52 protein-coding genes and 1 pseudogene (1 of these 53 only partly in view) are annotated in these 57,361 nt (G+C 58.4%); 25 read left to right on the plus strand and 28 right to left on the minus strand.

Translation table 11 applies throughout. The features are described from left to right. Window positions 1-33 precede the first annotated feature (33 nt). The 4 genes from IMCC20628_RS15485 to IMCC20628_RS15500 form a co-directional block, all read right to left on the minus strand. Entirely contained in the window at window positions 34-972 is a 939-nt protein-coding gene (locus IMCC20628_RS15485; protein ID WP_047030969.1) for an ABC transporter permease, read from the minus strand. Continuing rightward, window positions 969-2,075, minus strand: coding sequence for an ABC transporter ATP-binding protein (locus IMCC20628_RS15490; RefSeq protein WP_047030970.1), 1,107 nt, complete (start codon window positions 2,073-2,075; stop codon window positions 969-971). Before IMCC20628_RS15490 ends, IMCC20628_RS15485 begins: the two co-directional genes overlap by 4 nt. A gap of 96 nt (window positions 2,076-2,171) precedes the next feature. Continuing rightward, a complete protein-coding gene (locus IMCC20628_RS15495) occupies window positions 2,172-2,870 on the minus strand; it encodes a helix-turn-helix transcriptional regulator (RefSeq protein WP_156174534.1) in 699 nt (232 codons plus the stop codon). A 461-nt stretch (window positions 2,871-3,331) separates the two neighbouring features. Then, the gene (locus tag IMCC20628_RS15500) at window positions 3,332-4,273 is read right to left on the minus strand and encodes a LysR family transcriptional regulator (protein ID WP_052766453.1); all 942 of its coding nucleotides are present in this window, start codon (window positions 4,271-4,273) and stop codon (window positions 3,332-3,334) included. 213 nt (window positions 4,274-4,486) lie between these two features. On the opposite strand from IMCC20628_RS15500, the gene IMCC20628_RS15505 reads away from it, so the two are divergent. From IMCC20628_RS15505 to IMCC20628_RS15530, 6 genes are all read left to right on the plus strand, one after another. Continuing rightward, window positions 4,487-4,780 carry a cupin domain-containing protein gene (locus IMCC20628_RS15505; protein WP_197078311.1) on the plus strand — a complete coding sequence of 98 codons (294 nt, stop codon included), beginning with the start codon at window positions 4,487-4,489 and terminating at the stop codon, window positions 4,778-4,780. 67 nt (window positions 4,781-4,847) lie between these two features. Beyond that, window positions 4,848-6,578: a choline dehydrogenase gene (locus IMCC20628_RS15510; RefSeq protein ID WP_343123242.1), complete on the plus strand. Its 1,731-nt coding sequence runs from the start codon at window positions 4,848-4,850 to the stop codon at window positions 6,576-6,578. Beyond that, the gene (locus IMCC20628_RS15515; RefSeq protein ID WP_047030974.1) at window positions 6,575-7,513 is read left to right on the plus strand and encodes an ABC transporter substrate-binding protein; all 939 of its coding nucleotides are present in this window, start codon (window positions 6,575-6,577) and stop codon (window positions 7,511-7,513) included. Before IMCC20628_RS15510 ends, IMCC20628_RS15515 begins: the two co-directional genes overlap by 4 nt. A 62-nt stretch (window positions 7,514-7,575) precedes the next feature. Continuing rightward, window positions 7,576-8,658, plus strand: a complete 1,083-nt coding sequence (locus IMCC20628_RS15520; RefSeq protein WP_047030975.1) for an ATP-binding cassette domain-containing protein — start codon at window positions 7,576-7,578, stop codon at window positions 8,656-8,658. Next, window positions 8,645-10,750 carry an ABC transporter permease subunit gene (locus IMCC20628_RS15525; protein ID WP_082128163.1) on the plus strand — a complete coding sequence of 702 codons (2,106 nt, stop codon included), beginning with the start codon at window positions 8,645-8,647 and terminating at the stop codon, window positions 10,748-10,750. The genes IMCC20628_RS15520 and IMCC20628_RS15525 overlap by 14 nt, the downstream gene beginning before the upstream one ends. 3 nt (window positions 10,751-10,753) lie before the next feature. After that, a complete protein-coding gene (locus tag IMCC20628_RS15530) occupies window positions 10,754-11,788 on the plus strand; it encodes a histone deacetylase family protein (RefSeq protein WP_047030976.1) in 1,035 nt (344 codons plus the stop codon). A 91-nt stretch (window positions 11,789-11,879) separates the two neighbouring features. On the opposite strand, the gene IMCC20628_RS25805 is transcribed toward IMCC20628_RS15530, so the two are convergent. The 8 genes and pseudogenes from IMCC20628_RS25805 to IMCC20628_RS15565 form a co-directional block, all read right to left on the minus strand. Continuing rightward, window positions 11,880-12,158, minus strand: a complete 279-nt coding sequence (locus IMCC20628_RS25805) for a DDE-type integrase/transposase/recombinase (RefSeq protein ID WP_280949419.1) — start codon at window positions 12,156-12,158, stop codon at window positions 11,880-11,882. A gap of 4 nt (window positions 12,159-12,162) precedes the next feature. Continuing rightward, window positions 12,163-12,872, minus strand: a pseudogene (locus IMCC20628_RS25685) (ThuA domain-containing protein). After that, on the minus strand, window positions 12,869-13,741 hold the full coding sequence (locus IMCC20628_RS15540; RefSeq protein WP_047030977.1) for an NAD(P)-dependent oxidoreductase: 873 nt from the start codon (window positions 13,739-13,741) through the stop codon (window positions 12,869-12,871). Before IMCC20628_RS15540 ends, IMCC20628_RS25685 begins: the two are co-directional and overlap by 4 nt. Before the next feature lies 1 nt (window position 13,742). After that, window positions 13,743-15,260, minus strand: coding sequence for a sugar ABC transporter ATP-binding protein (locus tag IMCC20628_RS15545; protein WP_047030978.1), 1,518 nt, complete (start codon window positions 15,258-15,260; stop codon window positions 13,743-13,745). Next, window positions 15,257-16,261 (minus strand): ABC transporter permease, encoded by a 1,005-nt coding sequence (locus IMCC20628_RS15550; protein ID WP_047030979.1) that lies wholly within the window; start codon window positions 16,259-16,261, stop codon window positions 15,257-15,259. Before IMCC20628_RS15550 ends, IMCC20628_RS15545 begins: the two co-directional genes overlap by 4 nt. 10 nt (window positions 16,262-16,271) lie before the next feature. Next, the gene (locus tag IMCC20628_RS15555; RefSeq protein WP_047030980.1) at window positions 16,272-17,246 is read right to left on the minus strand and encodes an ABC transporter permease; all 975 of its coding nucleotides are present in this window, start codon (window positions 17,244-17,246) and stop codon (window positions 16,272-16,274) included. 30 nt (window positions 17,247-17,276) lie between these two features. Continuing rightward, entirely contained in the window at window positions 17,277-18,089 is an 813-nt protein-coding gene (locus IMCC20628_RS15560) for an SDR family oxidoreductase (RefSeq protein ID WP_047030981.1), read from the minus strand. 67 nt (window positions 18,090-18,156) lie between these two features. Continuing rightward, entirely contained in the window at window positions 18,157-19,116 is a 960-nt protein-coding gene (locus IMCC20628_RS15565) for a sugar ABC transporter substrate-binding protein (RefSeq protein WP_047030982.1), read from the minus strand. A 302-nt stretch (window positions 19,117-19,418) separates the two neighbouring features. Here IMCC20628_RS15565 and IMCC20628_RS15570 point away from each other — a divergent pair, with 302 nt between their 5' ends. The 9 genes from IMCC20628_RS15570 (at window position 19,419) to IMCC20628_RS15610 (ending at window position 29,885) form a co-directional block, all read left to right on the plus strand. Continuing rightward, entirely contained in the window at window positions 19,419-21,158 is a 1,740-nt protein-coding gene (locus tag IMCC20628_RS15570; RefSeq protein WP_245307794.1) for an extracellular solute-binding protein, read from the plus strand. 18 nt (window positions 21,159-21,176) lie between these two features. Beyond that, the gene (locus tag IMCC20628_RS15575) at window positions 21,177-21,986 is read left to right on the plus strand and encodes an SDR family oxidoreductase (RefSeq protein ID WP_047030983.1); all 810 of its coding nucleotides are present in this window, start codon (window positions 21,177-21,179) and stop codon (window positions 21,984-21,986) included. Window positions 21,987-22,056: 70 nt separating this feature from the next. After that, window positions 22,057-23,361, plus strand: a complete 1,305-nt coding sequence (locus IMCC20628_RS15580; protein WP_047030984.1) for a Xaa-Pro peptidase family protein — start codon at window positions 22,057-22,059, stop codon at window positions 23,359-23,361. Between the two features lie 61 nt (window positions 23,362-23,422). Next, on the plus strand, window positions 23,423-24,418 hold the full coding sequence (locus tag IMCC20628_RS15585; protein WP_047030985.1) for a thiamine pyrophosphate-dependent dehydrogenase E1 component subunit alpha: 996 nt from the start codon (window positions 23,423-23,425) through the stop codon (window positions 24,416-24,418). Between the two features lie 12 nt (window positions 24,419-24,430). Then, window positions 24,431-25,426 carry an alpha-ketoacid dehydrogenase subunit beta gene (locus tag IMCC20628_RS15590; protein WP_047030986.1) on the plus strand — a complete coding sequence of 332 codons (996 nt, stop codon included), beginning with the start codon at window positions 24,431-24,433 and terminating at the stop codon, window positions 25,424-25,426. Beyond that, window positions 25,416-26,774 (plus strand): biotin/lipoyl-containing protein, encoded by a 1,359-nt coding sequence (locus IMCC20628_RS15595; RefSeq protein WP_047030987.1) that lies wholly within the window; start codon window positions 25,416-25,418, stop codon window positions 26,772-26,774. The genes IMCC20628_RS15590 and IMCC20628_RS15595 overlap by 11 nt, the downstream gene beginning before the upstream one ends. A gap of 13 nt (window positions 26,775-26,787) precedes the next feature. Further along, the gene (locus IMCC20628_RS15600) at window positions 26,788-28,218 is read left to right on the plus strand and encodes an NAD-dependent succinate-semialdehyde dehydrogenase (protein WP_047030988.1); all 1,431 of its coding nucleotides are present in this window, start codon (window positions 26,788-26,790) and stop codon (window positions 28,216-28,218) included. A gap of 1 nt (window position 28,219) precedes the next feature. Continuing rightward, complete coding sequence (locus tag IMCC20628_RS15605) at window positions 28,220-29,119, plus strand: 2-oxo acid dehydrogenase subunit E2 (protein WP_052766454.1); 900 nt, start codon at window positions 28,220-28,222, stop codon at window positions 29,117-29,119. A gap of 4 nt (window positions 29,120-29,123) precedes the next feature. Next, window positions 29,124-29,885 carry an SDR family oxidoreductase gene (locus IMCC20628_RS15610; protein WP_047030989.1) on the plus strand — a complete coding sequence of 254 codons (762 nt, stop codon included), beginning with the start codon at window positions 29,124-29,126 and terminating at the stop codon, window positions 29,883-29,885. A 152-nt stretch (window positions 29,886-30,037) separates the two neighbouring features. Here the strand turns inward: IMCC20628_RS15610 and IMCC20628_RS15615 are convergent, their stop codons facing one another. Further along, the gene (locus IMCC20628_RS15615) at window positions 30,038-30,460 is read right to left on the minus strand and encodes a MarR family transcriptional regulator (protein ID WP_197078315.1); all 423 of its coding nucleotides are present in this window, start codon (window positions 30,458-30,460) and stop codon (window positions 30,038-30,040) included. Between the two features lie 226 nt (window positions 30,461-30,686). Between IMCC20628_RS15615 and IMCC20628_RS15620 the strand changes: the two genes are divergently transcribed. The 6 genes from IMCC20628_RS15620 to IMCC20628_RS15645 all read left to right on the plus strand — a co-directional run bounded on the left by IMCC20628_RS15620 (window position 30,687) and on the right by IMCC20628_RS15645 (window position 36,518). Next, complete coding sequence (locus tag IMCC20628_RS15620; protein ID WP_047030990.1) at window positions 30,687-31,652, plus strand: nucleoside hydrolase; 966 nt, start codon at window positions 30,687-30,689, stop codon at window positions 31,650-31,652. Then, the gene (locus IMCC20628_RS15625; protein ID WP_047030991.1) at window positions 31,649-32,155 is read left to right on the plus strand and encodes a hypothetical protein; all 507 of its coding nucleotides are present in this window, start codon (window positions 31,649-31,651) and stop codon (window positions 32,153-32,155) included. Before IMCC20628_RS15620 ends, IMCC20628_RS15625 begins: the two co-directional genes overlap by 4 nt. 79 nt (window positions 32,156-32,234) lie before the next feature. Continuing rightward, window positions 32,235-33,182 (plus strand): ABC transporter permease, encoded by a 948-nt coding sequence (locus IMCC20628_RS15630; protein WP_047030992.1) that lies wholly within the window; start codon window positions 32,235-32,237, stop codon window positions 33,180-33,182. Window positions 33,183-33,202: 20 nt separating this feature from the next. Continuing rightward, entirely contained in the window at window positions 33,203-34,150 is a 948-nt protein-coding gene (locus tag IMCC20628_RS15635) for a sugar ABC transporter substrate-binding protein (RefSeq protein WP_047030993.1), read from the plus strand. Between the two features lie 39 nt (window positions 34,151-34,189). Continuing rightward, the gene (locus tag IMCC20628_RS15640) at window positions 34,190-34,942 is read left to right on the plus strand and encodes an ATP-binding cassette domain-containing protein (RefSeq protein WP_047032638.1); all 753 of its coding nucleotides are present in this window, start codon (window positions 34,190-34,192) and stop codon (window positions 34,940-34,942) included. 124 nt (window positions 34,943-35,066) lie between these two features. Next, a complete protein-coding gene (locus IMCC20628_RS15645) occupies window positions 35,067-36,518 on the plus strand; it encodes an FGGY-family carbohydrate kinase (RefSeq protein ID WP_052766456.1) in 1,452 nt (483 codons plus the stop codon). 132 nt (window positions 36,519-36,650) lie between these two features. On the opposite strand, the gene IMCC20628_RS15650 is transcribed toward IMCC20628_RS15645, so the two are convergent. The 11 genes from IMCC20628_RS15650 to IMCC20628_RS15700 form a co-directional block, all read right to left on the minus strand. After that, window positions 36,651-37,595, minus strand: coding sequence for a dihydrodipicolinate synthase family protein (locus IMCC20628_RS15650; RefSeq protein WP_047030994.1), 945 nt, complete (start codon window positions 37,593-37,595; stop codon window positions 36,651-36,653). Between the two features lie 121 nt (window positions 37,596-37,716). After that, window positions 37,717-38,634 (minus strand): LysR substrate-binding domain-containing protein, encoded by a 918-nt coding sequence (locus tag IMCC20628_RS15655; RefSeq protein WP_047030995.1) that lies wholly within the window; start codon window positions 38,632-38,634, stop codon window positions 37,717-37,719. Window positions 38,635-38,670: 36 nt separating this feature from the next. Then, complete coding sequence (locus IMCC20628_RS15660; protein ID WP_047030996.1) at window positions 38,671-39,450, minus strand: SDR family oxidoreductase; 780 nt, start codon at window positions 39,448-39,450, stop codon at window positions 38,671-38,673. Between the two features lie 2 nt (window positions 39,451-39,452). Continuing rightward, the gene (locus tag IMCC20628_RS15665) at window positions 39,453-41,033 is read right to left on the minus strand and encodes an ABC transporter ATP-binding protein (RefSeq protein WP_047030997.1); all 1,581 of its coding nucleotides are present in this window, start codon (window positions 41,031-41,033) and stop codon (window positions 39,453-39,455) included. Further along, window positions 41,030-41,896 (minus strand): ABC transporter permease, encoded by an 867-nt coding sequence (locus IMCC20628_RS15670; RefSeq protein ID WP_047030998.1) that lies wholly within the window; start codon window positions 41,894-41,896, stop codon window positions 41,030-41,032. Before IMCC20628_RS15670 ends, IMCC20628_RS15665 begins: the two co-directional genes overlap by 4 nt. After that, on the minus strand, window positions 41,896-42,816 hold the full coding sequence (locus IMCC20628_RS15675) for an ABC transporter permease (RefSeq protein ID WP_047030999.1): 921 nt from the start codon (window positions 42,814-42,816) through the stop codon (window positions 41,896-41,898). The genes IMCC20628_RS15670 and IMCC20628_RS15675 overlap by 1 nt, the downstream gene beginning before the upstream one ends. A 96-nt stretch (window positions 42,817-42,912) precedes the next feature. Continuing rightward, complete coding sequence (locus IMCC20628_RS15680) at window positions 42,913-44,442, minus strand: ABC transporter substrate-binding protein (RefSeq protein ID WP_047032640.1); 1,530 nt, start codon at window positions 44,440-44,442, stop codon at window positions 42,913-42,915. Between the two features lie 35 nt (window positions 44,443-44,477). Next, window positions 44,478-45,932: a M81 family metallopeptidase gene (locus IMCC20628_RS15685; RefSeq protein ID WP_047031000.1), complete on the minus strand. Its 1,455-nt coding sequence runs from the start codon at window positions 45,930-45,932 to the stop codon at window positions 44,478-44,480. After that, complete coding sequence (locus tag IMCC20628_RS15690; RefSeq protein ID WP_047031001.1) at window positions 45,929-47,368, minus strand: amidase family protein; 1,440 nt, start codon at window positions 47,366-47,368, stop codon at window positions 45,929-45,931. Before IMCC20628_RS15690 ends, IMCC20628_RS15685 begins: the two co-directional genes overlap by 4 nt. Continuing rightward, entirely contained in the window at window positions 47,365-48,216 is an 852-nt protein-coding gene (locus IMCC20628_RS24310; RefSeq protein WP_082128165.1) for an alpha/beta hydrolase, read from the minus strand. The genes IMCC20628_RS15690 and IMCC20628_RS24310 overlap by 4 nt, the downstream gene beginning before the upstream one ends. A gap of 261 nt (window positions 48,217-48,477) precedes the next feature. Next, the gene (locus IMCC20628_RS15700; protein WP_082128166.1) at window positions 48,478-48,939 is read right to left on the minus strand and encodes an Lrp/AsnC family transcriptional regulator; all 462 of its coding nucleotides are present in this window, start codon (window positions 48,937-48,939) and stop codon (window positions 48,478-48,480) included. Window positions 48,940-49,034: 95 nt separating this feature from the next. Here IMCC20628_RS15700 and IMCC20628_RS15705 point away from each other — a divergent pair, with 95 nt between their 5' ends. Beyond that, window positions 49,035-50,483 (plus strand): aminotransferase class V-fold PLP-dependent enzyme, encoded by a 1,449-nt coding sequence (locus IMCC20628_RS15705; protein ID WP_047031002.1) that lies wholly within the window; start codon window positions 49,035-49,037, stop codon window positions 50,481-50,483. 11 nt (window positions 50,484-50,494) lie between these two features. On the opposite strand, the gene IMCC20628_RS15710 is transcribed toward IMCC20628_RS15705, so the two are convergent. Genes IMCC20628_RS15710 through IMCC20628_RS15725 form a run of 4 tightly spaced genes read right to left on the minus strand, consistent with a single transcriptional unit; the run spans window position 50,495 to window position 54,170 of the window. Further along, window positions 50,495-51,691 carry a Xaa-Pro peptidase family protein gene (locus IMCC20628_RS15710; protein WP_047032643.1) on the minus strand — a complete coding sequence of 399 codons (1,197 nt, stop codon included), beginning with the start codon at window positions 51,689-51,691 and terminating at the stop codon, window positions 50,495-50,497. Between the two features lie 18 nt (window positions 51,692-51,709). Next, entirely contained in the window at window positions 51,710-52,123 is a 414-nt protein-coding gene (locus IMCC20628_RS15715; RefSeq protein ID WP_047031003.1) for a cupin domain-containing protein, read from the minus strand. Then, window positions 52,120-52,968, minus strand: a complete 849-nt coding sequence (locus IMCC20628_RS15720; RefSeq protein ID WP_047031004.1) for a phosphoenolpyruvate hydrolase family protein — start codon at window positions 52,966-52,968, stop codon at window positions 52,120-52,122. Before IMCC20628_RS15720 ends, IMCC20628_RS15715 begins: the two co-directional genes overlap by 4 nt. A gap of 11 nt (window positions 52,969-52,979) precedes the next feature. Then, the gene (locus IMCC20628_RS15725; protein ID WP_047031005.1) at window positions 52,980-54,170 is read right to left on the minus strand and encodes a Tm-1-like ATP-binding domain-containing protein; all 1,191 of its coding nucleotides are present in this window, start codon (window positions 54,168-54,170) and stop codon (window positions 52,980-52,982) included. A 102-nt stretch (window positions 54,171-54,272) separates the two neighbouring features. Here IMCC20628_RS15725 and IMCC20628_RS15730 point away from each other — a divergent pair, with 102 nt between their 5' ends. The 3 genes from IMCC20628_RS15730 to IMCC20628_RS15740 form a co-directional block, all read left to right on the plus strand. Beyond that, window positions 54,273-54,932 carry a TetR/AcrR family transcriptional regulator gene (locus IMCC20628_RS15730; RefSeq protein ID WP_047031006.1) on the plus strand — a complete coding sequence of 220 codons (660 nt, stop codon included), beginning with the start codon at window positions 54,273-54,275 and terminating at the stop codon, window positions 54,930-54,932. A gap of 327 nt (window positions 54,933-55,259) precedes the next feature. Further along, a complete protein-coding gene (locus IMCC20628_RS15735) occupies window positions 55,260-56,570 on the plus strand; it encodes an extracellular solute-binding protein (RefSeq protein ID WP_047031007.1) in 1,311 nt (436 codons plus the stop codon). An 84-nt stretch (window positions 56,571-56,654) separates the two neighbouring features. Next, window positions 56,655-57,361 carry the 5' portion of a sugar ABC transporter permease gene (locus IMCC20628_RS15740; protein WP_047031008.1) on the plus strand. 199 nt of this gene lie beyond the right edge of the window, so 707 of the gene's 906 nt are visible here — the first part of the coding sequence; it begins with the start codon at window positions 56,655-56,657; its stop codon lies off the right edge, out of view.

The raw sequence follows: 57,361 nt of genomic DNA on the forward strand, positions 1-57,361 counted from the left end.
GCGGGTTTCAATGCTGAAGCTGCGGTCATTGGATCAGCCATTGCTCCGCGCCTCCCTGCCCGTAGCAAGCGCATTGACCAGAAGCACGACAACCACCAGCGCCATCAAAATCAGCGCGGCGGCGGACCCGAACGGCCAGTTACGCGATGCTCCGAACTGCATGGCAATCATGTTGCCGATCATCAGCTTCTTGCCGCCCCCCAGAAGCTCCGGGGTGATGTAGGCGCCCAGACCGGGGATGAAAACCAGAATGCATCCCGCAACAATCCCGGGTTTGGCAAGCGGAACGATGACGTGAAACAACACTTTCAGGCGGCTTGCGTATAGGTCGTAGCCGGCTTCAACCAGGCTGAAATCAAGCTTCTCGAGGCTCGCGTAAATCGGCAGCACCATGAAGGGCAGGAAGGAGTAGATCAGCCCGATGAACACGGCGGTATCGGTGTACAGGATGGACAGCGGTGATCCGATGATGCCGACCTTCATCAGGACAATGTTGATGATGCCCTCATCGCGAATGATCAGCAGCATGGCATAGGTGCGGATCAGCAGATTGGTCCAGAATGGCAGGGTGATCAGAAACAGCCAGATATTGCGCTGTTCACGCGGCTTGGTGGCGATAAAATAGGCCGTCGGGAAACCAAGGATCAGCGCACCAATTGTGGCGCCCAGTGCAAGCCCGATCGACCTGAGAAAAATCGAGAGATAGGCGGAATTGAAAACCAGCGTGTCATCAAAGATGTCGCGCTGGAAAAGAAACTGCACATAGCTGTCGGTGCTGAATTCCCATGTGACACCGCCATAGGTGCCGGGGGTCAGGAATGAATAGAGGACAGTGATCCCGAGCGGCAGGATGCTGATCGCCAGAATGATGACCAGAGCCGGCGCGAGCAGCCAGGTTCGGGTCAGACGTTCAGTGCGTCGATTGTGGTCGACCGCAGCAGCAAGTGTCGATGTATCTTCCCGCTCGCTCATTCCAGCACCCGTATCAGGTCGGGTTGCATGACGGCGCCGATAGAAGCTCCGGGCTGGTATTTGCCCTCGTCAACCGCGCCGGGATTGCGGATGACGATTTCCTCGCCGGTCGCAAGCCGGAGGTGAAGGTTTGTCGCCGCACCGAAATAGACAACGTTTTCCAGAATGCCCGTAAGCGTCGGCGTCTCGCCGGCTTTCGCCAATCGAACATTCTCGGGTCTGATTGCAATGCTGACTGCTCCCGACTTTGCTGCGGCCGATCCGAGATGCGCCAGCACCGCTGTGCCGTCCTTCAGCCGAACCGTCGCGACTTCGTTGTCCAGGCGCTCGACTGTTCCCTCGAGAATGTTGATGTCACCTATAAAATCAGCAACGAAGCGATGCGTCGGCCGGTCATAGATGTCTCTCGGAGATCCGATCTGCAGTATTTTGCCTGATTTCATCACGGCAATTCGGTCAGACATGGTCAGGGCTTCTTCCTGATCATGGGTCACGAACACGAATGTGATGCCGGTCTCGGCCTGCAGACTCTTGAGTTCAAGCTGCATGCTCTTTCTGAGCTTGAGATCAAGAGCTGCCAGTGGTTCGTCAAGCAGCAAAACCTTCGGCGCTGGCGCCAGTGCCCGGGCAAGGGCCACACGCTGCTGCTGGCCGCCTGAAAGCTGATCGGTGCGGCGTCCGGCCAATGGCTCAAGTTGAACCAATGTCAGCATGCGCTCGGTGGTCTGCTTGATCTCGGTGGCCGGCTTGCCGAGCATTCTGAGCCCGAATCCGATGTTTTCCGCCACTGTCATGTGCGGAAACAGGGCGTAGTTCTGGAACACCGTGTTGATCGGGCGCCGGTGCGGAGGCAGCGCGGTGATGTCCGCGCCCTCCAGGGCGATGACCCCGTTTGTCGGCAGCTCAAATCCTGCGATCAAACGCAGAAGCGTGGTTTTCCCACATCCGGAGGGGCCGAGAAGGGTGAAGAATTCATTTTCGAGGATGTCGAGTTCGACAGCGTCCAGCGCGGTGACCGCATACCCTCCGTCTCCGAAGGTCTTTGACAGCGCCCGCACCGACACTGCAGCTTTCCGGTCTCTGACGATTTCTGGTCCGGTCATTCGATGATCTGGCTCCCGACGATCTCGCTTAATGTCCAGCTTCGAAGGCTATGAGCCGTGACCGTGCGGGTAAATACCCCGAAAGGGGTATGCCGTTCAGCTCAGGACCGATCGCAGAAAGTTCGACAGAAGCTCCGATTGCGAGGAAATCGATAGCTTCCGGTAGATGTTCTTCCGATGAATTTTGACTGTGCCGACCGCGATACCCGCCATTGTTGAAACAGACGCGGAGGAGTGGCCCTTGAGAATGAGCGTCGCAACCTCGCGTTCACGGGCGGTCAGAATGTTTTCGCCAAAAGCATCCAGTGCTGCAGTCAGTGTCCTGTCCGGAGAAGGAGAATCTGCTCCGGACTGGATTGGTCCGACATGCCCCCGCTCGAAATGCTTGCGGGTGAGTGCGGCGATGATACCGACTTCGTCCTGAAATGCTCGCACCGACCGAGCACTGAACCGTGGTTCATCCCTGAGGCGGCCAAGTGAGTAGAAAATCGCACCATTTCCCTGAGGGACCAGAATGGCCATTTCGTCTCTCAGGGCGATGTTTTGATAATAGCGACGGTAATAGGTCGAGCGCATGAACTGATCAGGGGCAACATCGCGCAATCGCATGGCGCAATTGCTGCGGCCCGACAGGAAAGCATCGTAGACGGGATCAAGAAGGTAAGCGGTGTCCAGATATTGATCCACGACGTCGCGGTGACGCTCGGCCCGGACATTGTCATAGACGTGGTCGGGCGGGCGGTTCTGATGCAGATGGGTGATGAAGGCCCCATTGAAAGGCACGACTGACCGCATGTAATCCAGAATTGCCGGGAAAAAGTCAGCCGTGTTTATCGCGGAAATGGCACGCGCCAAGCTGTCACTTGCCCCCCTGGAACTGACGGGCCGTGAGCGTTCTTTTGGGGTTTGAATCTGGACGATCAAATGTGACTTCCCCAAATCAGAGCTTTGGACAGCTTCGAGTACAAATGGCGGCCTCTCGCCAGAAAATCGATCTAGCACACACTCTGCAGAAATAATGGCCTAAGCGCCAGCCGGTCAGTGAACCGGTGAGCCCTGATTTCAGGTTTTTTCCAAGCCCAAAGCTAAGGGAGCTGGATGCAATCATATTGAGTTAAACGAACATCTCGGTTTTCACGTGCTTCGGCTTCATCCGTCTTTCGGTCGCGTTCCTGAAGGTATTTTCATCGAGGGGCACAAAACCAAAGCCCGAGCAAGGCTCGCCGCCTGAGTCGTCCCGTTACGCCAAGGGCTTCTCAGTCTGCATCCAGAACTTTGATATTCAGATCGGTGAACACCTGATTGACGCGACGCTGATAGGCTAAAACTTCCTGTGCCAGCCACGCCTGGAACAAGCGCTCGGCATCTGTAAGCTCCCTCTTCTTCAGCCGACAAATCCAGTATCGCTCCAGACTTCGCAGACCCAGCTTGAACGGGGCGACAAGCCGACCCTCGGCTATCGCGCCAAGGCACATGAAGCTATCCCCAATCGTTACGCCTGAGCCCGCCAGAGCTGCTGAAAGGCAGAGTGATGTCTCGTTGTAACTGGTTCGTTTTGTTCCCTGGCCAGGATCGGGCGTTTTTGCTCTTCGAAACCACGTTTCCCAAGGGTTGTAGTTGCTATCAATAAGAAAATGCGTTGTGGGCGCCAGAGTGCCGTCGGACACATGCTCTGCCGAGTACTCCTGGGTGCACAAGGGAAGGTCGATCCATTCGCAGAGTTCCTCTTCTTCGAGAACCTCTGACGCGAATGCTCCTCCGGGACCGTAAAAAATACGGAAACTGAAATCCTCATCCATGCGCAGCAAGCCGTTACGTTCGGCGCTGACTTCAACCAGGATACCAGGGTTCTGGATCAGGAAGCCGCCGACCCGTTCAGCGAGCCATGACGTTGCAAAATCGCGATCTACCAGAACGTGAACTGCATTTGACCGTGCGCGCCTCTCGGTGACGCGTCGAGCTGTCGTGTTGATAAGGTCGAAGCCCTGTTTCAGGCCAGCAGCCAATTGCCGGCCTTCATCCGTCAACACAACCTTTGGACGTGAACGCACAACAAGCTGGCAACACAGGTGTTGTTCCAGGTTCTTGATCTGCTTGCTGACGGCCGGTCGCGACACGTTTAACTCTCGGGCGGCTTCGGTGAACGTCCCAAACCGGGCAACGAGATCAAACGCACGTAGGGAGGTCAATGAGAACATCTGGTCACAATCTATGGTAACTTCAGGTTACCTCATCGTACTATTTGTCGCTTTGCGAAGCAACCAGCTTCTCTTAGGCTCAAGGACAACTTCCAGAAAGCGGGTATCACGCTTCTAAGCGTGTTCAATCTACGAGAGGATCGACGGATGTCATTGCCAATAAGATTTGCTGCGAACGGACCAGAGGGTTGGACATCTGCTGAAGACGTTGCGTTGGAAACCGCCAAACTGATTGACGGCAAGCCGATGGGCCGGGATCACGTTTACTTCGAGAGGGAAACCCCAAGTTTCCGTTCGGGAATCTGGCGCTCGTCACCTTACACCGAGTTTTACGAGAACTATCCGTGTGACGAGTTCATGTATGTGCTCGAAGGCTCGGTGACAATGGAGAGTGACGGCTTCTCGGAGACCTATGCGAAGGGTGACGCATTTCTCGTTCCGAAAGGCTTCCGGGGCTACTGGAAGCAGACCGAGCCAATGTTGAAATTCTACGTGATCATCGACTGATAAGGCGGCGTTTTACAACATGTCAGATATCCCCAAAAACACCCAGGATCTTGGCACCTACGACTATGTGGTTGTCGGTGCCGGTTCCGCAGGTTGCATCATTGCCAACCGCCTCGGAGAAGATCGGAATCTTCGCATTCTGGTTCTGGAAGCCGGAGGCAATGACAATTCCATTTTCGTCAAGATGCCATCGGCTTTCTCCATCCCAATGAACACAAAACGGTTCAACTGGGGGATGAAGACCGAGCCGGAGCCCGGCCTGAACGGCCGGGTCATGAACCTGCCGCGCGGAAAGGGACTTGGTGGGTCATCGTCCATCAATGGAATGTGCTACGTGCGCGGCAACCCCATGGACTACGAACTGTGGTCCGCTCTCGGTGCCGACGGCTGGAACTGGGCCAATGTGTTGCCCTACTTCCAGAGGCTTGAAAACGTGCGGGATGGCGGCGCAACTCGTGGCACGGACGGGCCAATTTCCGTGACCCGCGGGACGGAAGAAAATCCGCTTTATCACGCGTTTGTGGAAGCGGGACAGCAAGCAGGTTACGCCCGAAGCCCAAACATGAATGACGGCCAGCATGAGGGCTTCGGCCCGATGGAGATGAACGTCGGCCATGGAGAGCGGTCAAGCACTGCGGTTGGCTATCTGCGCCCTGCCGTCAAGCGGGGCAATGTGCGCGTGATTTCCCACGCACTCGTTGATCGGATCGTCTTTGAAGGCAAGCAAGCAACTGGTGTGCTTTTTTCGTGCAACGGAAAAGCGATGTTCGCCCGGTCCGGTCGTGATGTCGTTCTCTGCGCCGGCTCGATCATGTCGCCAACCATCCTCAAACGGTCCGGCATCGGGCCAGCCGACGAGTTGAAAGCGCTTGGCATCGATGTCGTGGCGGACCGCCCTGAAGTCGGTGCCAACCTGATGGACCACCTCGAGATCTACCTGCAACAGGAATGCACGCAGAACGTCTCGCTTTATTCGCAGATGAATGCCTTCGGGAAGGCGATGATCGGTGCTCGCTGGTTGCTGACAAAGTCCGGGCTGGGGGCGACGAACCATTTTGAAACGGGTGGTCATATCCGCAGCCGGGCAGGCATCGTTTACCCGGATATTCAGTATCATTTTCTGCCGCTTGCGGTTTCCTATGACGGCACGACTATGGCAGATGGGCACGGCTTTCAGGTTCATGTGGGGACAAAACGCTCGAAAAGCCGCGGGACGGTCAAGTTGCGCTCTGCCTTATCGCAAGATTTGCCGAAGGTGCAGTTCAACTACATGACGCACCCGGACGACTGGTTGGAGATGCGTGCCTGCATCCGGTTGACGCGTGAAATCTTCGCCCAGTCCGCGATGGATCCGTTCCGGGGACGGGAGCTGGCGCCGGGCGAAGATTGCCTAAGCGACGAGAGCCTCGATCAATTCATCATCGAAAAAGTCGAGAGCGCCTACCATCCTTGCGGAACCTGTCGCATGGGAAGTGACGAAAGCGCAGTCGTCGATTCCGAGACAATGAAGGTTCGCGGTGTCAGCGGTCTGCGCCTGGTCGACAGCTCGGTCATGCCGCAGGCGACGGCGGGCGACCTTAACGCGCCGACCATGATGCTGGCGGAACGCTCGGCTGACCTGATCCGCGGACTCAATTTGGCCCCAGCTCCGGAAGCACCGCTTCTTGCTGATCCGCAGTGGGAAACACGGCAAAGATCGCCAGACATCAGCTGTGACTATTCTTCAAACCGCGAAGCTTTGCACGCGGCCCTCATAATGAATGCAAAGACAGAAACACCAACCAGGAGTGCCTCATGAAGCGCTACATAAAAAATGGAGTCTTCGCTCTTACCCTTTTGTCGGTGGGAGGTTTTGCCTCGATTGCAGTGGCAGAAGTCGAGTCGGAAACGCCTATCAAGATTGCCATCAATGAATGGACTGGTCAGCATCTTTCCGCGAATATTGCTGCTGAGCTTTTGAAGAAGATGGGCTACCAGGTCGAACTTGTCACGGCCGGTGGTCTGCCACAATTCACCGCGATGGCTCAGAACGCACTGGATCTCAATCCGGAAGTTTGGGACAATTCGGTGACGGATATCTACACAGATGGTCTTGCATCGGGAAAGCTTGTCAACCTGGGTGATTTGGGCCTCGAACCACAGGATGGGTGGATATACCCTCCTTACATGGCCGAGAAATGCCCTGGCCTGCCTGACTATAAGGCGCTCTACGACTGTGCCGAGGCTTTTGCCACCGCAGAAACCTTCCCGAACGGACGCCTGGTCGCTTACCCAGCCGACTGGGGCACTCGATCAGCCTCGGTCATCGAGGCAATCGACTTGCCGTTCACCGCCGTGCCCGGCGGCTCCGAAGGTGCAATGATGGCGGAACTCAAGAGCGCCATTGCTTCAGAGGAACCGATCCTGATGATGATGTGGCAACCCCACTGGGTATTCGCTGAATACGAGCTGGAGTCGGTGGTGTGGAACCCCATAGAAGGTGAATGCGTCGAAGAATCCCAGGAGCGTGAGACCGCTTGCGGGTTCGCACAGGCTTCAGTCAACAAGATCGTGTCGAGCCAGATGCCCGTCACATGGCCGGGCGCAGCAGCCTTTGTCGAGAAATTTACCCTGACGAACGAAGAGCAAAATGCGATGATCTTCGAGGTCGACCAGGGTGGACGCGCCTTGGACGAGGTCGTTCAGGAATGGATCGACAACAACGAGGCCAAATGGTCTGCCTGGATCAAGTAAAAACCCAACTGAGACCCGGCAAACCTGCCGGGTCTTGAATCTTGTAAACTCGGAGAGACATTGTGCTTGCGAATGAAGCGGATCGCACTGCGGCCGAAGTAAAGGTGTCCTGCCGGAACCTGTGGAAGGTTTTCGGCCCGAACCCCGATTCTTACTTCGACAAGCCAGGGGACGAGATCGCTGTCGATGCCCTCGCGGCACGGATGCGTGACGAAGACCATTTGCCTGCCGTAATTGATGTCAGCTTCGACGTCCATGTCGGCGAGATATTCGTCATCATGGGCCTCTCCGGATCTGGCAAGTCCACCGTCGTCCGCTGCCTGTCGCGGCTGATCGAAGCCTCTCACGGGCAGGTTCTGCTTGACGATGAGGATCTTCTTAGCATGGGCCCGAAAGAATTAATCGAGGTCCGGCGCCACAAGATGGGAATGGTATTCCAGAATTTTGGACTTCTGCCGCATCTCACTGTCCTGGAAAACGTAGCCTTCCCCCTGCGGCTTCAGAAGCTGTCGCTGGTGGAGCAACAGGAAAAGGCGCAGCGCGTCATCGAGCTTGTTGGGCTTACGGGGCGTGAGCAAAGCTTTCCGGGTCAGCTTTCCGGAGGCCAACAACAACGGGTCGGCATTGCGCGGTCGCTCGCTGTCGAACCTGACCTATGGCTGCTGGATGAGCCGTTTTCGGCACTCGACCCTCTGATCCGGCGTCAGATGCAGGATGAATTCCTGCGCATCCAGCGGGTTCTGCAAAAATCGATCGTCTTCATTACGCATGATTTCCTTGAAGCGTTACGGATCGCTGATCGCATGGCGATCATGCGGGCGGGTAAGATCGTGCAGATTGGCACCCCGGAAGAATTGATCCTGAACCCGGTGGATGACTATGTCGCCCAGTTCGCCAGCGAAGTGCCGCGGATCCGCGTGCTGCGTGCCGGGGAATGCACGGTGGAAATGACTGGCGACACCTCTGGAATGCAGCGGGTATCAAGCCGGACCACGGCAGAAAACCTGGTGAGCATCTTGTCTGGCGAACCGGACGGGATCATCGTCGAAGCCCCATCGGGAGTTCAACTGGGTATAGTCACCCCCGCCTCCCTTATCCGGGCGCTCGCTTCGGCTGAACGTAAGCGATACAATGACGCTGAATAGACTGAAAAGAACCAAGCTATCCGAGGCACGCCCGCTTGGCGCGCAACGCAACCTCGGCTGGCTACTTGTCATCTTGTTCGCCTTTGGCTGCATCCTCGTGCAGGATCGCATCGATTGGGTTGCTCACTATCCCGACCGTCTTATGTTGCCGATAGATGGCGCCCTGAACGCCGTGATGGACTGGGTGGTTGCCAATTTCGAGCCGCTGTTCAAGGCCATTACTGCGCTTCTGTCTGCCCCGATGGAATGGATTCGCGCGCTGCTTCACGTCCTGCCGTGGAGTGTGTTTACCTTTGTCATGGCAGCCATCGCCTTTGGCGCGCGCGGTGCGGGATTGGCGGCATTTACTGCCCTGAGCCTTGTCTATGTGCAGACTGTGGACCTCTGGTTCGAAGCCATGAACTCCTTTGCGCTGGTGTTCATATCGGTACCGCTGGCAGTTCTGATCGGATTCGGCCTGGGCGTCTGGGGCTTTGTGTCTCCGCGTGCTCAACGCGCCATTTATCCCATGCTCGATATTGCACAGACAATTCCGGCCTTTGCCTATCTCTTGCCAATTCTGCTCTTATTCGGGTTTGGCCCGGTTGTCGGGCTCGTGGCCTCTATCCTTTTTGCGTTCCCCCCAATGGTGCGCAATACCATCCTGGGGCTGGAACGGGTTCCCTCCGATATCATCGATGCAGGACTGATGTCGGGCGCAACATCGTTTCAGTCGTTTCGACAAGTTCGATTTCCGTCTGCGCTTCGGCAAATACTGATCGGTGTCAACCAGACCACGATGGCCTCACTCAGCATGGTGATTGTCGCCTCGATTATCGGCGGCACCGCGGACATCGGTTGGGAGGTCCTGTCGACCATGCGCAAGGCGCAGTTCGGAGACAGTCTCGTAGCAGGCGTTGTCATCGCATTGATGGCAATGATTCTTGACCGGATTACATTCGGCTTTGCCGAACGCGAAGGGGCGACCACCATTGTAAAGAGCAGGGTGCAGCGCTACGGATTTTCCCTGACTGTCGTCGCAATTGCGCTTGTCCTGCTGGCGCTGCAAACTGTGTTTCCGATTTTGGCTCACTGGCCGGACGGCTGGCACCTGGATCTGGCAGTCCCGCTTGATGCGGCGATCAATTGGTTCGTTGTCAGTTTCAAACCGGCGCTCGACAGCGTCAAGAACACCAGTCTTTTCGTGGTGATGCTGCCGCTCAAGCTGGGTTTTGACACCGCCATCAGCCCCTTTACCTGGGGGTTCGAACTGAAGTACTGGCACGTGGCCGGCTATTGTGCCCTCATCGGTGCCGCGGCCTTCGCCGCATACCGTGGAGGACGGTTTGCTTTGGCCGTCTGGATCGTTGTCCTGGCGCTGGTTTTCTATGTCGGCCTTACTGACATGCCCTGGCCCGCGATGTTGGCGATCCTGACCTATTTCGGTTTTTGCCTCGGTGGTTTTCCCTTGGCTACCGGTACCGCTCTGGCGACGGGCTTTCTTCTGGTTTCCGGGTCCTGGGATAAGGCGATGCTCACGCTCTATCTCTGCTCGCTGTCTGTTCTTGCCGCGTTTGCTTTGGGTGCTGTGCTCGGGATTGTCGCAGCACAGAACGATTGGTTTTCCAGGATGATGCGCCCGGTCAACGACACGCTCCAGACGATGCCGCCTTTTGTTCTGCTGATTCCGATCGTGATGCTGTTCAGAATTGGCGAGTTTACAGCCCTGTTTGCCATTGTCTTCTACGCGCTCGTTCCCGCATTCCGGTACACCGAGCACGGCATAAGGCAGGTTTCGACCGATGCGGTGGAGGCGGCGACGAGCCTGGGGGCAACACCGAGCCAATTGCTCTTTTTGGTCAAGCTGCCGCTGGCGCTTCCAAACATCATGCTCGGGCTCAATCAATCGATCATGGCTGGCATCGCGATGCTGGTAATTGCAGCACTTGTTGGCACGACCGGGCTTGGCCAGGAGGTCTATATCGGTCTCAGCTCCGGCAATTTCGGGCAAGGGTTCGTCGCCGGAATCGGCATGGCCATCATCGCCATTACCGCAGATCGTTTCTGCCAGGCCTGGCAACGCAACTATCAGAACAATCTGACAAAAGGGTAGAGCATGAAACTGGTTTATTCAGACGACCATCGCGAACATGCGGGCGCAAAGGAGATGCGGTACGATCAGATGATCCCTATGTCCGAAAGCCCCGAGCGCATGGACATCATCATGGAAGCGCTCGCCAAGGCCGGGTTCAAGGATGTGGTGTCGCCCCAAGCTCATGGATTGGAGGTCGCGCACCAAATTCACGACCCGGCCTTCGTCAGTTTTCTGCAACGCTGCTACCCTCTTTGGGAAAAGGAATTCGGGCTCGGCGGGTTTGCCACGGCCTATACCTTCGGGATGCGCTCAATGGGCCAGTCGCCCAACGCCTCTGTCCATTCGATGCTGAGTTGCTATACTTTTGACGTCTGTGTTCCGTTCGTGAAAGGCACCTGGACCGCAATAAATTCGGCCAAGGATGTCGCGCTGACAGGAGCCGAGTTGATTCAGAACGGCGAGCAGGCCGTGTTCGCGCTTTGCCGCCCGCCAGGGCACCATGCTTCGCAGGATCTGGCGGGAGGGTATTGCTACATGAACAATGCCGCGATTGCGGCGCAGTCTCATCTCAACGCCGGCAGCAAGCGCGTGGCCATCCTTGATATCGATTATCACCACGGCAACGGCACCCAGACAATTTTCTATCAGCGCTCGGATGTGTTCTTTGCGTCGCTTCATTGCCGGCCCGAAGATGAATATCCGTTTCTTCTGGGCTACGCGACCGAAGTCGGAGAAGGGGATGGCAAGGGCTATAATCTCAACCTGCCAATGCCGCGCGGCACCGACTATTCTGTATGGGAGCAAGCCCTTCAGACCGCCCTTCAACGCATTGAAGCCTATAATCCCGATGTCCTCGTTGTGTCGCTCGGGGTTGATACCTTTGCCGACGACCCAGTGGGTGGGTTCATGCTGCAAAGCCCGGATTTCACCGATATCGGCAGTAAAATCCGGACGCTGAACTGCCCTACGCAGTTCGTTATGGAGGGGGGATATTCGATGAGCGAACTTGGAACGAATGTCGCCAATATTATTCGCGGATACTCCACAAAAGGGTAGGAATTATTGTCGGAACACGGCTGGCCGGCGCTCCGAATTGAAATGGTTGGAAACTGCTGTGTGAACAGCGGCTATTTCTCAGCACAATTGTTCAGCCAGCGGCCGGTTTCCTGCCGGTCGCTGACGCCGAATTCCTTGAGTGCAGCGCCATGGGAGGGAAGCGAACCGTCACCAGTTCCTCGGCGCGGCCGGGCCGCTTCAGAGATTTCTTGAGGACTTTCAACGCAGCCTTGTTGTCGCAGGTCTTCGTCACGAAGCTCTCGAGAGCCTCTCCCTCGTGGTCGACGGCCCGCCAAAGACAGTCGCAGCTTCCTGATTTCTGAAGCGAAAATCGGACCGAACCTGTTTCTCCATAACCGCGCAGTGGCAAAGGATCAGATGGCCCGTCTTGCTGCCCAGACCATACCGCGGCGGATGATTTCCGTCACCTGTGGCACTTTCAGATCATCAAGCGTGTGCCCGATCGAGCAGTAGAACACCCGGCCCTTGTCCCAACGGCGCTTCCAGACGACAGGTATGACTGTCCCCTCGATCCACCACAGGTGATCACCGGAAAAGGTTGTGGTAGCCAGAACCTCGTTGGATGGATCGACCAGCATGTAATATTGCTCTGAATGCAATCTGAAACTCTTGATGTCCTTGACGATCGGATCATCAGGCCTGGTAATGGTGACGTCATAGTCGACGAAATCATCCGACGGCACCGGGTTGTCCGGCCAGCCCGGAGGATGGGCGACGAATTGTCCGCCGATCAGGAAATGATAGCTCGGGTGATCGCGGAAGGCATCGCCCATATGCCCGTGCCAACCGGCAATGCCGCAACCACCGGCAATCAGTTTTTTAGCAGGCCAAGTTCCTCATCCGGGGTGATATTGCCGAACTCGTCCTGATGCGACGACCGGGCGCTTGACCAGATCGGGACGATAAGATCGACATCGGCCATGCCCTCGGGATCGGCAAGCGGCGCCAGCGTAGTGTGGGTTACGACCTCGAAACCTTGCTGTTTCAGAAGGGTTTCGCACCAGTCGCCAAAACTGGTTGGTGCGTGGCCCTCCCAGCCGCCGACAAATAGAGCCGCTTTCATCGTGCCTGTCCTCTCATGAATGCAAGTATGGAGGCCATGTCCCGCTGGCCATAGCCATCGGTCTGCGCCGCCTTCAGCACCTCCAGCGTGGTTTTAGTCTGCGGCATGACAACGCCGAGCTCATCGCCGAGCGCCAGAGCAAGCGTCACATCTTTCTGAGCGAGGTCGACAGTGAACGAGACGTCCTGTTCAGCCTCTTTGAGATAGTGGGCGCGCCTGTAACCAAGCATCGGGGCTGCAGCGGCCGAATTTTCAATGACTTCGAAGGCGTCCCTTTCGGTGACGCCGGCCTTGCCAGCCAATGTCAGAGCCTCGGAAACCGTCTGGTTCAATCCGTGAATAAGCATGTTCACCGCCAGCTTCATCACCGCGCCTGCGCCAGTTGATCCAAGCCAGATTGTCTTGCGGCCGATAGCGTCAAACACATCGGCAAGTGCCGGATAGGCGTTTTCATGACATCCAGCCATGATCAGCAACTGCGCGTCTTCGGCTGCCTGGGTGGCGCCGGAAACCGGAGCGTCAACAAAGACCTTGCCTGCATTGGTGGCGGCGCTTGCAAGCTCGCGGACGAGACCCGGACTCATTGTCCCCATTTCGACCAACAGCCGGGCGCCGGGGCTTTGTATCAACCCCGTTGGTCCGAGATAGACCGCGCTGGCGGCCTCGTCATTGGCGAGCATGGTGACAACGGCTTCGGATCTGGAAGCGAGGTCTGCGAGGCCCGAGGCGGCTTTTGCATCATGCGCCTTCACAAAAGCCTGGACCGGACCTGCGCTGCGATTCCACACGGTGACATCATGTCCGGTGCGAACACAGTTTGCCGCCATGCGGCGCCCCATCCGACCCAAACCTGCGAAGCCCAGTTTCATCTCAGGCTGCCTTTTCACCGTTTGGAACGATACCCGAAATCGCCTGTATGAGATTGTCTTCGGTGACTTCTTCGGAGGTGAACTCACGCATGATTCTGCCGTGATGCATGGCGATGATCCGGTCGGATACATGCAGCACTTCCGGCATTTCCGAAGAGATGACAATCACCGCATAGCCTTGTTTGGCCAGTTCCCGGATCAGGTTGTGAATTTCGGACTTGGACCCAACATCAATGCCGCGTGTCGGCTCATCGACGATCAGCACCTTCGGGTGCATCGACAGCCACTTGCCGATGACGATTTTCTGCTGATTGCCGCCGGACAAGTTGCCCACCATTTGACGCCAGCTTGGTGTCTTGATTTCCAGCTTGTCCCGGTAGAGATCGAAAATGGCGATCTCCGCACCGTCTGATACGAAGGGACCGGCGGTCAAATCGCTGACCTGTGGCAAGGTCATGTTATCCCGGCAATTCATCCCCAGCACCAGACCCTGCTCCTTGCGATTTTCCGGAACCAGCGAAATGCCGTTTTCGATGGCCGCCACCGGCGAGGAGATCCTCACTTCCTTGCCTTCGAGAAAAATTGCGCCGCCGGTTGGCGAGCGCAGCCCGAACAGGGTTTCGGCGATTTCCGTCCGTCCGGCGCCGACCAGACCATAGAACCCGACAACTTCACCCGAATGAACCTTGAAGCTGACGTTCTGAAACAGTGAATCGCAGGAGAGGCCTTTGACCTCGAGCGCGATATCTCCGAAATCCGTATGTTGATGATTTTTCGTAAGATCGAGGCTACGGCCGATCATCAACTGGGTGACCTCGTCCTCGTTCGTGTCGGCCGTGACAAGCGTGCCACGATAGGTGCCGTCGCGCAGGACGCTGATCCGGTCCGAGATTGTAAAGATCTCTTCCATGCGGTGGGAAATATAGACAATCCCGACACCGCGGGCTTTCAGGTCGCGGATGATGTCGAACAGGACGATCTTTTCCGCGTCGGTCAGCGACGCTGTCGGCTCATCAAAAACAACGGCCTTGGCGTCCACCGTCAAGGCGCGGGCAATCTCCACCATCTGCTTGTTGGCAATCGACAGGTCACCAACTGTAACCTCGGGGCCAAACCCGCAGTTCAAACGTTCAAGAATGGCACCGGCCTTGGCAAAAAGCGTCTTCTTGTCGACCAGGCCGAAGCGTTTGCGCGGCAGTTCACCAAGGTAGATATTCTCGGCCACCGACATTTCTTCAGCCAGGCTGAGTTCCTGATGGATGAGCACAATCCCCTTGGCTTTTGCCTCAAGCGGGGTTCGCATGGTGGCCTGCTGGCCTTCGATGAAGATCCGCCCTTCATCGGGCTGATGCATGCCGGCAAGAACCTTCATCAGGGTCGATTTACCTGCGCCATTCTCGCCCAGGAGAGCATGAACTTCCCCCGGCAGCACTTCGAAACTGACACCATCCAGCGCGCGTACGCCCGGAAATGTCTTGACGATGCCCTCAAGACGGAGGGATGGCGTTTGCGTGTTCATGTCCTGAGCTCCCCTTTGCCCTTGATATTCAGCTGACGGTCGAGAAACAGCACCGCAATTAGGATCAGGCCGATGACCAGGTTTACGGTCTCGGTGTCAGCGCCGATGTGGCCAAGGCCCTTGCGCAGCAACTGGATGGCGATCACGCCACCGAAAGTGTTGATAACGGAACCGCTGCCGCCGGTGAGTTTGGTGCCGCCAAGCACCACTGCGGTGATGGCCCAGAGCTCGTAGAGTTCTCCATCATTGGGGTTGACCGAACCGCTGGCCGAATAAAAGACGACACTGGAAAGCGCGGTCAGAAAGCCGATCAGAATGAAATTCCACAGCATGTGCGGCCCGACCCTTATGCCGGCATTGACGGCAGCATCCCGATTGTCACCGACTGCGTAGGCATTGCGGCCATGGACGGTCTTGGCCATCAGGAACCAGACCAGGAAGGTCAGGGCGATAAAGACAATTGCCGGAAACTCCAGGCCGAAAAAGCTGGATTCGGTCATGTCGACGAGAGTCCAGTTGAGCAGGAACGTCGGCTGTTCGCCATTGTACATGAACACCAGCCCCCGATAGCCAAGCATGGCCCCAAGGGTCACGATGAAGGCATCGACACCGGTTTTCCAGACGATCAGGCCGTTGATCGCTCCAAGCGCCATCCCGGTGAGCAACGCCATGCCCCATGCGACGGGAATGACGCCCAATTCACCCAGGCCAGCAAATACTGGCCAGGTCTGCGAATCCAGCATGACGATGGCGCTGAGAGCGAAGATCGCACCGACCGACAGATCGATATTTCCGTTGATCATGATCACCGTCATGCCCAGGGCGATAATGCCGATGGGTGCGGATTGCTTGAGCAGCAGCAGCATGTTGTCGAGATCCATGAACTGGGTCTCGGACAGCGACAGGAATTGGCCTGCCACCGAGAAGAAGATGAGTTCAAGAACGATAAAGCCCCAGATGGCGCCACGCTTGATCAGCTTGGTACGGTTTGAATTGTTCATATCCGCCCCCTCAAGCGATCGGTGACAACAGCCGGCCACGCTTTGCAGCGATGTCCAGCCATACGGCAAGAATTATGATGAGCCAGGTGATGACGTACTGGACATAGAACTCGAGCCCGACGAGCAGCAGACCATTTTGAATGAATCCCAGGATCATCACTCCGATCAGGGTCTTGAACACGGTTCCCGAGCCGCCCAGAAGAGACGCGCCGCCCAGGATGATCGCGGCAAGAACTTCCAGCTCCAGCCCCTGCCCGACGGTATTCTGGCTGCCCATCGACCGGCTGGCCTGAAGCAGCCCGGCTGTCGCCACGCAAAACGACGAAATCAAATAGGTCATCAACACGACACGCGGCCGGCGGATGCCGGAAAAAGTCGCCGCCACCCCATTGCCGCCAACCGCATAGACCTTGCGGCCGAACGGTGTCTTGGCAAGCAATACGGAGAGCAGACACGCCAAAACCACCAGTATGATGATCGGAACCGGTACGCCCAGAAACGACCCCTGACCGATGACGGAAAACCAGGTGCCCTCCTTGTCGGCGATATCCATGTTCTTGCCGCCGCTATAGGTCAGCGTCAGACCATGGATTGCCGACAACATGCCAAGCGTCACAATCAGTGAATTGAGTTTGAAATACCCGACGAGCAGACCTATGACGCCACCAAGCGCCATGGTCATGGCGAACATCGCGGGGATGGCCAGTTCCGGGCCGATCTTGTCATGCAGATCGAGCACAACGATCGTCGAAAACGACATCATTGAACCGACCGACAGATCAAGGTTTCCGCTGATCACGACAAAGGTCACGCCAAGTGCCATAACGCCCAGAATTGCCGAAGATCTGACTACGCCGAGCACGTTGTCGACCGTGAGAAAGCGGTCATTGAGCAATGCAAAGCCGATCATGAAAATCACGAATGCGACCAGAATACCCTGGCGCGCCAATAGCTTGCCGATTGTGTTCAGCCGTTCGTCCGCCATATTGTCTCCTCCCAACGTCTGATCCGTTTCTCAGACCAACGTCATGCCTCCGTCAATCATGACGATCTGGCCCGTCATGTAATCGCTTTCCTTCGACGCCAGAAATGTTGTGGTGCCGGTAATGTCTTCCGGCGTCGCAACACGGCCGCGCAGGATGTCGGCCGAAAACTCCTCAATCGCCTGACCTTCCCGCTCCGAAGCGCCGATTTCCATCAGATCCTTGTCCAGTTGCCGCCACATCTCCGTTGCAACCACGCCGGGGCCAAACCCGGTCACAGTAATATTGTGCTTTGCAAGGTCGCGAGCCCCCGATTGCGTCAGCGACACAACCGCCCACTTGGATGCACAGTAAGGTGCAACATTGTCGAACCCTTGGCGACTGGCGATCGAAGCGGTGTTGATGATCTTGCCGCCGCCGCCCTGGGCAATCATCTGTCTGGCGGCTTCCTGCATGCCGATGAGAACACCCAAGCCATTAACATCCATGATCGTGCGCCAATTGTCGTCGGTCACATCAAGGAAATTCATCGGCTTGTTGATGCCGGCATTGTTGAACTTGACATCGAGCTTGCCGAATTCATCCACTGTCTTGGTTATCATTGCGCGCACCTGATCGCGCCTGGTCACATCCACTTCAGCCCAGGTGACTTTTCCGCCGCACCGGGCGGCGCGTTCGTGATTGGCCTTACTGACGTCTTCGGCCATCTCGCCATTGATGTCGGCGAAACAGACATCACCGCCTTCATCCAGCAACGCTTCGCCGATTGCGCGGCCTATCCCCTGCGCGGCACCTGTCACAAGACATGACCGACCGCTCAGGCGTCCATTGGAAACACCAGGCATGCTTGCCCCCCGAATATGCATGTAGGTTGGCACAGGGCCGCCAAGCCCTGTGCCTTTCGGAAGGTTCTCAGAAAACCGGCTTGGTGTAGTCCGTCATGTTGTCCTGAGTGATCTTCGGCGTATCGAAGTAGTTGAGAAACGGAACTTCCGTGCCGTTCAACACATCGATCGCTGTTTTCAGCGCCGCCTTGGCGTCATCGACTGGTGACTGGTAGATCGAGCCCCAGTATTCGCCGCGTTCCATGGCTTCATAGCCCACAGCAAAATTGGTGGCACCGACAAAGATGATGCTTTCGCGTCCAGCTGCTTTCGCTGCGTTCAATGCGCCGACGCCCATATTGTCATCGCCGGAATAGACGCCGTCGATGTCATCATATTTGACCAGAAAGGCTTCCATGACCTTCTGGGACTTTTCACGGTTCCAATCGCCAGGCTGGGTCTCAACGAGGGTCACATCCGGGCACACTTCAGGAAGCCGGTCTTCAAAGCCCTTGGCGCGCTCGATTGCGGTGGTGTAGCCCGGCTGTCCGGAAATCTGGAGAACCTTTGCCTCCTTGTCGATGCCCATTTCCTTAAACTTGTCACACATGATTTCGGCAGAGCGGGAGCCCTGAGTGATGTTGTCCGGACCCGAAAAGGACTTGACGAACTGGTGGCCTTCTTCGGCAATGTTGGAATTGGTCACGATTACCGGAATACCTGCCTGCTGTGCCTTGCGCACAGCCGGGATAACTGCCTTGCCGTTGGTTGGCCAGATGATGATCGCATCAACCTTCTGCTGAATCAGATCTTCCATTTGTGCGATCTGGCGGGCGACGTCGCCACCAGCGTCAAGCACTACGGCTTCAACTTCAGCATTGGCGTCTGCCGCCTCGATGAACGCCTTCTCATAGGTGGTCTGATAGCTGTCCACGCCGACATTGTTCTGCGTGATGCCGATTGTCATTTTGTCAGCGGCTGCAGCCGAGCCGGCTATCGATAAAGCAGCGACGGTTGTGGTGGCAGCCAAAAAGGTGCGTAGTTTCATGGTTTTCCTCCCGGGCGCTAAAGCCCTCGTGTGTTCTCCTCATAGCCCCGGCCACTCCAAACCAAGGCTGTCACCCGTCAACTCAGGTGATCTCGACAACAATGACGAAGCGCAGCCTATGAGAGAGTCCATAATATATCCATTTTGAGAATTTTTATGTTCATATTGGATTTCTTGAGACTGTCGAAAGTCTCTCAGTTTGAACATTTTGTATGGAGGTCAACATGACAAGCCCGAAAAGACCGCGTTCGAAAGACCGTGAAGACCATCTTCACGGAGGCAGAGAGGCAGGGGTTTATCACATGGGAGGTTCAAGCGCGCAAACCTTGGCGTCATCGCCACGGGTAAAAGCCGAAATTCTTCAGGCAATTACATTCCTGAATGATTTTGACGACGAACTGGAAGTTGTCGTCGATGTTTATGCGCCGAATCCATATTTTCGCATGTCCCTTCACCTGATCCGCAGCCACCTTGAAGCAAAAACGGTCACGCCGACATCCTTGATCGGGGCTGCCGGCGTTCCCTATGCCACTGCGGCGCGCCGCGTCAAAGAGATGATTGAGGCGGGACTTATCGAGCAGCGCCCACGGACGCGGACCGGCAAGACCTTTTCCATTCATCCCAGTGACAAGCTTCTCGAATCCTGGATGCAAATGACCGGCCGGCTGAAGCGCCTCGCCCAGAAGAGTTTCGACTTCAGCGAAAAGCGAACTGATACAAGCGACTACTATTTCGGCAGCTCCTACATGGCGGCCCGGTCGATCCCGCCACTTCAGGTGCTCCCGGAGCCGCTCAAGCTGCCCGGCGGCGTGCGGGTTCTGGTTCATGGCGATCCCACATTCATGGTCATGGATGCGCTCAAGCGGCAGTTTGAGCAAACCCTTGGCGCACAAATCCATCAGCGGGCATTTTCGATCGACCGACTGCACGAGGAAGTCCTGCGCAACGCCGACCGCAAATCCAGCCGCTATGACATCATCGCCGTGGATCTGCCCTGGATCGGCGAACTCGTGGAAAAGGGCATACTCATGCCTTTGGATGATGCGCTGGATCTGCAGCGCCTTGATCCCGCCGACTTCCATACCGCTGGCTGGAAGGCGACGCATTGGAGCGGACGGCCCTACGGCGTGCCTGCCCAGACGACCCCGGAACTTCTGTTCTACCGCAAAGACCTGTTTGCCAAAGCTGGCCTTGAGCCACCGACCACGACCAGCGAGCTTCTCAATGCCGCCAAACAACTTCACGACCCCGGCCAGGGCCGCTACGGCATTGCATGGAACGCCGCCCGCGGCACAGCACTGGGCCACACCTTCCTGATGACGCTTGCCGATTTCGGGCAACCGATTTTCGATTTGCCCACCGTTGCCGGAGGCTTTGACACCGATCATCTGGACACCGAGCCCTATCGCCCCATAATTGATACGGATGCAGGCCTGGCCGCAGCCGAATACCTGATGGCACTGCTCGACTACTCACCTCCTTATATCCTGTCGATGTCCTGGTACGAACGGGTCCGTCCCTATGCCGCAGGTCAGATTGCCATGGCCTATGGCTACACCCTGCTCGCACCCTATTTCGAACTTGATCCGTCATCCCCGGCCTGCGGGCAAACCGGCTATGTTCCGCATCCATTTGGACCGGGAGCATCCCCGATTGCCCCCGTTGGCGGTTACGCCATGGCAATACCCGCAAATATTGCGCCTGAACGGCTCTCCGGCGCTGCCGAAGCCCTGATCATGTTCACCTCGCCCGAGGCCCAGAAACTCTACATCCAGAACGGCAGCCGGACCAATCCGCGCTACTCGGTCAGCGCTGATCCCGAGGTCCGGCGCTCGTCACCGATTTTCGAAGCGGTCGACGGCATGTCATGGCGTGACGAGCTGCAGTTCTGGCCACGCCCGCCAGTCCCAGAAATCAGCGAGATCATCCGCATTTGCGGGGAAGAACTGCACGACATGCTGCGCGGGCTCGTCAGTCCCAAACAGGCATTACGCAAGGCGCAAGCACGCGCCGACGCAATCATCAAAGAAAACAGCGACTAGTTCAACGAGGAGGAAACCATGGACCCCAATCGACTCAAGGGAAAAAACATCATGATCACCGGCGCGGCTCAAGGAATGGGCGCGGCCAATGCGGAGTATTTTGCGGCACAAGGCGCAAATGTCTGTCTCGGTGACATCAATGTCGACGGGGTCAATGAAGTGGCCAGGCGCATCAACGAGGCCGGAAACGGCAAGGCTGTCGCGCTGAAACTGGATGTAACCAGCCGGGAGGACAATGCGGCAGCCGTAGCCAAGACCGTTGACGCCTTCGGGACCATCAACGTCGCGCTGATGAACGCAGGCATCAACAAGCCACGCATGTTCATGGATATCGACGAAGACAACTGGGATGCGATCATGAACATCAACGCCAAGGGCATGCTTTTCGGCATGCAGGAGGCGGCCCGGCAGATGACGGCGCAGGGACCGATGGAAGATCATCCCTACAAGATCATCAATGTCGGCTCGATCGTGTCCCGCACCGCGTTCCTCGATGTGATCCCCTATTCCTGTTCCAAATACTGCGCCCTTGCAATGATCATCGGCGGTGCCAAGGCATTGTGGGAGCACAAGATCACAGTCAACGGCTACGCTCCCGGTGTCGTGCGCACGGAACTCTGGGAGCAACTCGACAAGGATCTGGTGAAAATCGGCATGTTCGAGGAAGAGGGCCAATCAATGGACCATCTCGCCAAGACGATGATCACCATGAAGAAATACTCCTACCCGGACGATGTCAAAGGCACCGCTGCCTTCCTCGTCTCTGACGAGAGCGATTACATGACCGGCCAGCTGATCATGATCGATGGCGGCATGATCATGCAGTGACTAGCTTTACTCATCTGCTCCCCAACCGTTCACCCGATATGTGCGCCGAACCGGCGCCAAGGAGGCTATCATGGCTAACACAACAGCCCTCAATCCCCGTATCCTGCAGCCGGGCGATATCGACCCGAACTGGCGCTGGGACAAGCATCTTCCCGCCCTCGGCCACACCGCAGTGGATTTCGAGCGCCGTGTTGACCATGACCGTCTGCGCCGCTACCGGCTCAGCCGCGCCAAGGACGCGCTGAAGAAGTCGGAATGCGGCGCGCTGCTGATGTTCGACGTCAACAACATCCGCTACGTCTCGGGTACCAAGATCGGTGAATGGGAGCGGGACAAGATGTGCCGTTTCTGCCTGCTTGCAGGCGACGAGGAACCCTATGTCTGGGACTTCGGTTCTGCCGCCGTACACCACAAGGATTACTGCGATTGGCTCGACCCAGATCGCATGCTCGCCGGCGTCGTCGGCATGCGCGGCACCATCCCGCCGTCCTTCGGGCTGATGAAGCGCTATGCCGAGGAGATTTACGGCCTGCTCAAGCGTGCTGGCGTCGCCGACATGCCGGTCGGCGTCGATTATGCCGAGACTGCGATGTTCTTTGCCCTGCAAGCAGCCGGGATCAACGTGGTCGACGGCCAGCAGGTCATGCTTTCGGCGCGCGAGATCAAGAATGTCGACGAAATCCACCTGCTCAACCAGGCAGCCGCCATGGTCGACGGCGTCTATCACATGATCTGGGAAGAGTTGAAGCCGGGCATCCGCGAAAACGACATCGTGGCGATGTCCAACAAGATGCTCTACGAAATGGGTTCCGACGATGTCGAGGCGATCAACGCCATTTCCGGCGAGCGTTGCAATCCACATCCGCACAATTTCACCGACCGTCTGTTCCGGCCGGGCGATCAGGCCTTTTTCGACATCCTGCAAAGCTATCAGGGCTACCGCACCTGCTATTATCGCACCTTCAACATCGGCCGCGCGACACCGTCGCAGAACGACGCCTATATCAGGGCGCGGGAATGGCTCGATGCGGCGATAGCGCTGATCCGACCCGGAGTCACCACCGACAAGATTGCCGCCGTCTGGCCCACCGCGGAGAGCCTCGGCTTTCCGAATGAACTCGCCGCCTTCGGCCTGCAGTTCGGCCACGGTCTCGGCCTTGCGCTGCATGAACGGCCGATCATCAGCCGCGCCGTCAGCTTCGAAAATCCGATGGAAATCCAGACCGGCATGGTGTTCGCGCTGGAGACCTACTGCCCCGCTTCGGACGGCTATTCCGCCGCGCGTATCGAGGAAGAAGTGGTGGTCACCGACACCGGCTGCCGCGTCATCAGCCTGTTCCCGGCGGAAGAACTGCCGATCGCCAACCGCTACTGATTAAGATCGCCCGGCCCTCTCGACCGGCCGGGCGGTCTCCTGCATCAACGGAGCCAGATTTATGAGCGCTGCCAAAAAAGCCGACTCCAACCGTGATGACTATCTCAGAATGTACCAACAGATGGTGCGTATCCGGGCATTCGAAGACAATGCCAATCAGCTCTATCTGTCGGCCAAGATGCCCGGTTTGACCCATATGTATTCAGGTCAGGAAGCGGTCGCTGTCGGCATATGCGAAGCTCTGACCGTCAGTGACAAAATCACCTCCACCCATCGCGGCCACGGTCATTGCGTCGCCAAGGGAGCCAATTTCAAGGAAATGTTCTGCGAATTACTGGGCAAGGAAGAGGGCTATTGCCGCGGCAAGGGCGGTTCGATGCATATCGCTGATCAGGCCAATGGCAACCTTGGAGCCAACGCCATTGTTGGAGGTTCGATGGGTATTGCCACCGGCGCGGCGCTTTCAGCCAAGCGTCTTGGCAAGACCGACGTCGCGGTGTGCTTCTTTGGCGACGGAGCGACCGCACAGGGTCTGTTGTATGAAGTCATGAACATGGCGGCACTGTGGAAACTACCGATCATTTATGCCTGCGAAAACAACGGCTACAGCGAATACACCCGTACCGATGAGATCGCCGCCGGTTCTATCACCGCGCGCGCCGAAGCCTTCGGAATCGAAAGCCACACGGTGGACGGACAGGATGTGCTCGCGGTCAACAAACTGGCGACAGAGCTGGTGGCGCGTGCCCGCAAGGGCGAAGGCCCGTTCTTTGTCGAGCTAATGACCTACCGCTACCACGGCCACCATGTCGGCGACATCAATCGCGAATATTACCGCGCGAAGGATGAAGAGGCTGAGTGGAAGACCAACCGCGATCCGATCACCAATTTCGGCAAATGGCTAAAAGACCAGAAAATTGTCACGGCGGACGAACTGGTCGGCATCGATAACGAGATCAAGGCCCAGGCGGAAGCAGCCGTCGCTTACGCGGAAAAAGCGCCCTACCCCTCCGTCAACGAAGTGGACATGCATGTGTTCGCTTCCAACGCCGCCTAGCAGGAGCCAATCATGCGCGAGATCACACTCTCAAAGGCCGTCAACGAGGCCATTGCCGAAGAAATGCGGCGTGATCCATCGATCTTCGTCATTGGCGAGGATGTCGCCGAAGCTGGCACGCCGTTCAAGGTTTTGTCCGGGCTTGTCGAGGAATTCGGTACCGAGCGGATCATTGATACGCCGATCGCCGAACCGGGCTTCATGGGGATCGCCGTGGGTGCTGCGATGACCGGCAGCCGCCCGATTGTCGATCTAATGTTCGGTGATTTCCTCTATCTGGTGATGGACCAACTCTGCAACCAGGCGGCCAAGACCCACTATATGTCCGGCGGCAAACTGAGTGTGCCGCTGGTGCTGCGCACCAATCTCGGCGCGACGCGCCGCTCCGCTGCCCAGCACTCGCAATCACTGCACGCGCTGGTGGCCCACATTCCCGGCCTCAAGGTGGCCATGCCCTCATCAGCCTATGAGGCAAAGGGCCTGATGAAGACGGCAATCCGGGACAACAATCCGGTGGTCATCTTCGAGGACAAGCTGATGTATCAGGACAAGGCGCCGGTGCCGGAAGAGGAATACCTTATCCCCTTCGGCGTCGCCAATGTGCTGCGCGAAGGCTCCGACATCACCTTGGTAGCGACGTCCTCGATGGTGCAGGTGGCGTTGAAGGCCGCCGAGATTCTCGCCGCCGAGGGAATGTCGGCCGAAGTGATCGATCCGCGCACCATCGTGCCGCTGGACGAAGACACGATCGTGAAATCCGTGCGCAAGACTTCGCGCGCCATCGTCATCGACGAGGGCCATCAGAGCTATGGCATCACCGGCGAGATCGCCAGCCGCATCTCCGACAAGGCCTTCTACCATCTCGATGCACCGGTTCAGCGCATGGGCGCAATGGACGTGCCGGTGCCATTCTCGCCAGCACTGGAAGACATCACCGTACCAACGCCCGAGACAGTCGCTGAACGGGCGCGGCTGACGATCCGCGGGGACTTGTTTCATGCCGCATGAAATCATCATGCCTGCTCTGGGGATGGCGCAGGATACCGGCAAGATCGTTTCCTGGCTGAAACAATCCGGCGATCCGGTGAGGATTGGCGACGCCATCATGGAGGTCGAGACCGACAAGACGACCATGGAAGTGGAAGCCCAGGCCGACGGGTTCCTGACCGACATCATGGCTGGGGCGGGCGAAGACGTGCCGGTGGGACAAGCCGTCGCCAGGATTTCCGACAACGCCACAGGCAGCGGTGCGCCGCCTCCAGTTTCGAACCCTCGCCAGGACGAAAATACCGCCTCAGGCGACAATCTGCCCGAGGGTCAATCCATCATCATGCCCGCACTGGGCATGACACAGGACACCGGCTTGATCGTTGCCTGGCACAAGTCTGCCGGCGATCCGGTTTCAGCCGGTGATATCCTTCTGGAAGTGGAAACCGACAAGTCGGTGATGGAGGTCGAAGCCGGCCATGATGGTTATGTCGCAGCAATTCTGGCTGAGACCCGGGAAGTTGTGCCGGTTGGCGACATTATCGCCGTCATTTCCGCGCAACCACCAGCCAACCCGTTCTCCCGCAGTTTTGCATCCAGGCAACCTAAAGGGGTGAATGCAAACTCCGAAGCCCCTGTTACCCCCTCTATAAAAGCAGCCCCGAAACCCGCCACGCAAGCGGCTCCACCAGCAGCGACCAAAGCTGCAAAAGTTGTTCCGAGCGCACGCGTTCTGGCTTCACCCAAAGCACGGCGCCTCGCGCGTGAACAAGGTCTTGATCTCTCCCGCCTTGCCGAGCAGGGTATTGCGCAGCCCTATCATGTCGCCGATCTCGAGACCTTGCGTGCTCTTCCACCCGCCGCGCAGGCCGGTGTCAGCAGCGCCTCCAACGCCACTCCGTTGCATGTCTCGGCACGTGTGCCCGCCAGCGGCTGCGATGATTTCATCCGGTGGCTTGCCGATGACGGCAATATCAAGCTGGAACCGGCCCAGCTCTGGTTGCGCTTCGCTGCAGCCGCCTTGCGCCATGCCAAGCAGCATGGATCCGACCGGCTGGTACTCGGCATCGACAGGCCAAACGCGGACACAACGCGATATGCCGATCCCGACACAACGCGTCCGACGCAGCCAGAGACCATCGACGCCGAAACGGTGGCCGATCTGATCCTGCGCGACCTCACCGGCACGCTGCTGATCTCGGTCAGATTGACCGCCGGCGCAGCACCAGTTCTCACCATGGGTCGCGACGACGCTTCCTATGTACTCGGGCTGGACTTCCTGGAGGCTCAATTGTCCGAAACCGAAGCGATCCAGTTCCTCACCGACTTCGCAGAGCGTCTGCAAGAGCCGCTTCGCCACATACTCTGACCGGGAGACCCCGATGCAACACAACCAGCTTTACATCAATGGCGAATGGCGCGATGGCGCGTCCGGAGAGTGCTTTGATGTCATCAATCCGGCTACGGAACAGGTGCTCGCATCCGTTGCATCCGCCGAGATCGAAGATGCCGACAGAGCGCTTGACGCAGCCCAGGCCGCTTATTCCGACTGGGCTGCGCGCAAGCCGCGCGAGCGCTCGGAAGTCCTGCGCAAGGCGTGGGAGCTGATGACGGCACGGCTTGAGGATTTCGCCCGGCTGATCACGCTCGAAAACGGCAAGGCCCACGCCGACGCGTTGGGCGAAGCCACCTATGCGGCTGAATTCTTCAGATGGTTTGCCGAAGAGGCGGTGCGCGCCGATGGTATGATTACCCGTGCTCCCTCTTCCGGTGCGCGGATCATTGTCCAGCACAAGCCGGCAGGTATCGCGGTTCTGGTAACGCCCTGGAACTACCCGGCTGCCATGGGCACGCGCAAGATTGCACCGGCTCTCGCCGCTGGTTGCCCGATCATCATCAAGCCCGCGTCCGAGACGCCGCTGACCATGCTTGCGCTGATGCCGCTGCTGGAAGAAGCGGGCGTTCCCAAGGGGCTCGTCAATGTTCTGCCGTCCAGGAAATCCGGCAAGCTGGTCGATCACATGCTGCACGATCCGCGCGTACGTGTGATCTCGTTTACCGGCTCGACGGAAGTCGGACGCAAGCTTCTGCACTCGGCGGCGGATCAGGTGCTCAAGCCGGCCATGGAACTTGGCGGAAATGCACCGCTGATCGTGTTTGAGGATGCGGACATCGACAGGGCGGTTGAGGGCGCGATGCTGGCAAAGATGCGCAACCTTGGTGAAGCCTGCACTGCGGCGAACCGTTTTTATATCCATGAGAAAGTGGCGGCCGCCTTCACCACCAAGTTCACACAGGCCATGGCTGCGCTCAAACTCGGCAACGGCCTCGAGAAGGGCGTTGATGTCGGACCTCTGGTCAATGCCGCCACCCGCGACAAGGTTGTTGCTTTTGTCGACGATGCGGTGGCCAAGGGAGCAAAGGTCGAGCTTGGCGGCACGCGCCCGAACGGCATCGGGTTTTTCTATCCGCCCACGGTTTTATCCAACGTTCCGGAAACTGCAGACTGTGTTGATGACGAGATATTCGGTCCGGTCGCAGCGCTTCAGACCTTTTCGGATGAGGAAGATGTCATCCGACGGGCCAACAACACCGAATACGGTCTGGTCGCCTATGTATTCTCCGAGGACATGAAGCGTGCCATGCGCGTCTGCGAACGGCTCGAATACGGCATGGTCGGTCTCAATCGCGGTCTCGTCTCCGATCCCGCCGCTCCCTTTGGTGGAGTCAAGCAATCCGGCCTCGGCCGCGAAGGCGGCCACGAGGGCATGATGGAATTCATGGAAACCCAGTACATCTCGGCTGAGTGGTAAGATGAGCACACAAAGCTACATCGCAAGCCCGTCCGTGGTTGCCCATGCAGGACGCAACGGTGTTGACCTCTCCGATGTCGCGCGCAAATCCGGCCGTCTGAACTTGGCCAGGGAAGACGTCGACAGTCACCTGAATGGCAAGACGCCCACCGCATCAGCCATGCCGACGCTAAACACATACTGGGATGTTGATCACGCAGCATTCGGTCCGGTCAGCCATGAACCATTGTCGCGCATGGCCCGGGTGGCGAGTGCGAATCTCGCTGCCGCCAATGCCATGATCCCGCAGGTCACTCATCATGACCGGGCCGACATGCGCAGGCTGGCAGCCTTTCGCGCCTCACAGAAAACGGAAGCGGAGCGGCGTGGGCTGCGGCTTACCGCGCTTGCCTTCCACGTCAAGGCGCTGGCAATCTGCCTTCAGGAGTTTGAGCGCTTCAATGCCTCCCTTTCTCCCGACGGCGAGACCCTCGTTTTAAAGCACTATGTCCACATCGGCATTGCCGTCGACACGCCGCACGGCTTGATGGTTCCGGTCATCCGCTACACTGACAAAAAAGGCCTGTGGCAAATCGCGGCCGACATCACCGATCTGGCCGCGCGGGCCCAGATGCGCAAAATCCGGCCTGACGAGATGGGCGGCGCCTCGATGTCGATCTCGAACCTTGGTGGCATCGGTGGAACAGCCTTCACTCCGATCGTCAACCCGCCCGAACTTGCAATTCTGGGCATCACCCAAACAGAAACCGTTCCGGTCTGGGAAAATGAATGCTGGACGCCTGTACCGATGACACCGCTGGATCTGTCCTATGATCACCGCGTGATCAATGGCGCTGACGCTGCCCGCTTCATGGCGCGTTACGTGCGTCTTCTGGCCGATCCGCGGAGAATGGTGATTTGATCCAATGAGCCTCACAATAGACCTTTCCGGCCAGACCGCTCTCGTGACCGGGTGCAAACGCGGCATCGGCCTGGCGATCTGCAAGACCTTGGCAGCTGCAGGTGCGGACATCATCGGTGTCAGCGCATCGCTTGAATCCCATGGCAGTGAGGCTGAGAAAGCCGTGCGGTCGGCTGGACGGATATTCACGGCCCGCCAGTGCGATTTCTCGGACCGTGACGCCACCCTCGCTTTTGCCGGCGAGATGGAAAGGCGAGGCGACATTTCCATTCTGATCAACAATGCAGGCACGATCCGCCGCGCCCCGGCGGCGGAACACCCGCTTGAGGATTGGGATCATGTTCAGGCCGTCAATTCCGATGCGCCCTTCATCCTGACCCAGGCGCTGGGGCGCTCCATGCTCACCCGGGGGGCGGGCAAGATTGTTTTTGTTGCTTCAGTATTGAGCTTTCAAGGCGGGATCAATGTGCCCGGCTATGCGGCCAGCAAGGGAGCAATTGTTCAACTGGTGCGCGCGTTTTCCAATGAATGGGCATCCAGGGGCATCAATGTAAACGGCATCGCACCTGGCTATATCGCCACCGACAACACCGCCGCTCTGCAGGCGGATGCTGACCGCACCCGCTCTCTCATGGAGCGCATTCCGGTCGGGCGCTGGGGAACCCCTGAGGAGATTGCCGAGCCGATCGCATTTCTGTGCAGCGACCTTGCCCGGTTTGTTCATGGCGCAATCCTGCCGGCAGACGGTGGCTGGATGTCGAGATAGGTGGAACGCGTTATTATTCCTAGATCACAAGATCATTTGAAGCTGGAATTTTCCGATAATGCCTCCCTGACCGGGCGGATGGAAAACGTCCAGCCGGGTGGTCCAAAGTCACGGTGCAGGCCACAATGCAGAGGCTTTCCGCCTGGCAATTGTCATTTCCCAGTTTCATCGTCTTGCACAAGAACTGAAGCCTGGCGTTTTTCTGTTTTCGCCACATCAGCATCGCGGCGCAGGGCAATCGTGGCGTTCACGGCGGCCTGATAGTTGCGGTCGGCGAAATCGAGTAGCAGATCGAGATCCGAATCCAGGTATCTAGCAAGTTCGTCCATCCAGGGTCGATACGCCCGGCGATTGATGGCTCTGATCTCTTCGATACGCTCAGCGACCGGCTCGAGAAACAGACGACGGCGGTCATTGGGGTCGCGTGTCCGCTTGATGTATCCGGCACGCTCGATGCGGTCGACGACGCCAGTGATCGCGCCACTGGTCAGGCCTGTCACGTCTGCCAGTCGCCCGGGGGTGACGTTCTCGCCAAGCGTGATGATGAAGAGACATTCGAGATCGGTTTGATGCATGCCGAGCTTGCTGGCCAAAACACCACTGTAGAGAGTGCGTTGAGCGCTGGCGGCTCGGATTTTCCGTTCCAGCTCTTCGATCCGAGCTGTTCTGCTCGGCCGGGTTGCAGTCGCACTTTCCTGCTTGACAGACATCGCATTAATTCTCTTAATTGCTAACTATCTTAGTTGCTAAGATATAATTGCCTATGCTGCAAGCACCGAAATTTGTGCGCCGGGGGTGGGAATGACGACACGCGTGATCATCGATACCGATCCGGGGCAGGACGATGCGCTGGCGATTCTGCTGGCGCTGAGCGCCGAGGCCGATCTGGACGTGGCCGGAATCACCACCGTGGCCGGCAATGTTGGTGTTGCCCAAACCTGTATTAACGCGCTGCGCATTTGTCAGCTCGCCAACCGCCAGGACATCCCCGTCGTTGCCGGCTGCGCACAACCAATTCTGCGCCCATTGCATACGGCAGAATTCATTTGCGGTGCTGACGGACTTGCCGGGATGGAGCTTGCTGCACCACGCCAAGCCGCACATGCCGGGCATGCCGTGACATATCTGATCGATCAGATCCGTGGCAGCGACATCAACACGACGATCTGTGCCCTCGGGCCGCTGACCAATATCGCGCTGGCGCTTTTGCAGGCACCCGACATCAAGGACAAGATCGACCGGCTCGTCATAATGGGCGGTGCGCGGGATCTCGGGAACATCACGGCGGCAGCGGAATTCAATTTTTTTGTCGATCCACATGCGGCAGCGGTGGTTTTCAATGCCGGTCTTCCGATCACCCTGTTCCCGCTCAGCGCAACCTATCAGGCCGTTGCAACGCCGGCGCGGCTGGCAGGCTTTGATGCCGATGGCACCGTTGGTGCGCCGATCCTGTCTATGCTCCGGCGGGAACGGCCTGGCGGCGCTTCGCTCGGCGGTGATGGCGGTCACCCTATGCACGACGCTTGCGTGATCGCCTGGCTGTTGTGGCCGGACCTGTTTGAAGGACGCGATTGCCATGTGGCGATCGAAACAACCGAAGGGCCCACCGTGGGCAGATCAACCATCGACTGGTGGGGGCGCAGTGGCCTGACCGCCAACGCCCATGTCATCGGTATACTCGATGCCGACGCTATGTTCGCCCGCATCGCAACAAGCGTCCGGACGCTGGATGCCGTCCCCTCCCCTCATGCGAAAGCTGCTTCATGACCCATATGCTCGACGATTTCGGCCAGAGGGCAAATCGCTCCATCGAAGCGATGAAAGCGGCCGCCGAACAGGCGCGGCTGGATCATGCAGCCGCCGAACTGGTGCGCCACATGCTTCTGACCACGCGAAGATTCGCCAGCCGTGGCAGGGAAAATGCGATCGAGGCCGTTGTGGCGGACTGGCTCGGCGCATGGCACCTTGAACGCGACGAATGGCCGGAAATTGCAGCTGAGATGGAAGCCTTGACCGGCGCATTCTATGATTACTGCATCGACCCGTCAGATGTCTCGGATCAGGCTGTGCGTGAGGCATGGCAAAAGCTCAAATCCGTGCACGACACGCCTGAGCGAACACTCGAGGACCAGATGGCGTGGCGCTCTGTCTGCGCCCACGGCTGGTGGGGAGAGATCAACCCCGCGCCGGAGGGCTACCGAGACCATGATGCCAATCGCCCGACCGCGCCGTTCTGGAGCAAGGGCTGCCTGCCGGAGTGTCTGGGATGACGTCGGGACCCAATCTCCTCCAAAGGTTCTGCACTGAATACACCTGCAATGTTGTGCGCTCAGGCTTGGGGCGACCAGCATGAGCCTCAAGACCCTCATCGAAGTCTACGGGACTTTTTTTGCCGGGATCGTGCTGTTTGTTTTTCTGCTCATTTTTGCTGACAATTTCGCCTCAGCCGCCAATCTGCTCAATGTGCTCAAACAGGTCAGTTTCCTTGCGATCCTTGCCACGGGCTTCACCTTTGCGTTGATCACATCGGAACTTGACCTGTCTTTCGCCAATGTCTGCAGTTTTTGCGCAGTGGTGATCGGAAGCCTGATTTCAGCCGATGTTGCCTGGCCGCTGGCCGTGATCGCAGGCATATTGATGGGCATTGCTGCGGGGTTTTTGAACGGGTTTCTGGTAACGGTGCTGAAGGTGCCTTCGCTGATCTCGACGCTGGGCACGGCTTCAATCGCCAACGGCCTCGCCTTCATGATCACCGGCGGTGTCGCCTTTGTCGGCCGTTGGGACCCGGGTTTTTTATATCTCGGCCGCGGCAAAATCGGGCCTGTGCCGGTGATCATCCTGTTTACCCTGATCATTTTTGCGGCAGCCTTCATCCTGTCGACGCAAACCCGGACAGGCGTGCACATGCAAGCCACCGGCGAAAACGAGGAAGCCGCGCGCCGGGCCGGGATCAGCACCCGCAATTGCAAGATTTTGGGTCTTGTCTTGTCGGGCCTTGCGGCAGGTGTGACTGCGGTGTTTCTGGTCGCCAACCTGTCTTCGGCAGCGCCCCAGATGGCTGGTGACTTCCTGCTCAACGGCATCGCAGCCACATTGCTGGGCATGACCATGTTCACCCCGGCCAAGCCCAACATCCTTGGCACCTTCGTCGGGGCATTGATCATCGTGATCCTGTCCAACGGACTGGTTCTACTGGGTGCGCAATATTACATCCAGGACATCATGCTCGGGATCATCATCATCGTATCGGTCGCCGTTTCGGCGTCCGTCTTGAAGAGAGCGGCTTTCGCTTTGTAATGACAAGAGGGAGAATGGGAATGAAACATTTCAAGACATTATTGGCAGCGGCAGGTCTTGCCGGCGCCGCGTTGAGCGCCGGACAGGCATCTGCCTTCGAACTCGGTGTGGTGGCCTTCCAGATGTCTGCCGAAACCCAGGCACGGTGCGCCAACACCGTCGGGGCGGAAGCGGAAAAGCTGGGATGGACGACACAGGTCCTCAACTCCAACGGCGCGCTCGACACCCACGCATCGCAGCTCGACAACCTCATCCAGAAGGGCGTCGACGGGCTGATCCTGTGCATGTCGAAGCCGGTTCAGTTCGATGCTCAGTTCGAAGCAGCGAAAGGCGCCAACATCCCGGTCATCACCATTTCGAGTGGTGCAAGCCCGCACACGCTGTTCGACGTGACCCCGAACGAATACATCATGGCTGCCGAGGCGGCGATCTATCTGCTGGGCACGATCAACTACGAGGGCAACATTCTCGCCCAGCGGTTTGAATCCAACACCGGTGCGCGTATCCGCGGGTCGATCCTTGACGCCGTGCTGGTTGAAAACCCGTCGGTCAAGATCGCAGGCGAGCACTCGATGGCGCGAACCAAAAGCTGGCAGGAAGACGTCCGCAACGGGATGAGCGCATTGATCCTGCAGAATGCCGGAAACTTCGACGCCGTCTGGGCATCGTTTGACGGCCAGGCTTTGATCATCGACGATCTGCTCAAGGAAAACGGTCTCAACAAGGGCGACGTTTCGCTCGTATCGATTGATGGCGGGCAGGAAGTCTACCGCCGCATCAAGGATCCGGACTCGATGATGACCGCCACTGTCGCGATTCCATTTGAGGATATGGCCGGCAAGGCCGTTACCATGATGAACCAGATTGCCGTCGAGGGCAAAGCCAAGGAAGACCTGGTTCCCGGGCCATATCTGTTCATTCCGGCGACACTTGTCGATGCAACAAATGTCGATCAGTTCCTGAAATAAGCAGCGCCTGCACCGTTGAAGCCAAAGCGCGAGGACATCATGCCGGTCAAGATATCGACACGCAACATCTACAAGAACTACGGCGCGGTCGAAGCCCTGCGCGGTGTCAGCGTAGATGTGCATGAAGGCGAGATCCACGCGATCTGCGGCGACAACGGTGCAGGAAAATCCACCCTGATCAAGATACTGGCGGGCGTCGAACAGCCCGACAGCGGCGAAATTGTCATTGACGGTGCTGCGCGCAGGTTCGAATCGCCCAATGCTTCACTGAGGGCGGGTCTGGCGACGATCCATCAGGATCTCGCGGTCGCCCCGGAGATGGCCATCTATCAGAACATCTTCATGGGCGCCGAATTGACGCGCAATGTCTTGGGACTGCGGCTTCTGGACAAGCGCCGGATGCGCAATGAGGCGGTCGGTTACATGTCGCAGCTGAACGGCTCGATCACCAACATGAACTCCAAGGTCAACGAATTGTCCGGCGGACAACGGCAGGCTGTCGCCATCTGTCGGGCGCTGCGGTGGAATGCCAATATCGTCATTCTGGACGAACCTACAGCGGCGCTCGGTGTGCGCGAAACCGAACAGGTGCTGGGGCTGGTCCGGTCACTCAAGGAGAACGGCAAGACCGTGATCCTGATCAGTCATGCGATGAAGGACGTCGCTGCCGTGGCAGACAGGGTGACCATCCTGCGCACCGGGGAAAACCAGATCAGTCTCGAGGGTGGCGACCTGACTGCCGACAATCTCTCTCACTATATTCTGAGCGGTGAGGTCAACCAAGTTCATTGACCCCTGCTTGCGGTTGGTCCATGCCTTGTCGGGTCCCATCGCAGATCGGCGCGCGACCTTTTTGTCTCCGTTGCGGTGAACCAATGTGTCATCCGTGACATCGAACAGCACGAAGGCCCACAACATGTCGCACGTCCTTGCCTTCGACCTTGGCGGCAGCAGCCTGAGGCTGGCGATCGTGTCGGCGGACGGCACGTTCCTCGGCTCCGTGCGCAAACCCCTGAAGATCGGTGGCTACGGCAAAAGCCGTTTCGAGGTCGATCCGATGACATGGTGGACCGCATTTGTCTCCGGATGCGCGGAGTTGGCCGGGATGGGGCACGACTTCTCCGATATCCAGGCCGTCACAGGCTGCGGATTCACCCGGACGCAGGTGTTTCTGGATCAGGCAGGCAACTCCATACGCCCGGCCATCACTTTCCAGGATTCAAGATCTGCCGAGACGCTCGCCGAAATCCGCGCCGATGCGTCTGCACCAGTGCGAAACGCGACTGAACAGCTGAGCCCTTACGACCCGCTGGCACGGCTGCTTTGGCTCAAAGCGCAGGAGCCTGACAGCTGGGCGCGTCTCAGCAAGATCATCGAGCCTAAGGATTTTGTAAATCTGATGCTGACCGGCATCGCTGCGTCGGACACGATTTCGCAAACACCGATGACCCGGGCGCTGGGGGAATCCGGGAACAACGTGCTTGATGTTCTGAACATCAATCCGGAAATCCTGCCCGGCAGCCACTCGCCTTTTGCGACGCTCGGCGCTGTGCGGCAGGGACTGCCTTACCCGCTATCCGCCCTGGTCGATGTCCCGGTCCATTGCGGGTCAATCGATACATGGAGCTGTGTATTGGGATCGGGCGCACTGGTCGCGGGTGTTGCCTACAGCATTTCGGGAACCAGCGATGTGTTTGGGGTGATGGCGGACACCCGCCATACAGCGGAAGGATTGTTGAGCGTCGAGTGGGGACCGGCGCTTTGGCAACTGGGTGGACCAAGCCAGGGTGCAGCAACCCGTCTGCAATGGGCGATGGAACGGTTTCTTCCCGGCGCTGATCTGGAAACCTCACTGGATGAGGCTCTCGCCTCCGATGAACCAGCCCCCTTGTTCCTGCCTTATCTTGACGGAGAGCGCACGCCCTGGTGGGATCCGGACCTTAGAGGCGCATTTCTGGGGTTGAGCACGGCGCATGGCTCGGCCGATATGGTGCGCGGCGTGGCGGAAGGCATGAACTACCTGTCGCGGGAAATACTGTCGCGCGCCGAACAGGCGACAGGAACTGGCGTCAGTCATATCTGCTTTTCGGGTGGATTGGCCGGAAACCCGGCATTGTGCCAACTCAAGGCGGATGTGCTGGACCGTCCGGTTCATGTGCCGAAGAACCGCGAAACCGGCCTGATGGGCGCTGCCTTGATACCGCACCGACTGCTGACGGAAACCGGAGCCGTCGATGTCGACAGCGATGTCTACGAACCGAACCCTGGCAGGCGCAGCTATCACGACACCCGTTTTTCCATCTTCCAGAGTTCATCCGCCACCATCAAACAGATTTCACACCAGCTTTCAAAGTCGGCAAAAATCTGAACGGATCAGCGAAGCCAGACCAGCCACAATTCTCCATGGCGGCGTACGGACTGCCAAAGCAGCACTGATTTCCCAAGGAATTTCAATGCTGCTTTGCGATCTCGCCGTTTGGTGACGCAGGACCGGGCCCGCCTATTCGGCCGCGGCGAGGGATTCTTTGCCCACGTTGAATCCGTATTTTCTGTCCAGCCCCAATGCTGTGATCATTGCGAGTGCGTCTTGCAACGCAGCGGGCGAAAGCGGTTTCAGCGGCTTGCGTAGCGGGCCGGCGGGCAAGCCGACCGCCCGCATCAGGGTCTTGACCGCGACCGGATTGATGGCGGAATAGGCAAAATGCAGGACCGGCAGGTTATCCAGCCAGGCCGCGCGATGGTTGAATGCGTCTTCGCCAGTCTCCCAGGGCTTGGAGATCACCGCCATCTCCTGCGGAATGAGGTTGCCCGTCATATTTGCGGTGCCGTGGCCTCCAAGCGCCATGGTCGGAACGACCAGACCGAGATTGGGCGAGCAGCAGCACATGATTGCCATATCCGGCTTGGCCGCACAGACCTGTGCCACCTGACCGACGCGCGTGGTCGATTCCTTCAGCACAACCATGTTCGGATGCTTGGCCAGTTTCAGCAGATCATTCCAGTGCAGATCGGTCTTCACCCGCGGCGGATTGTTGTAAAACCCCATGGCTATGTCGGTGCTGTCGAGCACTTCCATGGCATAGTCGGTGATGGCGTCGTTGTCTGCGCAGATATAGGCGGGTGCTGCAAGGATCGCTCCGTCGGCACCTTCGGCCTTGGCATAGCGGGCATAGTCAATCGTCGTCTGGGTGTTGTTACCGGTAATGCCGTAATACATCAGCATGTTGCCCGGTTTCATCTTCGCAGTCTCGGTAATGATCGACTTGCGTTCTTCCGGCGACAGCATCGAGACCTCGCCGGTCGATCCCATGATCAGCACAGCTTCGGTGCCATTCTCCTGGTGCCAGTTGAGAAGCGTGCGGAACCCTTCAAAGTCGATCGAGCCGTCATTGTTCATCGGGGTGACGAGCGCAACGAACGAGCCTCGGGGTTGAATGTGTGCCATCTGGTATCCTCCAATTTGCCACCGCCCCCCCTGTGAGGTGCGGCAGCGTGTTGTTGTTATTTCTACAACGTGAGTGCACGCCTTGCCCAATACCAATCGGCAATGACCCTATGCGGTATACTTAAACTTGCGGATTGATCCGCGTCGCAATCTCCATCCCGTCCATCACCTCCTGAAAGGTATCGGCAAACTTAAGCGCCGAACGCGACAGTGCCTTGTCGGCATGGGCGAGGAGGTGCACGTCAAACGGGATGGCCGGTTCAAAGCGGACAGAACGCAGAACGGTGTCGGGAAAGATTGCCGGTGTGAAAGGGTCGATGATCGAAATCCCGGCTCCTTCCGCCACAAGGCCACAGGCACTATAGGAAGGCTGGCTTTCCGCCACAACATTGGGAGTGATCCCTGCCTGATCGAAACGCTCGGTCACATATCCGGCGGTCACGGTCTGCGACGACAGCACCACAAGTGGAATGTCCTTGAGGTCCTTGGGGCCCAGCACTTCGCGCTCCGCAAGCGGATGCTTCGCAGGCAGCACGACGACGCAATTGGTCCGCCAGGACGCCAGCCGCAACACGTCGGTGCGACCCGGTGCCAGCTGTGCCACACCCAGATCCGCCTGCCCCGCGGCCACCAGATCGACGATACGGGGCGAGTTGTGCACGTTGTGGGTAACGCGAATGCCACTGTGCGACTTCAGGAATTGCGAAAGCGCCCGCGGCACGATCCGGAAACTGACCATCGGCAGCGAGGCGATGGCAAGGGTGGAGTGCTGCAGCCCGCGCATCTCACGGGCGAACTGATCAAGCCTGCCCAGACCATAAAACATCCGCTCCACTTCGCTGGCCAGACAATGCGCATCCGGGGTCGGGAAAAGCTTGCCTGCGCGCCGTTCAAAGAGGGAAAAGCCGAGATCCATTTCCAGTTCCGAGATCACCCGGCTGATCGCGGGCTGGCTGACCGATAGAGCTTTTGCCGCAGCAGTGACCGATCCCAACCGCATGACCTGACGAAAAGCCGTGATCTGTCGTTCTGTCATCATCGGGGAAATCTCCGGCGGCGGGTAAGGGAAACGTGATCAGAGCGTACCGGGATAGTCCCCGCCGTCCATCAAGATCGACTGCCCCGTCATCAGACCGGCGTGGTCAGAGGCCAGGAACGTGAAGAGTGCGCCGATTTCGTCGGGGCGCCCATAACGCTTGGCCGGGCTCTTGGCTGCCCGCGCATTCCAGATCTCATCAAAGGTCGGGCCGCCTTCCCTTACCAGGGACTGCACGTGCTGGCGTTGCGCCTCACTGTCGATAATGCCCGGCAGGATCGTGTTGATCGTCACGTTCCGAGCCACGCCTTCGCGTGCGAGGCCGGCGGAAAAGCCGACCAGTCCGGTGCGGGCGCCATTGGACAGTCCCAACTCCACCTGGGGAATTTTCACTCCCCGTGCAGCAATGTTGACGATCCGGCCGAAGCCGCGCTCGACCATTCCATCGAAAGTCAGGCGCATCATCTGGATCGGCGCCAGCATCATCAGGTCGAGCGCAGAGATCCATTCATCCCTGTCCCAGTCGCGGAAATCGCCCGGCTTCTTGCCGCCTGCATTGTTGAGCAGGATATCCGGCTCGGGGCAGGCTTGAAGTGCTGCGGCACGACCGGCGTCGGTTGTGATGTCGGCTGCGACCGTCTGCACCTTGCCGCCGGTTTCCGCACGGATCTCATCCGCGGTTACGTTCAGCGCTTCCAGACCACGTGCCACCAGCGTGACATCGACGCCTTCACGCGACAGGGCCAGTGCGCAGGCGCGCCCCATCCCCTTGCTCGCGCCGCTCAGCAAAGCCTTGCGCCCCTTCAATCCCATATCCATCGTCAATTCTCCCCGGTCGCGAGACCGTCTAGCTGTAAGGGTTCAACCCGCAGGATCGCGTCTTTCAATGCCTGTGTGTGCGGGTGGCGGGGGTTGGCAAAGATGCGGTCTGCCGCGCCCTCTTCAACCACCGCGCCCTGGTGCATGACCATGACCCGGTCGCACAGATTTTCGATCACCGCCAGATCGTGGCTGATGAAGATCAGTGACAGTCCCCTGTCGCGGCGCAGATCACGCAGCAAGGCGAGGATCTGCGCCTGAACAGAAACATCGAGCGCCGAGGTTGGCTCATCGCAGACGATCACCCGCGGCTCGACTGCCAGCGCCCGGGCAATCGCCACCCGCTGCCGCTGGCCACCGGACAAGGCGCGCGGTGTGACCTTGGCGCTGGCGGCCGGCAGATCCACGGAATGCAACAGATCGGCCACCCGCGCCCGCCGCGCAGAAGCGTCCAGATCGGTGTGCAATTTCAAGGGCAATTCAAGGATACTGCCGATGGTCCAGCGGGGATTGAGCGACCCGAAAGGATCCTGAAACACCGGCTGGATCAGCTTGGCCAAACTGCGTTGTGGTAGCGATGTCGCAGCCTTGCCGGCGATTTCCACGCTGCCGGTGTCGGGGCGGTCGAGCCCGATGAGGATACGGGCAAGTGTACTCTTTCCGCAGCCGCTTTCGCCAACAATGCCAAGGATTTCACCTTCGTCGAGATCAAGCGAGACCTCATCGAGCGCCTTAAAGGACCGGGTCTTGCCCCAACTGCTGCTGGTGTAGGTACGCCCGACATCGCGCGCCTGCAACACGGTTGCGGCGGTGGCACGGGGGGCCGGGGTCCTGGGCCTTGGCAGGCTGTCGATCAGCTTGCGGGTATAGGCATGAGCAGGCGCGCGCAGCACCTGTTGCGTATTCCCGGTTTCGACGATGCGGCCCTCCTGCATGACGGCAACCCGATGAGAAACGCGTTCGACCACGCCAAGATCGTGGGTGATGAAGAGCATGCCCAGCCCAAGTTCCGCCTGCAGGTCACCCAGCAGATCAAGCAGCTTGACCTGCGTAGTCACATCAAGTGCAGTCGTTGGCTCGTCGGCGATCAGAAGGTCCGGACCGCACATCAATGCCATGGCAATCAGCACGCGCTGGCGCTGGCCGCCTGACAACTGATGAGGAAACTTGCGCATCTGCGCGACGGGGTCAGGCAGTCCGACCCGGTCGAGCAGGTGAAGTGCCCGATCGCGGGCCTCAACGGCCCCGCCCTTACAGTGCTGCCGGTAAACCGTCATCAACTGATCCGCGATGGTGAAGACCGGGTTGAGGGCCGTCATCGGTTCCTGGAACACCATCGACAGCCGGTCGCCGCGCAAAACCGCCGGGGCCTTGCCACCTTCGAAGGACATTTCATCGGCCCGCACCACAGCACCGGGGGGTGAGATCCCCATCAATGCCATCGCCGTCATCGATTTTCCCGACCCGCTTTCTCCAACCAGCGCCAGCGTTTCACCCCGCGCCACGTTGAGGTCGATGCCGTGCACGATCTCGTTGCCTGCAATGGCAACAGTCAGACTACGTAGCGTCAGCAGGGCGCTCATCGCTTGCTCCCCTGAATATCGCGCAATCCGTCGCCCAAAAGATTAATGGAGAGCGCCATCACGAACAGGCAGAGGCCCGGCAGGGTAATAAGCCAAGGATTGAAGAACATGAAGTTCTTGCCTTCAGACAGCATCAGCCCCCAGGATGGCAACGGTGCCTGCACCCCGAGACCGAGAAAGGACAGCGCTGCTTCGATCAGCACCGCATTGGCCATCTCGACCGTCGCCACCACGATCAGCGAAGCGCGAATATTGGGCAGGATCTCACGGACCATGACATGCATGTGCGTGGTGCCCATCGCGCGAGCGGCAGAGACATATTCGGCATTGCGCAGTTGCTGTGTGGCAGTACGGGCGACCACGGCAAACTGATCCCAGAGCAGCAGACCGATGACCAGCAGGACAACGGTCAGCGATCCGCCGACCACCGCGACGATAGCCAGCGCCACCAGAACCACGGGCAGCGACAGCCGCGTGGTGATCACGGCATTGATGCAGGTGTCCACCCACCCTCCAAAATATCCTGCCGCGACCCCAAGCGAAATACCGATGAAGCCAGAGATAAGCACAGCCCCGAAACCGATGACGAGCGATATCTGCGTGCCGTAGATCAGACGGCTGAGGTAATCACGGCCCAGCTGGTCAGTGCCAAGCCAATGGCCGGGGCTGGTACCCTCCTGCCAGAATGGCGGTTTCAGCCGATCGCTCAGCGATTGCAGAAACGGGTCATGAGGAGCCAGCAGCGGCGCGAAGATTGCAATCAGCACCAGCAGCAGAAGCACACCTCCACCGATTGTAAAGCCGCCGTGGCGAAAGATCGAAAATGGGCGTGGTGCCTTTGAAAGTGTGGCAGGATCTGACATCAGGCATGCTCCCGGATGCGAGGGTCAAGTGCTGCGTTGAGCAGATCGGCAAACAGCGTGAGCAGGATATAGACCAGTGAAATGAACAGCACGATTGCCTGTATCACCGGCATGTCCGAGCGGCTCATCGACTGCCAGGCAAGATAGCCGACGCCCTGGATCGCAAAGACCGATTCCACGATGATCGACCCGCCCAGCATGAAACCGAACTGCACCGCGGTCAGGGAGATCACCGGCAGGATGGCATTGCGCAGGGCGTAACGGAACAGGATCTTGCGTTTGGAAAGCCCCATGGCACGGGCGGTTCGGATATAATCAGCTTCCAGTACCTCGATCATGCCGGCCCGGATCAGCCGCATCAGTGCCGGCATGGCAAAAGATCCCAATGTGATTGCAGGCAGCACGAAATGCGCCAGCGTGGCGGAGCCCGATATCGGCAGCCAGCCCAGCTTGACCCCGAAAAACAGGATCAACAGCAGACCGGCCCAGAAATTCGGCACCGCCTGCCCCACCACTGCCAGGGTCAACGCCAGCCGGTCGAGCCACGAGTTCGGGCGCAAGGCCGCCAGCACGCCAAGCGGCACCGCCAGCGCAAGGGCAAAGCCTATGGACAGGAAGGCCAGCAGCGCGGTTGCCGGTATCCGTTCGGTGATCAGCTTGGAAACCGGTTCGCCCGAGAGATAGGAATTGCCCAGATCGCCCCGCAAAACTCCGGTCAGATAGTCGCCATATTGAACGATCAACGGCTGGTCGAAACCGTATTGCACCCGGATCGCTGCCAGGTCCTCATCGGTCGCGCTGTCGCCCGCCACGCCTGCGGCCGGATCCACGGCGACATGGCTCAGCAAAAAGCAGATAATGGAAATAGCAAAGACCACGAAAAGGGCCAGCGCACAGCGTCTTAGTATCAGTCTGGCCATCAAGCTGGTCCGTCATACTTGGCGCCACGGTGGGCGTGGCGTTGAAAGTCGTCACTGCAGGCGGGACGTGCCCGCCTGCAGATCAGTTGTTGTCCGTCAGTTCGCCCAGGAGGCCAGGAAGAACCGCGGCAGTTCGTCGACATTGGGCGTGAACTCAAGCCCCGTCGTATAGGCATAGCCCATCACGATTGTGTGCATCGGCACCCAGTATGCCTTCTCGGTGATCTCCTTGATAGCTTCGGAATAGGCAGCTTTCCGGTCGTCCTCGTTCACCGAGCTTCCGGCCTTGGCAACCAGGTCCATAACGGCCTGATCGCGCGCACCATCATTGGTGCTGCCGTTGAAGAAGTTGCCGAGGGATGCGGAGGCGTCGGCGATCGAGAACGAGCCCCAGTCACCATACCAGATGTCCACGTCACCCTCGCGCCAGGCTGAGAAGGACGCACGCGCCTGAACCATTTCGAGATCGGCCTCGATGCCGACAGCAGCAAGATAGCTCTGCACTGCCTCGGCCCGCGAACGGTCACGGTAGCTCGACATCTTGACCTTAAAGCCGTCCGCATATCCCGCTTCGGCGAGCAGGGCCTTGGCCTTTTCCGGGTCGTAGTCATAGGTCACCGCCGCCGAGGTGTCGCAGCCGAACTGCATCGGATAGCAGGGCACGTTGATGACTTCGCCGTCACCACCCACAAGGTTGGCAACGATGGCATCGCGGTCGATGGCATGGTTGATTGCCTGACGGACCTTCAGATCAGCCATCGGGCTGTCGGGATTGGCGCGCTTGGCCGCATCCATGCCAATCATTGCGATCCGCATCGTCGATCCCAGTTCGGCCGTGACATTTGGCAGGCCGCCCAGCTGTGCTACCTGATCCTGTGGCACATTCCAGATCCAGTCGACATTGCCGCCGATGACTTCGGCGATCCGCGTTGCGGTATCGGGGATGATCCGCACGTTCAGCTTTTCGATGGCCGGGGTGCCCTTGCCGCCGTCGGCATAGTAGCCGTCATAGGCTTCCAGGGTGAACTGGCCGCTGTCGCCCGAAACATATTTGTAAGGGCCGGTGCCGATGGGAGCCTGAGCAAATTCCTGCAGACCAACCTTCTGGGCATAGTCGGAAGGGTAGATCGGCAGGGAGCCTGCAATGAACTCCATCGCTGCCGGGAAAGGTGTCTTGGACACGATCCGCACGGTCATGGGATCGACTGCCTCGACCTTGTCGATCCAGTTGACCGAGGCCTGGCTGCGTGCGCCGGTTTCGGGATCGGCATAGGTGCTCAGGGTCCAGACCACGTCCTCTGCGTCGAAGGCAGACCCGTCATGGAACGTGACCCCTTCGCGCAGCTTGAATTCCCATGTCAGGTCATCAATACGGGTCCACGAGGTTGCCAGAAGCGGTTCGTATTTGAAGGTTTCCGGATTGCGATAGACCAGCATGTCGAACAGGTGCCGGGTCATCATCACACCGTCGCGCGCGGTGGAGATATAGCCGTCGAAGCCCGGGGGCTCTTCACCGATGCCGATGGTCAGGCTGTTGTCGGAAGGACCTGCCAGCACACTGCCCGCAGAAAGCACAAGCGCGGCAGCTGCCGTGATGAGCTGGTTTCGTTTTTGAATTAGGTTCATTTTATTCCCCTTGTGGTTGGTCTTGGTTGACAGGTTCATGCGCTCGCCGGCCTTCGCCGGGAGCTGGAATAATTCAGCGACGCAAGATCCATGGTCACGCGCCCGGGGGCCGCGACGAGGATGATCTCGCTTGCCATTTTCTCGTAGGCACCGCGAAAATGGACGGAGCTTTTGACGCACAGGATTGGCAGCTCTGCAGGGTCGAGGCCGAGATGATGGATCAGCGCAGGTTCCGATGCCTGCATGCGCCTTCCCGCCACGATAACCCGCACGCCCGCTTGCTCGAGCAACGCCACTGGCCCCATCTCGATGCTGGCGCCTGCATACATCGGTCCGACACCGGTAAACTGCCCGTCACCCACGGCGACAACACGCCAGGGCCCCGGGACAGGAGCACCGCTTTCGGGATCGGTTCGGCCACCGACGCTGATATCCAGAACCGCATCAACGCCGGCATCGACTGCCGCCTTCGCTGCTTCGCCATCAGCGATATGCACCAGAAGTGCGCCCTCGGCTTTCGCCTCGATCAATGCGTGCAGCAGACCGGTGGTGTCATTGCTGCCTCCGCCGCCCGGATTGTCCTGAACGTCGGCGATGACAACCGGATGTTTGTCGATCTGCATCGCTTGCTCAACGCCCTGCGCTGCCGTGCAGAGGTGGGCATGGAATTGCGGCTCAGCCTGCGTCCATTGCTGCAATGTCTCGTTCGCAGCCGCATCGGCGGCATCCTGACTTTCGGCATAGATGGCGAGAGCCGGACCTGCATCCGGCACATCTGCAAGCGGAAAGCCGAGAGTAATCATTGTATCGACATCAGTCCGGGCCTCGGCCGCGCGGTAAAGCCCTTCGACGGGAGACGAGCCGGTGCCCTGCGCCACCAGCGGCAGCAGATAGGCCATCTGCCGGAACGCCTTGGCTGGACGTGGTGCGCCCTTGGCCAACTCCAGCAACCGCTTCATTGCGCGCGCACCCGTGTCGGCCATGTCGATGTGAGGATAGGTCAGATAGGCAAACATCTGGTCTGCGGCGGCGACCATGCGCGCAGACAGGTTGGTGTGCAGATCAAGCGCCACGACGATGGGCAGGTCTGGGCCCACCAGAGTCCGTAGCCTGCCCAGAAGCGCGCCTTCGGCATCGTCGTCCTCCGTTGTCGCCATGGCGCCGTGGAGTTCCAGAAACAGGCCGTCCACCGGCAGCTGATCCTGCAGCCGTCCGGCGATCTCGTCAGCCAGCGCCTCGAAGGCTGCATGGCGCACCCGGCCCGACGGCAGGGCCATGGTCCACAGCAGTGGTACCGCCGTGATGTCAGTATGTTTGAGAACTCGCAAGGCACCTGCCATGGGAACCGAAGTGCCCGCCAGCGCCGCCTCGATCTCGTCGCCGCGGCTTTGCTTCGGCCAGCCGCCGGGCGCGAGAAAATCTTCAGCCTCGGTCAGGCCCGGCGCGAATGTGTTGGTCTCATGCTGAAGGCCGGCGAGTGCTATCCTCATGCGGCAGGTTCCAGTACGGGATGATGCCACTGTCTGCTTGCCTCGAAGGCTTGCGATGCCCGCAGCACAAGATCGTCGCGGAAGGGAGCGGCAACGATCTGCAGCCCGATGGGCAACCCCGGAACCTGGTTGCTGTCCGATCCGGTCAGACCGCAAGGGATTGATGCGGCAGGCTGATGGGTCATGTTGAATGCAAAGGTATAGGGCGACCAGATGCGCCCTTCGATCTGGAACCAGTGTTCGTCCTGCGGCTGCGGCCCGGTTCCCAGTGGGAAAGGGGCGACTGCCACGGTGGGCGTCAGCAGTATATCGTAAGTTTCATGGAAGGCCTTCATCCGGGACACCAGCGTTTCGCGGTGGCGCATCGCGGCGATCAGATCGTCAGCACTGTAAGCCTTGGCCTGATCGAGAACCCGCGCCACCAGTTCGTCCATCTTTTCGCGCGCGTTCCCTGCCCCGCTGGCGCGGTAGCTGGCTGCACGATTGCAGATGCGCAGGCAGTTGTAGGCTTCGAACAGGCCGGAAAAGTCCGGGTCCACCAGTTCGACCTCGGCCCCCATATCGGCAAAGGTTCTCGCTGCGGCATCTGTGGCGGCCCGCACATCCGCATCGGGATCCACCAGTCCCAGACCGGGGCTATAGGCGATGCGCAGACCTGCCACGCCGGCTTTCGGATCGGCCGCAAGGACTGCATCCTGGCGAGGCAGTCCATAGGGATCGCGCACATCCGGCCCGGCCAGCACCCGCAGCAACAGCGTGGTATCCTCGACCGTCCAGCCCATTGGCCCGGTGTGGCCCAGAATACCTGCCGAACTGGGCGGCCAGTTGGCGATCATGCCGAAGGTTGGCTTGATGCCATAGACGCCGCCGAAGCTGGCAGGCATCCGGATCGACCCCGAGGCATCGTTGCCGATGGCCAGCGTGCCGACCCCTGCTGCCAGATGCGCAGCCGCCCCCATGGAGGAGCCAGAACAACCATACGAAAGGTTCCAGGGTGAATGCGTCTCTCCGGTCAGCGGGCTGCTGGAATAGGGACTGCCACCAAACTCCGTCGTCGTTGACTTGCCATAGATCACCGCACCCGCGGCACGGGCACGGGCCACTGCAGGCGCGTCGGTATCCTGCGGCGCGTCCGGATCGGTGGTCAGCGATCCCTTGCGGGTTGGCATGCCCTTGGTAAGGAGCATGTCCTTTACCGACACCGGCACGCCATCCAGCGGACCCAGCGGCGTCCCGTTTTGATAGCGCGCCTCGGCTGCGTCTGCGGCCTTCATCGCTCCTTCACGGTCCACATGGGCGAAGGCATTGATCATTGGCTCGACCTGATCCAGCCGATCCAGCACCGCGCCAAGAGCTTCTTTCGGGCTCAGCGTCTTGGCGGTGAAGCCGCGGACCATTTCGACTGCGGACATGGAAGCAAGGGAAGTGTCAGTCATACGGTGTCTCCGGCAAGTGCCTGTGTATCGATCCGGCTCGCCAGATGCGCATGATCCTTGATGAACCCGGACAGATATTCCGTCACCGTCTCGGGCGCCTCGATCTGCGGCATATGGCCAATGCCATCCAGAATGGTTGCGGGGCCCTGCCCCACCAGTCCGGCAATCCGGTTGCATTCTGCGGGCGGGCAAACAGTATCCAGCACCCCGCCCATGACAGCCAGCGGCATCTTCAACCCGCTCAGGATATCGCTTCGGTCCCATCCAGCAGAAGCGTTAAGTGCCGCAAGATAGCCCTCGCGGTCGAGACGCTCGAAATCCGAGACCAGTCGCGCGATCATTGCCTCTGTCGCGTCCGCCGGCAGGACCTGATGCGCCACACGGCGAGCAGCATCCGGCCAAACCTCGCCGTCCACGAAAAGTGATTGGCGGCTGGTAACGTAGTCACGGCGCTGTGCAGCATCGAGATGCGCCAGAAAACTGGCCTGTGCACCGGACAGCACAACCGCCCCCAGACGATCAGGCATGAGCGCGCAGACTTCCATCAGGATGCGTCCGCCCATGGAATGGCCAACAGCGATCACCCGGTCCAGTTCCAGGCTGTCAAAAACGCGCAAAAGGTCTTCCGCAAAATCGCGCATCGACGTGACTTGCGGTCCATGGCTTTGCCCGTAGCCGCGCGCGTCCCATGCAAAGGTGGCAAACTCCATCGAGAGCGCCTCCACCTGTGCGGTCCATTGGCCGCGATGCCCGCCGATGCCATGCAGCAGGAAAACCGCAGGACCTGCGCCATTGCAGTTCAGCGCAATGCTGGTCTGTGGATCGATGGATCGATGGATCGTGAAAATGGGACAGCCTCGGCATTTTCAGGGTTTCAGGTCTGAAAGGAGAGCACCTTCAAGACACCGGATTGGTCAAAGATACGAATGGAGGCCATTACGTCAAATGACAAATCATACTAGGGCCATTCAGTTTGGTTATGATCCAATGGCAACTCATCTCCTTAACCGGAAAATGACGCCATTCAGCAGCAATCAACGAATTGCCGCTAGCCTTGATGCGCAAACACAGGCTGCACCCGAAAAACTCGTTGAGGTTGTCCATGAGACTCAAGGCAGATGCAGTGGCTGATCTTTCAGGATCGTTTCCATCGAGAACAATCCGGTCACCGTTTCCAGATCGACCTTCGCAGTCAGCTTTTTGTAGACCCGGTCATATCCCGACATCGAGGTTGTCACGACCTTGATCAGGTAGTCCCAATCGCCACCAATCCTGTGCACGTCGACAATTTCAGGAATACCGGCGAGATGCTTGCGAAACTCCCGCATCCAGCTTTCGCTGTGCTGGCGGGTGCGGATCATCATGAACACCGTCAGATCCAGGCCAAGCAGATCCGCATTCAGACGGGCATGAACCCCTTCGATCACGCCAAGTTCTGTCAGGCGTTTGGTCCGTCGCCAGCACGCATTTTGCGAAAGCCCGACGGCGGCGGCAACGTCACGCTGCGAAAGCGCCCCATCCTTCTGCATGACGGTTAGAATTTTGCGGTCAATGCTATCTAATTCGATCATATGACCCAATATTCTTATATATGACGCAAATTCAAGTGATTTTTTTGGCTCCAAAGCAGATAGATTGTACCACGCAACCAAATGAGAGTGTCGTGATGAACAAGCCCCTTGCCGTAAGTCTTTTTGACCGTTTTCGCTCGAACATCCGAGAAGACAACATTGTGGCAAGCCTGACCGAAGGCCTGATCGGGCATCACGCGATGATTGACGGGCCGTTGGGCAAGAAGCCGTTGATCTATGCTGATTACGTCGCCTCAGGCCGTGCGCTGCGCCAGATTGAGGAATTTGTACTGACCGAGCTGCTACCGTTTTATGCCAATAGCCACACTGAAGCGTCCTATGTCGGCGGCATGATGACCCGCCTGCGCCGTCAGGCGCGTGATATCATTCGCGCTGAATGTCACGCGTCCAAAGATCACGCCGTGATCTTTGCCGGATCGGGCGCGACCGCAGGTATCAACCGGCTTGTGCATCTTTTAGGGCTGACCGAAATGGTCGCACAGGGCAAATCACCGGTGGTTCTGATCGGTCCTTATGAACACCATTCGAATATTCTGCCCTGGCGGGAAAGCGGTGCCGAGGTGATTGAAGTGCCTGAAGCCGAATGCAGCGGGCCTTGCATGCCAACACTCGAAAAGACGCTCGCCAGTGTTGCCGGGCGACCCATCATCGGTGCATTCTCTGCCGCGTCGAACGTCTCGGGGATCACCACTGATGTGACCGAGGTCAGCCGCGTTCTCAAAGCGGCTGGTGCCATCGTGGTCTGGGATTATGCAGGCGCTGCGCCATATCTCCCGATTGATATGTGCCCCGAGCCTGACGCATTAATTGATGCTATTGTACTGTCTCCGCACAAGTTCGTCGGTGGGCCCCAGGCATCCGGCCTGCTGATCTTGCGCCACGACGTGGTGCGCTCCGAGAAACCCACTCTGCCGGGCGGCGGCACCGTGCGGTTTGTATCGCCCACCACCCACGATTATTCAGGCAATGTCGAAGCCCGCGAAGAGGCAGGAACCCCAAACGTCATAGGCGATCTGCGCGCTGCACTTTGCTTTCTGGTCAAGGCCGAGATCGGTCAAGAATTCATCACCCGTCGCAACCGGGAAAATTGCCAAAAGGCAATGCAGGCTTGGGGACTACACCCCAACATCGAATTGCTCGGAAATATCACGTGTGACCGGCTTCCGATTTTTTCATTCCGGTTACGGGATGGCAAAGGTGGTTATGTGCATCAGCAGCTCGTGACACGCCTGCTTTCGGATTGTTACGGCATTCAGGCACGCGGCGGCTGCGCCTGTGCCGGTCCTTATGTGCACCGCGTGCTTCATATTGATGATGACAGCTCAGAGCAAATGCGCTCAGCGATCCTGGCAGGCAGAGAGATCGAGAAGCCAGGCTTTGTCCGCCTGAACTTCAGTTTTCTTGCCACGGACGCGGAAGTTGAAACCATCCTGAAATCGGTGCTGGAACTTGCCGATAGCGCAAACCAGCACGTGGCAGCCTATACATGTGACCCTGCCACGGCGATTTTTACTCCGGCCTGACCGACAGGCAGCTATTCAGGATTAACTATGGTCCATCCACGATTGTCGCTTCCAAACAACTCATATCCATTCTCAGTCAGGATGACTGTATCCTCAAGCTTGATGTAGCCGCGCCTTGGATGCGCCATTGTGGTTTCCACCGACAGCACCATTCCAGGCTCAAACGGTGTGTCCGCATCGGACCCCTGATAGGCGACAGGATGATTTGTCATCAGGAACGGCGCTTCGTGACTGATCAGCCCCATGCCGTGGGCAAAAAAGTCATTATGCGCCGCATTTGGTCCGCGCCTGAGTTCGGCTTCACCCGCGGCGATCATCTCGGCCCCGGTTTTTCCCGGCGCGATCTGGGCAAAGGCAGCCTGCTGCACGGCTTCTACTTCAGCCAGAATGTCGTTGAGTTCCGCATCGGGCTCTCCAAGCACACCCATCCTGCAGATATCGCCGATGTAGCCGTGAAGATTGCCGCCTGAATCAATCGACAACACTTCGCCCTTGTTCCAGGTCTGGTCCGAGCCTGCGCGGATGTGGCTGTCGCCCAAAGTCAGAAGGCAATATTCAAACGTCAGCTCCCGTGCAGTTTCTTCCTGACGCAACTTCTCGATGATCTCGAATTTCGATGTCCCCTCGCCTGAAGCCAGAATTGCCGCCTGCATCGAGGCGCTGATCCGCGCCGTCGCCTCGCGCAACAGGTCCAGTTCCGGTTTTGACTTGATCATCCTCAGACGGGTCAGCAGCATGCTGGCATCACTGAACTTTGCCTGCGGCAGGGCTGTCGCCAGTGCATCAAACCCGTCCTTGGGCATGAAACCCGCCTCAAAACCGATCCGGCCGCTGGCAACGCCGCATTTCTGAAGATGCTCCGCAACCGCCTGCATGGTGTCGACCGAGCCCCAGTATTCCGGATGAAACTCCGGGACCCAGAATGGTGCCACCTTGTGTTCATGGATTTCCATCTTGTTGGCAAAATAGCCGGTTCTGGAGGCATCGCCGCGAACATAGACGAAGGCCGGCAGATAACGGCTCTGGCCAATGGCATCCATGGCAGAGAAAAAGATGAACTGGTAGCCGCCGAGCAGGTAGCGGACATTGTGCTTCGAGGTGGCCACGAAGGCATCAAGGCCTGCCGCCTCCATGGCGGCGTCAAGCTGTTCAAAGCGGTATGGCAGGTCGCTCACCGAATCTGCGTGCATGGGCTGAATGTCGTGCATCATGGTTTGCTCCTTCAATCAGGCATGGGGCGGAGTGACGAGACGGAAATCGGGCAGGTCACGCAACAATTCCTCTGGTCCAGTTGGACTGTAAACGACGAAGAGCTTCATCGGTTTGTCTCCGGTATTCAAGGTGGAGTGAAAGCGGCTTTCGGGCACAAACATCGTGCAACCAGCGCGCACCTGTTCGGTGACCGGATTGCCTTGGGTATCTTCAATCATCTGTTCGCCGTTGCCTTCGAGCACGTAGATGATCTCCTCGGCGCCGGGATGGTTGTGGCGGGAGTGGCCCTTTCCGGGCGGCACATGCACGACACCTGCCGAAAACCTGCCGGCTCCGTTGACCGAAGGGCCGCAGGTGACTGTCAGATGTCCCCAATCAAAGGCAAAACGGTCGACCGCTTCAGGGTAGATAAAAAGTGTCTCGCTCATGCTCCAGTTCCTTTCAGGTTAGGCAGCGATTTGAAGTTTCGAATCTGATCGCGGATTGCGGTTTCGGCCGGCAGTCTCTCTGCCGAACTTGCGCCGTAAAACCCGTGACAACCGTTGCAGTGCGCCAGGACATAGGCGGCATCGTCGGGCATCGAAATCGGTCCGCCATGGCACAGGATGATGATGTCTTTCCGTACCGCGCGGGCAGCAGCGGCAATCTCGTCAATCTGCGCAACGCAATCGTCGAGGCTTTTCGCAGATGTCGCACCAATGCTGCCGCCGGTGGTGACGCCCATATGCGCCACGATGATATCCGCACCGGCCCGCGTCATGGCATCGGCTTCTTCGGCATTGAAGACATAGGGCGTCGTCAACAGGTCAAGCTCGTGGGCGGCTTTGATCATGTCGACCTCGAGGCCGTAGCCCATGCCGGTTTCCTCAAAGCTTTGGCGCATCGCTCCGTCAAACAGGCCGATTGTCGGGAAATTCTGCACGCCGGAAAAACCCATGGCTTTGAGTTCGGCCAAAAATTGCGGCATCAGCACGAAGGGATCAGTGCCGTTAACCCCGGCCAGAACCGGCGTGTCGCGGACCACCGGCAAAACTTCCACCGCCATTTCCTTGACGATCTCGTTGGCGTTTCCGTAGGCGAGCAACCCCGCCGCAGAGCCACGTCCGGCCATACGGTAGCGGCCTGAATTGTAAATGATGATGAGATCAATACCGCCGGCTTCCTCGGCTTTGGCCGAAAGCCCGGTGCCGGCGCCGCCGCCGATAATCGGGCGACCTTCGGCAACCATGGTGTTGAGACGGTTGAGAATTTCCTTGCGTGGAATAGCGGGCATGAGTGGCTCTTTCAAATGATGGACAAAAAGGTGTCGGCGGCGGCTTTTGCAAAGGCCGGGTCGTTGATGTGAAGCGGCAGGCGCTCGATGCGCCGGTTGGCGGAGGTCTCGAAAGCGGTTTCGATTGCACTAAACAGTGCCGCATCTGCCTCGGGATCGAAGAATGCTCCGCCCTTGATGTCGAGAGCGGAAACACCTTTTTCGGGAATGAGAAACCGCACCGGGCCATTGCAGGCGCTGAGCTTTCGACCGATCCATTCGCCAATCCGGCGGCACTCTTCCGGCGTCGTGCGCATCAGGGTGACATTCGTATTGTGGTGATAGAAGCACCGGCCTGCGAAAGCTGCGGGCACAGTGTCCGGCGCCCAGAAATTGACCATATCGAGGGCGCCGACGGAACCGACATAGGGAATGCCTGTCCGGGCTATCGCGTCGAAACGCTCTGGCAGGGCGGGAAGCACGCCACCGACCAGAAGGTCGCAAACTTCAGTGGTCGTGATGTCGAGTACACCGGTGAGAACCCGGTCATCGACAAGTTTTTCCATCGTGCGCCCGCCAACACCGGTGGCGTGAAAGACCATGCAATCATATCTGTCTTTGAGATGCTCGACTGTTGCGGTGACACTTTGCGTTGTCACGCCAAACATCGTCAGACCGATGGACTGCTGCGCGCCGGTCTGCTGATAGGGCGAGCGCACCATCCCGGCGATGGCTTGGCCGGCGTTGTGCAAAATCATGCGGCTCAACTGATTTAGCCCGGCGAGGTCGGTGACAGAAGGCATCATGATGATGTCGGAAATATCAACGTAAGGGGCCACATCACCAGAGGCGAGTGTCGACACCATGATCTTGGGCACGCCATAAGGCAGACCGCGCATGCCGGCGGTGATGATGGATGTTCCGCCACCGCCGCCGAAACCGATGACACCGGCGACGTCATCGCGGCCAGCAAGAAAACGAGCAAAGGCCTCGCCCATTCCACTAACGGCCGCCCCCCGATCATCACCGGACAGCACAGCGCCCACTCCATTTGAATGATGGGCAGCGATTTCCTCAGCGGTGATGTCCACCGCGACGGAACGCTCGCGTATACCGACATCAACCCGTTTGACTGGCGCTCCCGCGTCGGCGACGCAATCGGCCAGATAGACAAGTTCAGCGCCCTTGGTGTCAGCAGTGCCTACTACATAGACGTATTTCAAAGCGTCCTCCCCTTCACAGCGCCACACCCAGTCCGGCCCGCCGCTGCCTCCCAATTACAAAATCATGGTTGCCAATTTTTGAGACCCGCGTATCATATTGGTATGAAAGTCTCACACCAGTCAACTGAAACAGAAATACTTCCCGAACGCGGGCCTCGGGCCCGCACCCGCAAACTGATGCTGAAAACCGCCAGTCGGCTGATGCAATCGGGACTGACCCCATCGGTGAGTGAAGTCGCAGAAGCTGCGGAAGTTTCGCGCGCAACCGCCTACCGGTATTTTCCGAGCGAGGTGGCACTGGTCCATGCTGTGGTTGATGAAGCGCTTGGTCCGATCCTGACGTGGAAAGGCCAATCGCATGATGCGGAGGCCCGTGTTCTCGACCTGTTTGAAAAGTCCCTGCCCCGGATTGCCGAGTTCGAGGCGACCTTCAAGGCAGCCTTGAGGATGTCTCTGGAACAATGGGCGCACGCGCAAGATGGAACCCAGGGCGAAAAACCCCGCTTCATGCGTGGACACAGGATAGAGTTGCTCAACGACGCACTGTCGCCGTTGCGCGCCACGTTGCCACCCAAGGAATTCGACCGTCTCGCCCAGGCTCTTTCGCTGATCTACGGCGTCGAGGTTTACACCGTCCTCAAGGACATCTGGGGATTGCCGATCACGCAATCTTCCGAGGTTGCGAAATGGGCCGCTTGCGCCCTCGTCCGATCCGCTGTCGCCGAGGCGCAAACACCCTGCGCAGCCAAGAATGCCATTTGATCTGGTCTTACCAATCACAACAAAATTACCCTTCTGGACAAGAGTGGCATATCACAACGTTTTCGGAGGAAATACCGATTTCTCTATATTCAGTGCCATTTTCTGTCCCATAAAATGGCACGACACACAAGACACAACAGATGGAAGCGCTTGACCGGGCGTTATTTTGGTAATACCAATTTGAAACTAACTGTGACAGTGGAGGGTCACCCACGGAACCACAGGAGTGAGCATACCGGCAACGGTCAGGATCTGGCGGTACACAGCCTGCAATCCGAACCTGCCGGCTACTGAGAAGACAACGTGCATCAATGGGAGGAGATCATAATGCGCAATAGACTCATCGGCATCGCCGGAGGACTGGCACTTGCTTTGGCAAGCAGCACTTCAGCGTATGCGCAGGAACTCACGATATTTTGGGCGGAATGGGATCCGGCGAACTATCTTCAGGAACTTGTCAACGAATATGAAGCGGAATCCGGCGTCACGGTCACCGTGGAAACAACCCCCTGGTCGGATTTCCAGACCAAGGCTTTCACCGAATTCAACGCACGTGGCTCAGCCTATGACATGATCGTCGGTGACAGCCAATGGCTTGGCGCCGCGTCGGAAGGCGGCCACTATGTCGACCTGACCGACTTCTTCAACGAGCACAATCTCGGCGAAGTCATGGCCCCGGCAACAGTGAAATATTATGCCGAATATCCCGGCAACTCCGGCAAGTATTGGGCTGTTCCCGCTGAAGGCGACGCTGTTGGCTGGTCCTATCGCAAGGACTGGTTCGAGGATCCGGCCGAAATGGCGGCTTTCAAGGAAAAATACGGCTACGATCTGGCCCCTCCGGCTGACTGGAAACAGTTGACCGACATCGCCGAATTCTTCCATCGCCCCGACGAAAACCGTTATGGCATCGCGATCTACACCGACAATTCCTACGATGCGATGGTGATGGGCGTCGAAAACGCGATCTTCTCCTATGGTGCCGATCTGGGTAACTTTGAAACCTACGAGGTCGACGGCTACGTCAACAGCGACAAGGCTGTCGCCGCACTGGAGAACTACAAGAAGCTCTACAGCTACACCCCTCCGGGCTGGGCCAAGACCTTCTTCGTCGAAAACAACCAGGCGATCACCGAAGGCCTCGTGGCCATGTCGATGAACTACTTTGCCTTCTTCCCGGCATTGTTGAACGAGTCGTCCAATCCGCACGCAGCCAATACCGGCTTCTTCGCCAACCCGGCCGGTCCGGATGGTGATCAGTTCGCGGCTCTCGGTGGTCAGGGCATTTCCATCGTCAAGTATTCCGAAAACCAGGAAGAGGCGATGAAATTCCTGGAGTGGTTCATCAAGGACGAAACCCAGAAGCGCTGGGCCGAACTTGGTGGCTACACTGCAAGTTCTGCGGTGTTGAAGTCCGATGAATTCCGCAAGGCGACGCCATACAATGAGGCGTTCTACCAGACCATGTTCAAGGTCAAGGACTTCTGGGCAGTGCCTGAATTTGCGGAGCTGCTGACATCGGCCAACCAGCGTCTGTACCCCTTCATCGTGGGCGACGAAGGCTCGGCCAAGGAAACCCTCGATGCTCTGGCATCGGATTGGGAAGCCACCTTCAAGAAGTATGGCCGGACGAAGTAATTCCCAACGGCCAAACCGATACGACAAGGGGCGCTGCGGCGCCCCTTCATTCCCTTACAATCCGAAGCGCAAGGAAGCTTTCCAGTGGCGTCTCAAGTCATGACCAATCTCGACCCTAAATCGCGCGCTGCCGCGAAGGGGCTGAGTGACCTGACCATCCGCAACCTGTTCATCATACCGACAATTGCGTTTCTGATCATCTTCAACATCTTTCCGCTGCTCTATTCGCTGGCCTACTCGTTCACCGATTTTCGCGCATCGACCAATGCGCCGGCGCAATTCGTCGGCCTGCAGAATTATCGTGAACTGCTCAGCGACCCGTTTATCTGGAAGAATTTCTCGATCACCGCGAAATATGTGCTGATTTCGGTCGCAGGCCAGGTGATTGTCGGCTTTGGGCTCGCCATGCTGCTCAACCGCTCGATCCCGGCCAAGGGACTGATCACCACCTTGCTGCTGCTGCCGATGATGCTGTCGATGGCCGTCGTTGGCCTGTTCTGGAAGCTGCTCTACGATCCGAATTTCGGGATTATCAATTACATTTTTGGCTTGGACAAATTCGAGTGGCTGGCTGATCCGGACATGGCGCTCTATGCCATCGCCATTGTCGACATCTGGATGTGGGCCCCATTCGTCATGCTGCTGTCGCTGGCCGGGCTGTCCGCGGTACCAAAACACCTTTACGAAGCCGCCGAGATCGATCGCGCGTCGGGCTTCTACACCTTCTTCCGCATCACCCTGCCCCTGGTTGCCCCGATCTTGATGATCGCCATCATTTTCCGGACCATGGA

Source organism: Hoeflea sp. IMCC20628 (genome assembly GCF_001011155.1).
Lineage (GTDB): Bacteria > Pseudomonadota > Alphaproteobacteria > Rhizobiales > Rhizobiaceae > Hoeflea.

Excerpts from the sequence above, each read along its gene's own strand:
- IMCC20628_RS15485 (WP_047030969.1), bottom strand. The coding sequence starts at position 972 with ATGAGCGAGCGGGAAGATACATCGACACTTGCTGCTGCGGTCGACCAC.
- IMCC20628_RS15490 (WP_047030970.1), bottom strand. The coding sequence starts at position 2,075 with ATGACCGGACCAGAAATCGTCAGAGACCGGAAAGCTGCAGTGTCGGTG.
- IMCC20628_RS15495 (WP_156174534.1), bottom strand. The coding sequence starts at position 2,870 with ATGCGGTCAGTCGTGCCTTTCAATGGGGCCTTCATCACCCATCTGCAT.
- IMCC20628_RS15500 (WP_052766453.1), bottom strand. The coding sequence starts at position 4,273 with ATGTTCTCATTGACCTCCCTACGTGCGTTTGATCTCGTTGCCCGGTTT.
- IMCC20628_RS15515 (WP_047030974.1), top strand. The coding sequence starts at position 6,575 with ATGAAGCGCTACATAAAAAATGGAGTCTTCGCTCTTACCCTTTTGTCG.
- IMCC20628_RS15525 (WP_082128163.1), top strand. The coding sequence starts at position 8,645 with ATGACGCTGAATAGACTGAAAAGAACCAAGCTATCCGAGGCACGCCCG.
- IMCC20628_RS15530 (WP_047030976.1), top strand. The coding sequence starts at position 10,754 with ATGAAACTGGTTTATTCAGACGACCATCGCGAACATGCGGGCGCAAAG.
- IMCC20628_RS15540 (WP_047030977.1), bottom strand. The coding sequence starts at position 13,741 with ATGAAACTGGGCTTCGCAGGTTTGGGTCGGATGGGGCGCCGCATGGCG.
- IMCC20628_RS15545 (WP_047030978.1), bottom strand. The coding sequence starts at position 15,260 with ATGAACACGCAAACGCCATCCCTCCGTCTTGAGGGCATCGTCAAGACA.
- IMCC20628_RS15550 (WP_047030979.1), bottom strand. The coding sequence starts at position 16,261 with ATGAACAATTCAAACCGTACCAAGCTGATCAAGCGTGGCGCCATCTGG.
- IMCC20628_RS15555 (WP_047030980.1), bottom strand. The coding sequence starts at position 17,246 with ATGGCGGACGAACGGCTGAACACAATCGGCAAGCTATTGGCGCGCCAG.
- IMCC20628_RS15560 (WP_047030981.1), bottom strand. The coding sequence starts at position 18,089 with ATGCCTGGTGTTTCCAATGGACGCCTGAGCGGTCGGTCATGTCTTGTG.
- IMCC20628_RS15565 (WP_047030982.1), bottom strand. The coding sequence starts at position 19,116 with ATGAAACTACGCACCTTTTTGGCTGCCACCACAACCGTCGCTGCTTTA.
- IMCC20628_RS15570 (WP_245307794.1), top strand. The coding sequence starts at position 19,419 with ATGGGAGGTTCAAGCGCGCAAACCTTGGCGTCATCGCCACGGGTAAAA.
- IMCC20628_RS15575 (WP_047030983.1), top strand. The coding sequence starts at position 21,177 with ATGGACCCCAATCGACTCAAGGGAAAAAACATCATGATCACCGGCGCG.
- IMCC20628_RS15580 (WP_047030984.1), top strand. The coding sequence starts at position 22,057 with ATGGCTAACACAACAGCCCTCAATCCCCGTATCCTGCAGCCGGGCGAT.
- IMCC20628_RS15585 (WP_047030985.1), top strand. The coding sequence starts at position 23,423 with ATGAGCGCTGCCAAAAAAGCCGACTCCAACCGTGATGACTATCTCAGA.
- IMCC20628_RS15590 (WP_047030986.1), top strand. The coding sequence starts at position 24,431 with ATGCGCGAGATCACACTCTCAAAGGCCGTCAACGAGGCCATTGCCGAA.
- IMCC20628_RS15595 (WP_047030987.1), top strand. The coding sequence starts at position 25,416 with ATGCCGCATGAAATCATCATGCCTGCTCTGGGGATGGCGCAGGATACC.
- IMCC20628_RS15600 (WP_047030988.1), top strand. The coding sequence starts at position 26,788 with ATGCAACACAACCAGCTTTACATCAATGGCGAATGGCGCGATGGCGCG.
- IMCC20628_RS15605 (WP_052766454.1), top strand. The coding sequence starts at position 28,220 with ATGAGCACACAAAGCTACATCGCAAGCCCGTCCGTGGTTGCCCATGCA.
- IMCC20628_RS15610 (WP_047030989.1), top strand. The coding sequence starts at position 29,124 with ATGAGCCTCACAATAGACCTTTCCGGCCAGACCGCTCTCGTGACCGGG.
- IMCC20628_RS15615 (WP_197078315.1), bottom strand. The coding sequence starts at position 30,460 with ATGCATCAAACCGATCTCGAATGTCTCTTCATCATCACGCTTGGCGAG.
- IMCC20628_RS15620 (WP_047030990.1), top strand. The coding sequence starts at position 30,687 with ATGACGACACGCGTGATCATCGATACCGATCCGGGGCAGGACGATGCG.
- IMCC20628_RS15625 (WP_047030991.1), top strand. The coding sequence starts at position 31,649 with ATGACCCATATGCTCGACGATTTCGGCCAGAGGGCAAATCGCTCCATC.
- IMCC20628_RS15630 (WP_047030992.1), top strand. The coding sequence starts at position 32,235 with ATGAGCCTCAAGACCCTCATCGAAGTCTACGGGACTTTTTTTGCCGGG.
- IMCC20628_RS15635 (WP_047030993.1), top strand. The coding sequence starts at position 33,203 with ATGAAACATTTCAAGACATTATTGGCAGCGGCAGGTCTTGCCGGCGCC.
- IMCC20628_RS15640 (WP_047032638.1), top strand. The coding sequence starts at position 34,190 with ATGCCGGTCAAGATATCGACACGCAACATCTACAAGAACTACGGCGCG.
- IMCC20628_RS15645 (WP_052766456.1), top strand. The coding sequence starts at position 35,067 with ATGTCGCACGTCCTTGCCTTCGACCTTGGCGGCAGCAGCCTGAGGCTG.
- IMCC20628_RS15650 (WP_047030994.1), bottom strand. The coding sequence starts at position 37,595 with ATGGCACACATTCAACCCCGAGGCTCGTTCGTTGCGCTCGTCACCCCG.
- IMCC20628_RS15655 (WP_047030995.1), bottom strand. The coding sequence starts at position 38,634 with ATGATGACAGAACGACAGATCACGGCTTTTCGTCAGGTCATGCGGTTG.
- IMCC20628_RS15660 (WP_047030996.1), bottom strand. The coding sequence starts at position 39,450 with ATGGATATGGGATTGAAGGGGCGCAAGGCTTTGCTGAGCGGCGCGAGC.
- IMCC20628_RS15665 (WP_047030997.1), bottom strand. The coding sequence starts at position 41,033 with ATGAGCGCCCTGCTGACGCTACGTAGTCTGACTGTTGCCATTGCAGGC.
- IMCC20628_RS15670 (WP_047030998.1), bottom strand. The coding sequence starts at position 41,896 with ATGTCAGATCCTGCCACACTTTCAAAGGCACCACGCCCATTTTCGATC.
- IMCC20628_RS15675 (WP_047030999.1), bottom strand. The coding sequence starts at position 42,816 with ATGGCCAGACTGATACTAAGACGCTGTGCGCTGGCCCTTTTCGTGGTC.
- IMCC20628_RS15680 (WP_047032640.1), bottom strand. The coding sequence starts at position 44,442 with ATGAACCTAATTCAAAAACGAAACCAGCTCATCACGGCAGCTGCCGCG.
- IMCC20628_RS15685 (WP_047031000.1), bottom strand. The coding sequence starts at position 45,932 with ATGAGGATAGCACTCGCCGGCCTTCAGCATGAGACCAACACATTCGCG.
- IMCC20628_RS15690 (WP_047031001.1), bottom strand. The coding sequence starts at position 47,368 with ATGACTGACACTTCCCTTGCTTCCATGTCCGCAGTCGAAATGGTCCGC.
- IMCC20628_RS15700 (WP_082128166.1), bottom strand. The coding sequence starts at position 48,939 with ATGATCGAATTAGATAGCATTGACCGCAAAATTCTAACCGTCATGCAG.
- IMCC20628_RS15705 (WP_047031002.1), top strand. The coding sequence starts at position 49,035 with ATGAACAAGCCCCTTGCCGTAAGTCTTTTTGACCGTTTTCGCTCGAAC.
- IMCC20628_RS15710 (WP_047032643.1), bottom strand. The coding sequence starts at position 51,691 with ATGCACGACATTCAGCCCATGCACGCAGATTCGGTGAGCGACCTGCCA.
- IMCC20628_RS15715 (WP_047031003.1), bottom strand. The coding sequence starts at position 52,123 with ATGAGCGAGACACTTTTTATCTACCCTGAAGCGGTCGACCGTTTTGCC.
- IMCC20628_RS15720 (WP_047031004.1), bottom strand. The coding sequence starts at position 52,968 with ATGCCCGCTATTCCACGCAAGGAAATTCTCAACCGTCTCAACACCATG.
- IMCC20628_RS15730 (WP_047031006.1), top strand. The coding sequence starts at position 54,273 with ATGAAAGTCTCACACCAGTCAACTGAAACAGAAATACTTCCCGAACGC.
- IMCC20628_RS15735 (WP_047031007.1), top strand. The coding sequence starts at position 55,260 with ATGCGCAATAGACTCATCGGCATCGCCGGAGGACTGGCACTTGCTTTG.